Source organism: Bacillus sp. LK2 (assembly GCF_001043575.1).
GTDB classification, from domain to species: Bacteria; Bacillota; Bacilli; order Bacillales; family Bacillaceae_G; genus Bacillus_A; species Bacillus_A paramycoides.
Genome location: NZ_LDUK01000048.1, coordinates 57,672 through 114,326, shown reverse-complemented (window position 1 = coordinate 114,326; position 56,655 = coordinate 57,672). Strand labels below are relative to the sequence as shown.

Genomic DNA, 56,655 nt, shown 5'->3' with positions numbered 1-56,655 from the left:
TGAGAGTAGGACGTCGCCAAGCAAAAACCTAAGTCGATTCGACTTAGGTTTTTTTGTGTTTATTTTTATTTACCAAATGTTAAAATCCATAAGTTTAATAACGCTAAAGACGAAAAAAGAATGAAATAGAGGCTATTTAAAATAATGGCAATGATTTTTTGTACTCCCGGTTTTCCGAATGCTCCTAAAATAATGCCTAAGATAGGACACATTATTTCTATCACAAGTATATATTTAAAATAATGAGAGTAGAAAAAATGGGATGATATAAATAAGTATTCAATAATTACGGCAATTACTGCGATAGAGAAAAATAAATAGGATAATAGCATAGTCCTTTTTTTCACAGTTATCCCCCTTAGAAATTAAATTGCTACAATATAAGTTCTATTGATGTATAGAACACAAGAGTGTATATATTTTGATTTAAAGCATACTGAAGTATTATATAAACAATTATACGTAAAATAGATTTCTAGAAATATATATTCTAATTCCCTTTCCATCTTGCATATAGTTGCAATTCTTCTTTTGAATATAACTAAAACACGAACGTTAACGATAAGTAATAAAAAAACATTCGATTATTTATTGACATTGTTTATGAAATATTGTTAATATAGCCATAGAAACAATAATATATAAGACCTCATATAATCGCGGGGATATGGCCTGCAAGTCTCTACCTAACGACCGTTATTCGTTAGACTATGAGGGAAAGTCACTCGGTATTTTTCTATTCACAAGGGATACGTATGCCTGAGTAGAGCGCTTTCTCTCATAGTAAAAGAGAAACTGTTCTATTTCAGGCTTTTTTTATTTGAATCGGGGGGATTCTAATATGAAATCACTAGTTGGAGTCATAATGGGAAGCACGTCAGACTGGGAAACAATGAAATATGCTTGTGACATTTTAGATGAATTAAATATACCGTATGAGAAAAAAGTTGTATCCGCTCATCGGACTCCGGATTATATGTTTGAATATGCAGAAACAGCTCGTGAACGTGGATTAAAAGTTATTATTGCTGGAGCTGGTGGAGCAGCGCATTTACCAGGAATGGTTGCAGCGAAGACAAATCTTCCTGTAATCGGCGTGCCTGTTCAATCAAAAGCGTTAAACGGTCTAGATTCGTTATTATCCATCGTTCAAATGCCAGGAGGAGTTCCAGTTGCAACTGTTGCAATTGGTAAGGCTGGTTCAACAAATGCTGGATTACTTGCTGCACAAATACTTGGATTATTTCATGATGACATACATGATGCATTAGAACTGAGACGAGAAGCTATTGAGAAAACTGTGCGTGAAGGTAGTGAGCTAGTATGACGAGAATCATTTTACCTGGAAAAACAATCGGCATTATTGGAGGCGGCCAGCTTGGAAGAATGATGGCGCTGGCAGCTAAGGAGATGGGATATAAAATTGCTGTTTTAGATCCTACAAAACATTCACCATGTGCACAAGTTGCTGATGTCGAAGTTGTTGCACCGTATGACGATTTAAAAGCAATTCAGCATTTAGCAGAGATAAGCGACGTTGTCACATATGAATTTGAGAATATTGATTATAGATGTTTACAATGGCTTGAAAAACATGCTTACTTACCACAAGGTAGTCAGTTGTTAAATAAAACGCAAAATCGTTTTACAGAAAAGAATGCAATTGAGAAAGCTGGGTTACCAGTAGCAACGTATAGATTAGTTCAAAATCAAAATCAGCTTACTGAAGCGATTGCTGAGTTATCATTTCCTTCCGTCTTAAAAACGACGACAGGTGGATATGATGGGAAAGGGCAAGTTGTTTTAAGAAGTGCTGCTGATGTTGAGAAGGCACGAGAGCTTGCGAATGAAGCAGAGTGCATTCTAGAAAAATGGGTGCCTTTTGAAAAAGAAGTATCAGTTATTGTAATTCGTAGTGTAAGTGGTGAAACGAAAGTATTTCCGGTAGCGGAAAATATTCATGTGAATAACATCTTGCATGAATCTATCGTTCCAGCTCGCATTACAGAAGAACTTTCTCAAAAAGCAATTGCTTACGCAAAAGTGCTTGCGGATGAATTAGAACTTGTGGGAACACTTGCGGTAGAGATGTTTGCTACTGCTGACGGTGAGATTTATATTAATGAATTAGCACCAAGACCTCACAATTCAGGACATTATACACTTGATGCATGTGAAACGAGTCAATTTGGCCAACATATTCGAGCAATCTGTAATTTACCTCTTGGAGAAACAAATTTGTTAAAACCAGTTGTCATGGTGAACATTTTAGGCGAACATATAGAAGGGGTCCTAGGACAAGTGAATAGATTAACCGGGTGCTATTTACACTTGTATGGAAAAGAAGAAGCAAAAGCGCAGCGAAAAATGGGGCATGTTAATATTTTAAATGATAATATTGAAGTCGCCCTAGAAAAAGCGAAGAGTTTGCATATTTGGGACCATCAAGAACAACTGTTGGAGGGAAAAAGATGATTAGTCGTTATACACGCCCTGAAATGGGTGCGATTTGGACGGAAGAAAACAAATTTAAAGCGTGGTTAGAAGTTGAGATTTTAGCTTGTGAAGCATGGGCTGAGCTTGGCGATATTCCAAAAGAAGATGTTAAAAAAATTCGTGAGCATGCATCATTTGATATCGATCGTATTTATGAAATTGAAAAAGAGACACGTCATGACGTAGTTGCATTCACTCGTGCTGTATCAGAAACACCAGCATTAGGTGAGGAACGTAAATGGGTTCATTACGGTTTAACATCTACAGACGTAGTAGATACAGCGTTATCTTATATATTAAAACAAGCGAATGAAATCTTATTAAAAGACTTAGAAAACTTTGTTAGCATTTTAGCTAACAAAGCAAAAGAGCATAAATACACGATCATGATGGGAAGAACACATGGTGTTCATGCAGAACCAACAACATTTGGTTTAAAACTTGGTCTTTGGTATGAAGAAATGAAACGTAACGTAGAGCGTTTCAAACAAGCTGCTAATACAGTTCGCGTTGGTAAATTATCTGGTGCGGTTGGTACATTTGCAAATATCGATCCATTCGTAGAAAAGTATGTTTGTGAAAACTTAGGATTAGAAGCAGCACCTATTTCAACACAAACATTGCAACGTGATCGCCATGCTCATTACATGTCAACACTTGCACTAATCGCAACATCTATTGAAAAGATGGCAGTTGAGATTCGTGGTTTACAAAAGAGTGAAACACGTGAGGTTGAAGAGGCTTTCGCAAAAGGTCAAAAAGGTTCTTCTGCAATGCCGCATAAGCGTAATCCAATTGGATCTGAAAATATGACTGGTTTAGCTCGTGTTATCCGCGGTTATATGATGACAGCTTACGAGAATGTTCCATTATGGCATGAACGCGATATCTCTCACTCTTCTGCAGAACGCGTAATTTTACCAGATGCTACAATCGCGTTAAATTACATGTTAAATCGCTTTGGTAATATCGTTAAAAACTTAACTGTATACCCAGAGAATATGAAACGTAATATGACAAGAACATACGGCTTAATTTATTCTCAGCGCGTAATGCTTACACTAATCGACAAAGGTATGGTGCGTGAAGAAGCTTATGATATCGTACAGCCTAAAGCGATGGAAGCTTGGGAAACACAAGTACAATTTAAAGAACTTGTAGAAGCTGATGAGCGTATTACGAGCAAATTAACACAAGAAGAAATTAATGAATGCTTCAATTATGAGCATCATATGCAACACGTTGATACAATCTTTGAACGCCTTGGATTAAACGAAGCGTAAAATTTTATATGGCACAGAATAGAGTCATTCTGTGCCATTCTTTATAAAAATATTATTCACATTTTTCAAACTACAGGGGGCTTGCGAAATGCAAAAGCTAGAATTGCTGTATGAAGGTAAGGCAAAAAGAATTTATCGTACAGAATCAGCAGATATGGTTTGGGTAGAGTACAAAGATAGTGCGACTGCTTTCAATGGGGAGAAAAAAGAGACGATTACAGGAAAAGGTCGTTTGAACAATGAGATTACAACTTTATTGTTCAGAAAGTTACAAGAAGTGGGAATAAAAACACATTTTGTTGAGAAGTTATCTGAAACAGAGCAACTTGTAAAAAAAGTGAGTATTATTCCTTTAGAAGTTGTCACAAGAAATGTAATTGCAGGAAGTCTTTCAAAACGATTAGGAATGGAAGAGGGAACTGTACTTGCAGAACCAATCGTAGAATTTTACTTCAAAGATGATGATTTAGGAGATCCGCTTGTAACGGAAGATCATATTCGTGTATTAAACGTTGCATCGCCAGAGCAAGTAAGCGTATTACGAGATATGGCTCTACAAATCAATCAAGTATTGATTGAGCATTTCGCAAGCTGTCGTGTAAGATTAGTAGATTTCAAATTAGAGTTTGGCGTAACAGAAGAAGGGGAAATCATATTAGCGGATGAAATTTCACCAGATACTTGCCGTTTATGGGATGAAACGAGCAATGAAAAGTTTGATAAAGACGTATTCCGTCGCGATCTTGGAAATTTAACAGAAGCTTATGAAGAGATTTTAAAACGTTTAGGGGGAATTTCACATGTATAAAGTTAAGGTATATGTAACGTTAAGAGAAAGCGTATTAGATCCACAAGGAACGGCGGTAAAAGGGGCACTTCATAGTCTTGCATTTACAGAAGTACAAGATGTTCGAATCGGAAAGTACATGGAACTAACAATTGATAAATCTGTATCTGACCTTGACGCAAAGGTAAAGGAAATGTGTGAAAAACTATTAGCGAACGTTGTAATGGAAGACTTCCGTTATGAAGTTGAGGAGGTTGTCGCACAGTGAAATTTGCCGTAATAGTATTTCCGGGTTCGAACTGTGATGTCGATATGTTCCATGCAATTAAAGATGAGCTTGGCGAAGAAGTAGATTACGTTTGGCACGATACAGAGAATTTAGACGAATATGATGCAATTTTACTACCAGGTGGATTCTCTTACGGTGACTATTTACGTTGTGGTGCTATTTCTCGCTTTGCTAATGCAATGAAAGCAGTGCAAAAAGCTGCTGAGCAAGGAAAGCCAATTTTAGGTGTATGTAATGGATTCCAGATTCTTGTTGAATCAGGATTACTACCAGGAGCATTAATGAGAAACGAAAACTTAAAATTTATGTGCCGTACTGTTCAGTTACGCGTTGAAAATAACGAAACGATGTTTACATCACAATATGAAAAAGATGAAGTAATCAATATTCCAATCGCTCATGGTGAGGGGAATTACTATTGTGATGAAGAAACTCTTAAAAGATTAGAAGAGAACAATCAAATCGCATTCCGTTACGTAGAAAATCCGAACGGTAGCGTTTCAGATATTGCTGGTATTGTAAATGAAAAAGGAAATGTACTTGGTATGATGCCACACCCAGAGCGTGCTGTAGATGAATTACTTGGTGGTGCTGAAGGGTTAAAAGTCTTTCAATCTATTTTAAAACAGTGGAGGGAAACATATGTCGTTAATGCTTGAACCAAATCCAACACAAATTAAAGAAGAGCGTATATATGCGGAAATGGGGCTAACAGACGAAGAGTTTGCCATGGTTGAAAAGATTTTAGGCCGTTTGCCGAATTATACAGAAACAGGATTATTCTCTGTAATGTGGTCTGAACATTGTAGTTATAAAAATTCAAAACCAGTTCTTCGCAAATTCCCAACGACAGGTGAGCGTGTCCTACAAGGACCTGGAGAAGGTGCTGGAATTGTAGATATCGGTGATAATCAAGCGGTTGTATTTAAAATGGAAAGTCATAACCATCCTTCTGCTATTGAACCATATCAAGGAGCAGCAACAGGTGTCGGCGGTATTATTCGTGATGTATTCTCTATGGGAGCACGTCCGGTAGCTCTATTAAACTCACTTCGCTTCGGTGAATTACAATCACCACGTGTGAAATATTTATTCGAAGAAGTAGTAGCGGGAATCGCAGGATACGGTAACTGCATCGGTATTCCTACTGTTGGTGGGGAAGTACAGTTTGATCCATGTTATGAAGGAAATCCACTTGTAAATGCAATGTGCGTAGGCTTAATTAATCATGAAGATATTAAAAAAGGGCAAGCACACGGTGCTGGTAATACAGTAATGTACGTAGGAGCATCAACTGGTCGTGATGGTATTCACGGTGCAACATTCGCATCTGAAGAGCTATCTGAAAGCTCAGAAGCGAAACGTCCGGCGGTTCAAGTAGGGGATCCATTTATGGAGAAACTTCTTATTGAAGCTTGCTTAGAATTAATTCAATCGGATGCACTTGTTGGAATTCAAGATATGGGAGCTGCTGGTTTAACATCATCTTCTGCGGAAATGGCAAGTAAAGCAGGTATGGGTATTGAAATGTACTTAGATGATGTACCGCAGCGTGAAACAGGAATGACACCGTATGAAATGATGCTATCTGAATCACAAGAGCGTATGTTAATTGTTGTAAAAAAAGGTAGAGAGCAAGAAATAGTAGATTTATTCGAGAAGTACGGTCTTGCAGCAGTTACGATGGGGAAAGTAACTGAAGATAAAATGCTTCGCTTATTCCATAAAGGTGAAATGGTAGCTGAGGTTCCAGCAGATGCTTTAGCAGAAGAAGCGCCAATTTATCATAAACCATCAAAAGAAGCAGCATACTTTGCTGAGTTCCAGCAAATGAAAATGGAAACACCAAAAGTAGAAGATTATAAAGAAACGTTATTCGCTCTATTACAACAACCGACGATTGCAAGTAAAGAGTGGGTTTATGATCAATATGATTATCAAGTACGCACCAGCACAGTTGTTACACCAGGTTCAGATGCAGCGGTTGTACGTGTACGTGATACAGAAAAGGCTTTAGCAATGACGACGGATTGTAACTCTCGCTACATTTATTTAGATCCAGAAATGGGTGGGAAAATTGCCGTAGCAGAGGCAGCACGTAATATCGTATGTTCTGGTGGAGAGCCACTTGCAATTACAGATTGCTTAAACTTTGGTAATCCAGAAAAGCCAGAGATCTTCTGGCAAATTGAGAAATCAGTAGACGGTATGAGTGAAGCTTGTCGCACATTACAAACGCCAGTTATCGGCGGGAATGTATCAATGTATAACGAGCGTAGTGGTGAAGCTGTATATCCAACACCAACTGTTGGGATGGTTGGACTTGTACACGACTTAAAACACGTAACAACACAAGAATTTAAGCAAGCTGGCGACTTAGTTTATGTAATCGGAGAAACGAAAGCTGAGTTTGGTGGAAGTGAATTACAGAAAATGATTTACGGCAAAATTTTCGGTCAATCACCAAGCATTGATCTAGATGTAGAATTAAAACGCCAAAAACAAGTATTAAAAGCTATTCAAGCTGGCCTTGTTCAATCTGCACATGATGTTGCTGAAGGTGGTTTAGCAGTTGCGATTTCTGAAAGTGCAATTGGTGCTAACGGTTTAGGTGCTACTGTGAAATTAGATGGAGAAGCAACGGCGGCATTATTTGCGGAATCACAATCTCGCTTCGTTATAACTGTAAAACGTGAAAATAAAGAAGCGTTCGAGAAAGTGGTCGAAGCAATTCAAGTTGGAGAAGTGACAAATACAAATGAAGTAACAATTCATAATGAAGAAAATGAAGTATTACTTACAGCAAATGTAGATGAAATGAGAAAGGCTTGGAAAGGGGCAATCCCATGCTTGCTGAAATAAAGGGGTTAAATGAAGAATGTGGCGTTTTCGGAATTTGGGGGCATGAAAATGCAGCACAAGTTTCGTACTACGGATTGCACAGTTTGCAGCACCGTGGCCAAGAAGGCGCAGGCATTGTTGTAAATAATGGGGAAAAAATCATCGGTCACAAGGGGTTAGGTTTAATATCAGAAGTGTTTTCAAGAGGTGAGCTAGAAGGATTAAACGGAAAATCAGCAATTGGACACGTACGATATGCGACAGCAGGTGGAAGTGAAGTTGCTAACGTTCAACCATTATTATTCCGTTTTTCTGATCATAGTATGGCATTAGCTCATAACGGAAATTTAATTAATGCAAAGATGCTTCGCCGTGAATTAGAGGCAGAGGGAAGCATTTTTCAAACAAGTTCAGATACAGAAGTACTTTTACATCTAATTAAACGTAGTACAAAAGATTCTTTAATTGAAAGTGTAAAAGACGCTCTAAATAAAGTGAAAGGTGCGTTTGCATATCTTTTACTAACTGGAAATGAAATGATTGTTGCGCTAGATCCAAATGGATTCCGTCCCCTTTCAATTGGGAAAATGGGTGATGCTTACGTTGTAGCATCAGAAACATGCGCTTTCGATGTAGTAGGTGCAACATACATTCGTGATGTAGAACCTGGTGAATTACTTATCATTAATGATGAAGGAATTCACGTAGATCGTTTCACAAACGATGTAGAACATGCAATTTGTAGTATGGAATACATTTACTTTGCACGCCCAGATTCTAATATCGCTGGTATTAATGTCCACGCAGCACGTAAAAACATGGGGAAACGTTTAGCAGCAGAAGCTCCTATTGAAGCTGATGTTGTTACTGGTGTGCCAGACTCTAGTATTTCAGCAGCAATCGGTTATGCTGAGGCGACAGGTATTCCGTATGAGTTAGGGTTAATTAAAAATCGTTACGTTGGACGTACATTTATTCAACCTTCTCAAGAACTGCGTGAGCAAGGGGTAAAGATGAAGCTTTCCGCAGTAAGAGGTGTAGTTGAAGGGAAACGAGTTGTTATGATTGATGACTCTATTGTAAGAGGGACGACAAGTAAACGAATTGTTCGTATGCTTCGTGAGGCTGGAGCAACAGAAGTTCATGTAAGAATTGCTTCACCACCTCTGAAGTATCCATGCTTCTATGGCATTGATATTCAAACGAGAAAAGAATTAATTGCAGCAAATAATACAGTAGAAGAAATCCGTGAAATGATCGGTGCGGATTCACTAACATTTTTAAGTGAAGATGGATTAGTAGATGCAATTGGACGCCCATATGAAGGGAAATACGGTGGCTTATGTATGGCTTACTTCAATGGAGACTACCCAACAGCTCTTTATGATTATGAGCAAGAGCTTTTAGAAAGTATGAAATAAGAAAGTGAAAAAAGCTTCTACTTCTTTTGATGTAGAAGCTAGCTTCTTTCTTAAAACGGCCGCCCTGGATGGGGAGAAATTAAAAGACGAGGTGTAAAAAACGATGGCGAATGCATATAAGCAAGCAGGAGTAGATATTGAAGCTGGATATGAAGCGGTATCTCGCATGAAAAAACACGTACAAACAACAATGAGAAAAGAAGTACTAGGCGGTTTAGGCGGTTTTGGAGGTATGTTTGATCTATCAAAATTTGCATTAGAAGAACCTGTTTTAGTATCTGGAACAGATGGCGTGGGAACAAAATTGATGCTCGCTTTTATGGCAGATAAACATGACACAATTGGTATTGATGCAGTAGCAATGTGTGTAAATGATATTGTTGTCCAAGGAGCAGAGCCGCTTTTCTTCCTTGATTATATTGCTTGTGGTAAAGCTGAACCTAGTAAAATTGAAAACATCGTCAAAGGTATATCAGAGGGCTGTCGCCAAGCTGGTTGTGCATTAATTGGTGGGGAAACAGCTGAAATGCCAGGTATGTATTCTACAGAGGAATACGATTTAGCTGGTTTTACAGTTGGGATTGTTGATAAGAAGAAAATTGTAACAGGTGAAAAGATTGAAGCTGGTCATGTATTAATTGGCTTAGCATCTAGCGGTATCCATAGTAACGGTTATTCATTAGTACGAAAAGTGTTACTAGAAGATGGACAGTTATCTTTAGACCGTATTTATGGGCGTTTAGAACTACCTCTTGGTGAAGAATTATTAAAACCAACGAAAATTTATGTCAAACCTATTTTAGAACTATTGAAGAAACATGAAGTATACGGTATGGCGCATATTACAGGTGGCGGGTTCATTGAAAATATTCCACGTATGTTGCCAGAAGGAATCGGTGCGGAAATTGAACTAGGAGCTTGGGAAATTCAGCCGATCTTCAGTTTACTTCAAGAAGTTGGGAAACTAGAAGAGAAAGAAATGTTCAATATTTTTAACATGGGTATTGGTATGGTAGTAGCGGTGAAGGAAGAAGATGCAAAAGATGTTGTTCGTCTTCTTGAAGAGCAAGGAGAAATAGCTCGTATTATTGGACGTACTGTACAAGGGGCTGGCGTTACCTTCAATGGGGGCACAGCACTATGAGTAGATTAGCAGTTTTTGCTTCTGGAAGCGGATCTAACTTTCAATCTCTCGTTAATGCGGTAGAGGAAAAAAGATTGGATGCGGATATTAGTTTATTAGTATGTGATAAACCAGAGGCACACGTTGTTGGGCGGGCACATTATCATCATATTCCGTGTTTCGCCTTTTCAGCGAAAACATATGAGTCAAAAGAAGCATTTGAAAAAGAGATATTAAAGAAGCTAGAAGAGTATGAAATTGATTATGTTATTTTAGCTGGATATATGCGTTTAATTGGGCCGACTTTACTAGAAGCGTACGGCGGGAAGATTATTAATATTCATCCATCACTACTACCGAGTTTTCCGGGTAAAGATGCTGTCGGTCAAGCGTTAGAAGCAGGTGTGAAAGTAACTGGAGTAACAATTCATTATGTAGATGCAGGTATGGATACAGGTCCAATTATTGCGCAAGAAGCAGTAGTTGTTTCTGAAGGGGATACGAGAGAAAGCTTACAAAAGAAAATTCAACAAGTTGAACATAAATTATACGTAAATACAGTGAATCAAATTGTTCAGTCTGTGAAAGAACCAACTGTTAACTAACATACAACCAGGGGTGAAGGATAGATGAAAAAGCGTGCATTAGTAAGTGTTTCAGATAAAACAGGAGTAGTAGAATTTGTTAAAGGGTTACTAGAACAAGGGATTGAAGTTATTTCAACAGGTGGTACGAAAAAATTACTAGAAGAAAACGGCTTACAAGTAATTGGCATTTCTGAAGTAACTGGTTTCCCAGAAATTATGGATGGTCGTGTAAAAACATTACATCCAAATATTCATGGTGGTCTATTAGCAGTTCGTGATAATGAAACGCATGTAGCGCAAATGAATGAATTAGGTATTCAAGCAATTGATTTTGTTGTTGTTAACTTATACCCATTCAAAGAAACAATCGCTAAGCCTGATGTAACATTTGCTGATGCAATTGAAAATATTGATATCGGTGGCCCAACAATGATTCGTTCCGCAGCGAAAAATCATAAATTTGTATCGGTAATTGTAGATCCAGTAGATTACGATGTTGTATTAGCAGAACTGAAAGAGAACGGTGAAGTAACAGATGAAACGAAACGTAAATTAGCAGCGAAAGTATTCCGTCATACAGCAGCATATGATGCGTTAATTTCTAACTATTTAACAGAGCAAATGGGTGAAGAAAGCCCAGAAACATTAACTGTGACATTTGAGAAAAAACAAGATTTACGTTATGGCGAAAATCCACATCAAAAAGCAACATTCTATAAAGCACCATTCGCTGCGACTTCTTCTGTTGCATACGCAGAACAGTTGCACGGTAAAGAATTGTCTTATAACAATATCAACGATGCAGACGCAGCACTTAGCATTGTAAAAGAATTTACAGAACCAGCAGTAGTAGCGGTAAAACATATGAATCCATGTGGCGTTGGAGTGGGTGCTGATATTCATGAAGCATACACACGTGCTTATGAAGCGGATCCAGTATCAATCTTCGGAGGCATTATTGCAGCAAATCGTGAAATTGATAAAGCTACAGCTGAAAAGCTACATGAGATTTTCTTAGAAATTGTTATTGCACCTTCTTTCTCACAGGAAGCTTTAGAAGTGTTGCAAAGTAAGAAAAACTTACGCCTATTAACTGTAAATATTGAAAGGGCAACGACTGCAAGCAAAAAGCTAACTTCTGTACAAGGTGGTCTTCTTGTTCAAGAGGAAGATACGTTATCATTAGATGAAAGTACGATTTCGATTCCAACGAAACGTGAACCATCAGAGCAAGAATGGAAAGATTTAAAACTAGCTTGGAAAGTTGTAAAACATGTGAAATCAAATGCAATTGTTTTAGCCAAAGATGATATGACAATTGGTGTCGGTGCTGGACAAATGAACCGTGTAGGTTCTGCAAAAATTGCAATTACACAAGCTGGCGAAAAAGCACAAGGTAGCGCACTTGCATCTGATGCCTTCTTCCCAATGCCAGATACAGTAGAAGAAGCAGCAAAAGCAGGTATTACAGCAATTATCCAACCAGGTGGATCAATCCGTGATGAGGATTCTATTAAGATGGCAGATGAGTATGGGATTGCGATGGTGTTCACTGGCGTACGTCATTTCAAACATTAATAGCGGTTGTTTAAAAAGTCCGGTCAAGATAACTGTCGCATATCGTCGTTGCATCGCCAGTCCGGTACTCATGTAGGACAGCTACACTCCGTGTCCTCCTGGTGAATGCGCCTCGACCTACTCGGTTCTCTTGATCCTCCTTTTTAAACTTTTATTGATATGAAAACAAACTAGGAGCATAGCTTCTAGTTTGTACTTATTTAATTATTGGGGGATGAAATATGAATGTTTTAGTAATCGGCCGCGGTGGACGTGAGCATGCTTTAGCTTGGAAGTTTGCACAATCTGAAAAAGTAGAAAAAGTATATGTAGCACCAGGTAATGAAGGTATGCGCGATGTTGCAACACCAATTGATATTGATGAAAACGATTTTGATGCACTAGTCTTATTTGCAAAAGAAAACAATGTAGGCTTAACTTTCGTTGGACCAGAAATTCCACTTATGAACGGAATTGTTGATCGTTTTAAAGAAGAGGGACTTCGTGTATTTGGTCCTAATAAAGCGGCTGCTGTTATTGAAGGTAGTAAAGCTTTTACAAAAGAACTTATGAAAAAGTATGATATTCCAACTGCGGCATATGAAACTTTTACAGACTACGAAGAGGCAGTAAAGTACATTCAAAAAGTTGGTGCACCGATTGTAATTAAGGCGGATGGATTAGCTGCTGGTAAAGGTGTAACAGTAGCAATGACGCTTGAAGAGGCATTACAAGCTGTGAAAGAAATGCTACAAGATGTGAAATTCGGCGAAGCAAGCAAGAAGGTTGTTATTGAAGAGTTTTTAGATGGACAAGAATTTTCATTAATGGCATTTGTGAATGGAACAACTGTGCATCCAATGGTAATTGCTCAAGATCATAAACGAGCTTTTGATGGCGATAAAGGTCCTAATACAGGCGGAATGGGCGCATATTCTCCAGTACCACAAATTCCGGAATCAGCAGTTCAAGAGGCGATTAAAACAGTATTACATCCAACTGCTAAAGCGATGATCCAAGAAAATCGTTCATTTACAGGAATTTTATATGCGGGACTTATTTTAACGAATGATGGTCCAAAGGTAATTGAATTTAATGCACGCTTTGGTGATCCTGAAACAGAAGTTGTATTACCTCGCTTAGAAAACGATTTAGTTGATGTATGTAATGCTGTATTAGATGAAAGTGAATTAACATTAGAATGGTCAGAGGAAGCAGTAATCGGTGTCGTACTTGCTTCAAAAGGATATCCAGAAGCATATAAAAAAGGTGAGATTATTACAGGATTAGATGCATTGCAAGATGTAATTGTTTTCCATGCGGGTACGGTGATGAAACATGGGGATTTTGTAACAAACGGTGGTCGCGTATTGTTTGTTGCTTGCAAGGCAAAAAATTTACAAGAGGCGAAAGATAAAGTCTATAAAGAAATCGGTAAAATTGAGAGTGATGGTCTATTTTATCGAAGTGATATAGGATATCGTGCAATTGGACATGAGATGACGAGAAGCTAATGTATAAAAAATCCCGCTGATTTCTCAGCGGGATTTTTATGCATCTTTATCTTTTTTCAATTTTCCTTTTTGCTTTGCCATTTCTCGAAGTAAATACTCGATGTGTGCGTTGACGCTACGAAATTCATCATTCGCCCATTTTTCGATGACTGCGTGTAATTCAGGATCAATACGTAATGGAAAGCTTTTCTTTTTAGCCATAATTACTTACAACCTTTAATATAAGCTTCCTGTATTAATAACTGGCTGCGCACCTTTATCTGAAACGATGGCAACTAATAAGTTGTTCACCATATTTGCTTTACGCTCGTCATCTAAATCAAGTACGCCTTCTTCATCTAGCATGAGGATTGAATCTTTAGCCATTTTTACAGCGCCTTCAACAATCTCTTTTCGAGCAGCTAATACCGCTTTCGCTTGTTGACGTTGTAGCATTGCATGAGCAATTTCTGTTGCGTAAGCTAAATGCGTTAAACGAGTTTCTAACACTTCTACACCAGCAATTTCAAGACGTGCTTCTAATTCGCGTTTTAGCTCTTCTGAAATTTCCACAGTATTTCCGCGTAACGTGATGCAAGTTTCATCTTGGAAATTATCATAAGGATATTTAGTTGCAACGTGGCGGATTGCTGTTTCACTTTGAATTTCTACGAATCGATCGTAATGCTCAACACCGAAAATTGCTTTTGCAGAATCAACAACTTTGTATACAATAACAGCTGCAATTTCAATTGGATTTCCTTCAACATCGTTTACTTTTAATTTCTTACTGTTAAAGTTTTCAACACGTAAAGATACGGTTTGACGAAATGCGAATGGAATTGTTAAAAATAAACCATTTTGACGAATTGTCCCTAAATAATTACCGAAAAACGTAATTACTTTTGCTTGGTTCGGTTGAACGATGCCAATACCTGTCGCGAGAACCGCAGCTAAAATAATAGTTAATGCTGCTACTATAAAAATTTCTTGCACAAGGCAAAATACACCGATAGCGGCTAAAATCAAAATCCCAATAATACCGAGAAAACCATTTACATAAAAAACTTGTTTTTCTTTCATATGATCGCCTCCTGATATAAAAATGATATCACTTTTATATCATTACATGCAAGAGGTTTACACCTAATTTTCTGAATTTTATTGACTGATATCTTTTATGTACGTTTTAGGGATAAAACTCCGAAAAATAAGAATATACGTTCTGCTTTATGGTAAAATAAAGAAGACTTAGCCGCCCACTGCAGCAGCTAAGTCTCTTTGAGAGCATCTTGCATCGTGACAAATGATTCAAAGCGGTTTTGCCAGGATTAATTCTTCAATCGCTGACTCAATCTCTTTGTCAGAAGCATCATAACTTCCATTTGACTTTGGTTTGTCATGACTGGAAGCTTGATTAACTTCTTTTTTAGTATGTCCTTTTTCAGTAAAATTCATGCTAGGCATTTTAAATGCGCCCATATTCATATATTTCCCAAATTTACACACTTCAGCAATCGGGCAGAAACGAACAATTCCCTCTGCAATTTTCATTGCACCTATCCATAGCAAAACTTTAGACCAAGTGCAATGTGGTTTGCGTATGAGCTTGGCAGTACTACAACCAAGTAAAATGAATCCGAGTGTAATTCGAATTAGAGCACTAATTGTACCGATGTTTTGCTTCATTAGAAAAACACTCCTTTTAGCTTAACTTCGAAATAGAAAATACTATTTCATTTGTTAGTATTCCGTATAAGTTTTTTGATATGTAATCCAACATTTGACGTTGAAAAAGATGTTGGATTGGGCGTGTGTGTAGGTAGCTTTTTTTGTTATAATGAAAGAATGCATAAAAGGGAGATCGAAACTTGACTCTCCTTTTTGAACAGATGTAGTAGAGGAAGTTCAAAAATCCTGATAAAAATTAACTGCTCTTTTGAGTAGGAATATAGATATGATTAGAAAAAGGAAGGGTGTTTTCATGTACGATATTTCCAAATGGAAACATGTATTTAAGCTTGATCCAAATAAAGAGTTAAGCGATGAACATTTAGAAATGATTTGTGAATCAGGGACAGACGCGGTAATTGTCGGCGGAAGTGATGGAGTTACAATTGATAATGTATTACACATGCTAGTTAGCATTCGTAGATATGCAGTTCCTTGTGTGTTAGAGGTTTCTGATGTGGAAGCAATCACACCAGGTTTTGATTTTTATTACATCCCAAGTGTTTTAAATAGCCGAAAAGTAGAATGGGTAACGGGTGTTCATCATGAGGCATTGAAAGAATTTGGGGATATTATGGATTGGGACGAAATTTTCATGGAAGGGTATTGTGTTTTAAATCCCGAAGCGAAAGTAGCCCAACTTACAGATGCAAAATGTGATTTAACAGAAGATGATGTTATTGCATACGCGCGTTTAGCAGACAAGCTATTACGTTTACCGATATTCTATTTAGAATATAGCGGTACGTATGGAGATATTGAACTTGTTAAAAATGTAAAAGCAGAATTGAAACAAGCTAAGTTATATTATGGCGGTGGTATTTCTAATGCAGAACAAGCAAAAGAAATGGCACAGTATGCTGATACAGTAGTTGTTGGAAATGTTATTTATGATGATATAAAAGCTGCGTTAAAAACAGTGAAAGCAGTAAAAGGAGAGTAGGTGCAGGCATATATGAGTATGACAGATAGGTTATTAAATGGTTTAAACCCACAGCAACAGAAAGCAGTACAAACAACGAATGGACCACTACTATTAATGGCAGGCGCAGGTAGTGGTAAAACACGTGTGTTAACACATCGTATTGCGTATTTACTTGGTGAAAAAGGTGTGGCACCATGGAATGTATTAGCGATTACCTTTACAAATAAGGCTGCCCGTGAAATGCGCGAGCGTATTGATACACTTGTTGGACCAGAAGCAGAAGACATTTGGATTTCCACATTCCACTCAATGTGTGTGCGTATTTTGCGACGAGATATTGACCGCATTGGGATTAATCGTAACTTTACAATTTTAGATGCAGGTGATCAGCTAACTGTTGTGAAGAAAATTATGAAAGAGCGCAATATTGATCCGAAGAAGTTTGAGCCACGCTCTATATTAGCCGGTATTAGTAATGCGAAAAATGAACTGTTATCTGCAGATAAATATGCAAAAAAAATTACAATCGCTGATCCATATGAAAAATTAACGAGCGATGTATATACAGAATATCAAAAACGTCTTCTGAAAAATAACTCATTAGACTTTGATGATTTAATTATGACAACAATTCAGTTATTTGAGCGTGTTCCAGAAGTACTAGAGTTTTATCAGCGTAAGTTCCAATATATTCACGTTGATGAGTATCAAGATACGAACAAAGCGCAGTACCTTCTTGTTAAACATTTAGCAGCACGTTTTAAAAATTTATGCGTTGTAGGTGATTCTGACCAGTCTATTTACCGCTGGCGTGGTGCAGACATTTCTAACATTTTGTTATTCGAAAAAGACTATGAGAATGCGCAAGTTATCCTGTTAGAACAAAACTATCGTTCGTCACAAAATATTTTAAATGCAGCTAATGCTGTTATTGAAAAAAATTCAAACCGTAAACCGAAGAAATTATGGACAGACAATCAAGTTGGAAGCAAAATCTCGTATTATCGTGCTGCAACCGAAAAGGACGAAGCGTATTTTGTTGCGAAAAAAATTCGTGATGATATTCAAATGGGGAACCGAAAATATACTGATTTTGCGGTATTATATCGTACGAATGCACAGTCTCGTATGGTCGAGGAGATTTTCCTGAAATCTAATATCCCTTACAAAATTGTCGGCGGTACTAAGTTCTACGACCGTAAAGAGATTAAAGACATTTTGGCGTATTTGCGTCTAATTGGGAATCCAGATGATGAGATTAGTTTTGCACGTATTATTAACATGCCAAAGCGCGGGATTGGTGCTACTTCTATCGATAAAATTATTAATTATGGCGTACAAAATGGAATTTCATTAACTGCTGTATTCGATGAGATTGAGCATGTTGGAGTAAGTGCAAAAATAACAAAGGCAGTAAAAGAATTCGCAAGTTTATTACACAACTGGGTAAATATGCAAGAGTATTTATCTGTTACAGAATTAGTAGAAGAAGTTATTGAAAAAACAGGTTATCGCGATATGTTGAAAAATGAGCGTTCTTTAGAAGCAGAAGGCCGTTTAGAAAACTTAGACGAGTTTTTATCTGTTACGCAAACATTTGAATCTCAAAGCGAAGATAAGAGCCTTGTTGCATTCTTAACAGACTTAGCTCTTGTTGCAGATATTGATCGTGTAGATGAAGATCCAACTGCTGGTGAAGAAGTTATTTTAATGACGATGCACTCAGCGAAAGGATTAGAATTCCCAGTTGTCTTTATTGTTGGTTTAGAGGAAGGGATATTCCCACATACTCGTTCTCTTATGGAAGAAGATGAAATGCAAGAAGAACGTCGTCTTGCCTATGTAGGTATTACCCGTGCAGAAGAAGAGTTATACTTATCCAATGCTCAAATGCGTACTTTATTTGGTAGAATAAGTATGAATGCAGCATCTCGATTTATTACAGAAATTCCGACAGAGTTAGTGGAATCATTAAATGAAACAGCGCCGAAGCGTGAAACTTCGTTTGGTGCAAAAGGAAGAACGACAGGCGCAACGGCAAGTGCAACGACAACACGTTCTCGCTCAGCTTTCGTACGTCCGGCTGTTAAGACAACAGGTGGCGAGCAAATTGGTTGGGCAGTAGGTGACAAAGCTTCCCACCAGAAATGGGGAGTCGGTACAGTTGTAAGTGTAAAAGGTGAGGGAGATGCAAAAGAATTAGATATTGCGTTCCCAAGTCCAATTGGTATTAAACGTTTATTAGCGAAATTTGCACCTGTGACGAAACAATAGGAAAGGAATGAGGATATGTCAAAAGAGATAACAAAAAAGCGTATAGAAGAACTGCGTGATTTGTTAAATACATTTAACTATCAATATCACGTATTAGACAATCCTTCGGTTTCTGATGCGGAATATGACCGCAATATGCAGGAGCTTATAAAATTAGAAGCAGAGAACCCTGAATTTGTAACGGAAGACTCCCCCTCTATTCGAGTTGGGGGAGCTGTACTTGATATATTTGAAAAGGTAACGCATAAATCACCGATGTTAAGCTTAGGAAACGCGTTTAATGCAGGAGATTTGCGTGATTTTGACCGAAGAGTACGTCAAGGAATTGATGATGCGAATGTAAGATATATATGCGAATTAAAAATTGACGGACTTGCTGTTTCACTTCATTATGAAAAAGGACGCTTTATTCAAGGTGCAACACGCGGTGATGGTATAACTGGTGAAGATATTACCCAAAACTTAAAAACGATTAAAGCAATTCCACTTCGATTAAATGAAGAAGTAACGCTAGAAGCGCGAGGCGAGGCTTATATGCCGAAGCGTTCATTCGTTAAATTAAATGAAGAAAAAGAGCAAAATGGTGAAGATGTATTTGCAAATCCGCGTAATGCGGCAGCAGGATCGATACGTCAACTTGATCCGAAAATTGCAGCGAAGCGTAACTTATCTATGTTTGTATATGGTCTTGCTAATGTAGAAGAAAAAATAATTCCTTCTCATAGTGAATCACTTAATTTCTTAGGTGAGCTTGGGTTTAAGACGAATCCAAATCGTCGTACATGTGAAACAATTGAAGAAGTAATAGCCTATGTAGAAGAGTGGCAAGAAAAACGCCCGCATCTTGATTATGAGATTGACGGAATCGTTATAAAAGTAGACGATGTTGCTATTCAAGAAAGCTTAGGAACTACAGCAAAAAGTCCAAGATGGGCAATTGCTTATAAATTCCCAGCTGAAGAAGTTGTTACGAGATTAACAGGGATTGAATTAAGCGTTGGCCGCACAGGGGTTGTAACACCAACTGCAGAGTTAGAGCCAGTGCGAGTGGCTGGAACTATTGTCCGTCGTGCTTCTTTACATAACGAAGATTTAATTCGTGAAAAAGACATTCGAATTGGTGACTACGTTGTTGTGAAAAAGGCCGGAGATATTATTCCTGAAGTTGTGAACGTTATTTTTGATAAGCGTACTGGTGAGGAAGAAGAATACCGCATGCCAACGCATTGTCCAGCGTGTGAGAGTGAACTGGTCCGTTTAGAAGAAGAAGTAGCACTTCGTTGTATAAATCCGACTTGTCCAGCTCAAATTCGTGAAGGATTAATCCATTTCGTTTCAAGAAACGCAATGAACATTGACGGACTTGGAGAACGTGTAATTACACAACTCTTTGATGCAGATTATATTCGCACGTTTGCCGATTTATATTCATTGACGAAAGAGCAATTACTACAGTTGGAGCGTTTCGGTGAAAAGTCAGCAACAAATTTAGTACAAGCAATTGAGAATTCTAAGGGAAATTCATTAGAGCGATTATTATTTGGTCTTGGTATTCGCCACGTCGGAGCGAAAGCAGCACGCACATTTGCTGAACATTTCGAAACGATGGATGAGCTTGTGAAAGCAACAGAAGAAGAACTAAAAGCAATTAATGAGATTGGTGAAAAAATGGCTCAATCCGTAGTAACGTATTTCGATAATGAAGACGTATTAGAGCTATTACAACAATTTAAAGAGTATGGTGTGAACATGGCATACAAAGGTATAAAAAGTGCTGATTTACAAAATGTTGAGTCGTACTTCGCAGGAAAAACTGTCGTCTTAACAGGGAAACTAGAAGTTATGGGACGCAGTGAAGCGAAGAAGAAGATTGAGGCATTAGGTGGAAAAGTAACAGGAAGTGTTAGTAAAAGTACGGATTTAGTTGTTGCTGGTGAAGCTGCTGGCTCGAAATTAGCGCAAGCAGAGAAGCACAATGTTGAAGTTTGGAATGAAGAGAGGTTCTTACAAGAGCTGAATAAGTAAGAGGTGCAAACTTACGATGAAAAAAATAGCGTTAGTGATATTAAGTCTAGGCCTACTTGTAAGTGGGTGTAGCACGGGTGCCAACAAAGATGAAAAAGTAGTTGAGAAATCGGGGAAAGCGAAAGAGCAAGCGGTTATCCCGAAATACTCCATTTCGGATGAATATTATAAGACGACGGTTCCATTTGATCCAGGTAAGGCACGTGGTTTAGTTGTACAAGGTTTAAATAGTCGTCTAGATATAGATGAGTTTGAAACGGGGCTCATGCGTATTGCGAAAGAATCGTTTAGTACGAAAGATTATTTCTTTAAAGGCGGAAATGTTCTAGATGCTCAAACTATACAAATGCTTGTAAAAAGAAAGCGTACAGATGCTGAACAAAAAGATCTAGAGGACAAGTTAAAAAAAGATGCAGTTAAATTTCCGAATATCGGACTGAATCCAGCCTTAAGTGAAGGCCCAGAGTCACTAGAAGTGAAAAATAAAAAAAATCCAATATATATATCAAATATTTTAGAGCATGATTATTATGAACAAAAAGGTGAGAACGCTGCTGAACCTAGTGGCATTGTAGTTGGATTAGCGATGAATTCTGTCCAGTATTATAATGAAGAGCATGGTTATCCTCGTGAGGCTGAAATCTCAGATAAAAAAATGTTGGCTGAAGGGAAAAGAATGGCACAAGAGATACTGAAAGTAATGCAGCAAAAAGATCCTAAAGTAAAAAATATTCCGGTTACATTTGCAATTTACCGTCAAGGTCCAAAGTCTTCGCTTGTGCCGGGGAATTTTGTTTCTTATGCTAAGGTAGAAAAAGGTAGTGAAACGGTTGAGGATTGGAAACCAATCAATGAGAAATATTACTTGTTCCCGTCTGAACAAGCAAAAACAGATAATAAACGTGAAGACCTTGCAAGAGTAGCAAACTTTAAAGCGAAATTAAGCGAGTATTTCCAAGGTGATTATACAGCTGTTATCGGTACTGGGATGTATAAGGATGATGAATTAAAGGAAATGAAACTTGAAATTCCTATCCAATTTAATGGGAAAGCTGAAGTAATTGGTTTTACACAATATGTAGCAGGACTTGTTACGGAATACTTCCCGAATTATATGAAAGTACAAGTAACGATTAAATCTGTAGAACGCCCAGAAGCTATTATTATACGTGAAGCGAAGCAAGATGAACCGTTTGTGAAAATTTTAGATTAAAGATGGAGCTGTTCCTTTCTGGAACAGCTTTTTTTTTGGAGGAATTTTGTTATAATTTAAAATGTTATAAATAAAGGGGTAAGGGGCAAAGTCATGGAAGAACTAAGTTTTCAAGTCATTATTTTATTAATTGCATTCGGTTTTTTAGCGGCTTTCATTGATTCGGTTGTTGGAGGTGGAGGGTTAATTTCGCTTCCTGCACTTATGTTCGTTGGGTTACCACCAGCTTCGGCAATCGCAACGAATAAATTAGCTGCAACGATGGGGACGTTTACGAGTGCAGTTTATTTTATTCGATCAGGAAAGGTCGATTTTCGGATTGTAGGAAAGTTAATCCCGTTAACTATTATTGGAGCGGTCGCAGGTGCTTTAGTAGTAAAGTTTATTCCGCCTGATATTTTGCGTCCATTAGTGCTTGTAATGTTGGTTTTTATTGCTATTTATATTATTGCAAAAAAAGATTGGGGAAGTGTATCTACCTATAAAAAGATGACAAGAGGAAAAACATTAATGTTTTTCTTTGTGATTTTAATTATAGGATTCTATGATGGTTTTTTTGGTCCAGGAACAGGATCCTTTTTAATTTTTGCATTTTTATTAATTGGTTTGGATTTTATTCAAGCGGCAGCATCTGGAAAACTTTTGAACTTCGTTAGTAATATCGTATCTTTAATTACTTTTTTATTTTTAGATATAATTCATTTTGAATACGGTATAATTATGGGATTATCAATGATTTTAGGTGCTTATTTTGGATCGAAGTTTGCAGTTCGAAAAGGCGTTGGATATGTAAGGACTTTATTTTTATTAGTTACTATTTTATTAATTGGGAAAAATGTTTTGGAATATACTCATATTTTGTAGATTCATACGTATGTATGAATCTCTTTTTTTTATTATATTTTAAAAATTAATTAATTTTTAAAATATAAGTCTAGGAATATTTGAATAAATCTAAATTATCGTGTAGAATAATGTTGTAAAATGTAAACGTTTTTCTAAGGGGAGGCTAAAAAAATGGTAGTAGCATACAAACATGAGCCATTTACAGATTTTTCAGTAGAGGCTAACAAATTAGCGTTTGAAGAAGGTTTAAAGAAAGTAGAATCTTATCTTGGACAAGACTATCCATTAATTATCGGGGGAGAAAAAATCACTACAGAAGACAAAATTGTTTCTGTAAACCCTGCAAATAAAGAGGAACTTGTTGGTCGCGTTTCAAAAGCAAGCCGTGAATTAGCTGAAAAAGCAATGCAAGTAGCGGATGAAACATTCCAAACTTGGAGAAAGTCAAAACCAGAAATGCGTGCAGACATTTTATTCCGTGCTGCAGCAATTGTTCGTCGTAGAAAACATGAGTTCTCTGCTATTCTTGTAAAAGAAGCAGGTAAACCATGGAATGAGGCAGATGCTGATACAGCAGAAGCAATCGACTTTATGGAATATTATGGTCGTCAAATGTTAAAATTAAAAGACGGTATGCCAGTAGAAAGCCGTCCAATTGAATATAATCGTTTCTCTTACATTCCATTAGGAGTAGGTGTTATCATTTCTCCTTGGAATTTCCCATTCGCAATTATGGCAGGTATGACAACAGCTGCTTTAGTTTCTGGTAACACAGTATTACTAAAACCAGCTAGTACAACTCCTGTAGTAGCAGCGAAATTTATGGAAGTATTAGAAGAAGCTGGTTTACCAGCTGGCGTAGTAAACTTCGTTCCAGGTAATGGTTCTGAAGTTGGTGACTACTTAGTAGATCACCCTCGTACACGTTTCGTTAGCTTCACTGGATCTCGTGATGTAGGTATCCGTATTTATGAGCGTGCAGCGAAAGTAAACCCAGGACAAATTTGGTTAAAACGAGTTATCGCTGAAATGGGCGGTAAAGATACAATCGTTGTTGATAAAGAAGCAGATCTTGAATTAGCAGCTAAATCTATTGTTGCATCAGCATTCGGATTCTCAGGACAAAAATGTTCTGCATGTTCTCGTGCAGTAATCCATGAAGATGTATACGATCACGTATTAAATCGTGCTGTTGAATTAACAAAAGAATTAACAGTTGCTAACCCAGCTGTATTAGGTACAAACATGGGTCCTGTTAATGACCAAGCTGCATTCGATAAAGTAATGAGCTATGTTGCAATTGGTAAAGAAGAAGGTAGAATCCTAGCAGGTGGCGAAGGAGACGATTCTAAAGGCTGGTTCATCCAACCAACAATCGTTGCTGACGTTGCAGAAGATGCTCGCTTAATGAAAGAGGAAATCTTCGGACCAGTAGTAGCATTCTGTAAAGCAAAAGACTTTGATCATGCACTTGCAATTGCAAACAATACAGAATACGGTTTAACAGGAGCAGTTGTTTCTAACAACCGTGACCATATTGAAAAAGCACGTGAAGACTTCCACGTTGGTAACTTATACTTCAACCGTGGATGTACTGGTGCAATCGTAGGTTACCAACCATTCGGTGGCTTTAACATGTCTGGTACAGACTCTAAAGCTGGTGGCCCTGATTACTTAGCACTTCACATGCAAGCAAAAACTACTTCTGAAACTTTATAAGAAATAGTAAAAGAGATCTTCACATCCCGTGAAGATCTCTTTTTTGAGAAACTCTCTATAATAGAGGTAACTAGTTAATTTGAAGTAGGAAATAATTACTGCATATTACCATGTATTCTTTTGAACTAGCTAAACCCTATTAATAGCAGGATAAACATGTAAATAGAAACAAAACAAAGAGAAAAATTGACTTATTAGTCATATTTTTTAGTATTTATTTTTAGGATTTCCTGTATAATACAATTTGAAAGAAAATCTATGGTTAGACAAGAGAACACTCCTTTCGGTTTTGCTCACTGAAAGGGGTGTTTTTTATTTTTTAGCACATACACCTTGTAACAAATTATGGAAAATGTTAGTATTTTATTTGGAGTATTCAGAAAAATTAATTAGTACTGATTAATATACAGTACTAAATAATAATAGTTATATGGATAGTACTTGTAGAAATTCAATTTTTAACAACTGTAAGACGATATGAAAATGATAAAAGGGAAGTGTTATCGTATGAAGATGGTAATCTTAGTCGCATTATCATTGCTTGTTATTGGGGTAATTGGAGTTGGGGTGATGACTGTTTTTGGAGGAGGTTTTCATAAAGTTGAAATTCATAAAAAAGAAATGGTGGCCGGTGGGAAAATCGATGAAATTGAAGTGAAAACGTCTGCTGCTGATGTTGAAGTTGTGACAGTCGATTCAAAAGAAATTGAAGTGTTACTAGATGGGAATATGAGCAAAGGATTAGTAGATAAATATAAATTTATGGTAAAGGAAGAAAATAATCGTTTAAATGTAGAGTTTACTAAAGATGGGAATTCAGTTGGTTGGAACGTTGGCACTACTGCAGAGGTAAAATTACAAATTAAAGTGCCAAGTAAATTGTATGAAAATATGAAAATAAAAACGTCATCAGGGGACGTTCTAGCAAAGGATATGGAAATAAAGACAGCAGAAATAAAAACATCATCGGGAGATATATCGTTATTACAGTCTAAAATAAATGAGAAATTAACAGCTAAAACATCTAGTGGAGCAATTGAGACTAATAAAAGTGAAATTGTGGCAGCAAATTTAACTACGAGTAGCGGTGAAATTAAAGCAGATGGCCTACACTCTGATGAAGTGGCATTTACGACGTCATCAGGTAATATTGAATATAATGATAAAAGTTTGCAAGGTGAGATAGAATGTAACACCTCAAGTGGTGATGTTCATATGAAATTTGATACACTTCCTGAATCTTTGAAGATTAATTTTGAGGGAGGTTCTGGTAAACCTCATTTGAATGTACCTGGTCTATTGTATGAAGAGAAAACAAAGCATAAATTAATTGGAGTAAAAGGTTCAGGAGAACATAAAGTGCAAGTAAAAACAAGTTCGGGAGATTTTAAGTTACAATAGTTTGAGAATAAAAATAAAAATCATGTCTTTCTCTTTAATTGATGAGGAAGACATGATTTTTTGAATTTTAGTTAGCTAAAAACTCTTCTGTACTCATTACATTTGCATACACTCCATTTAAACTCGCCAAAATTGTATTGTGAATATAAACAGCCGGTATAGTAGCGTTCTTAAATGAAAGATCCTTTGTAGCGCAAGCATCATGTATAACGGTACAATGAAAGCCAAAATCAAAAGCAGCCCTTACTGTAGCATCAATACACATATGGGTCATCATTCCGCAAATTACGACATGTTCGATTTCTGAACGTTGTAATCGTTCTAGAAGATCAGTTTCTCGGAAGCTATTTGGATAATGTTTGAGTATAACGGTTTCTTCTCTAAGTGGACGGACATTTTCGTGAATTTGGACACCTTCTGTATTTGGCAGGAAAAAAGTAGCATGATCTTTTATAGCTACATGTTGTATATGAAAAATAGGTTCATTTCTTATTCTAAAATGTTGTAGTAGTTGAATAGCATATTCACTTGCTTCTACTGGATTACGTAATTCCATCTTTCCACTTGGAAAATAATCATTTTGAATATCGACGAGCAAAAGAGCTGTTTTCATATATTTATCTTCCTCCGATTTCATATTCAAATTATGTTATTCAATGAATAGAGAGGATTTCCCTTTCTAAAAGTATGAGTGATAAGAATTTTACATAACTATAAAAATCGTTATTGTATTATGATTTCTGATTCGAAAATTTAAATAGAGAAATAATTAATATTTTTCTAAAAAATGTATTGACTCTCATTATTCTGAGTTCTATAATGAGAATTAATTAAATGACAACTAAATCGATGCACTCTTATCCAGAGAGGTGGAGGGACTGGCCCTACGATACCTCAGCAACGGGTTTTTTTAATACCGTGCTAATTCCAGCAAGCCTAAAACAGGCTTGGAAGATGAGAAGATGTGAACGAGTACATATTATATTAGTGCTCTCCTTCTTATCTTTTATTACTGATAAGAAGGAGAGCACTTTTTATTTTACCTCGAAAGCTCTACTTCAAGTTTTTAAAGCATATAGGAGGGAAGAAAATGATTTCTTTTAACAATGTAAGTAAAGTATATGAATCAGGCGGACAATCAGTTCATGCCGTGGAGGATGTAACGTTGTCAGTTGAAAAGGGTGAAATTTTTGGCATTATCGGATTTAGTGGTGCTGGAAAGAGTACGTTATTACGTCTAGTAAATATGTTAGAAAGACCAACTGCAGGAACGATTTCAATAGATGATAAAGATATTACATCATTATCGACGAAAGAGTTACGGAAACTAAGACAAAGGATTGGAATGATTTTTCAAAGCTTTAATCTATTTAATTCAAGAACAGTATTTGGGAACATTGCTTATCCATTAAAGTTAGCAAAATTGCCAAAAAATGAGATAAAAGAAAGAGTGAATGAGCTACTAAAATTTGTTGGTTTAGAAGATAAAGCAAACTATTATCCAGAACAGCTATCAGGCGGCCAAAAGCAACGCGTTGGGATTGCAAGGGCGCTTGCCACATCACCGGATATTCTCATATGTGATGAGGCAACATCAGCTTTAGATCCGGAAACAACGACAGAAATTTTAAATTTATTAAAGAAAGTAAATCGAGAATACAATTTAACGATTCTACTTATTACACATGAAATGCACGTTGTGAAAGAAATTTGTCACCGCGTAGCCGTTATGGAAAAAGGAAAAGTAATTGAAGAAGGAAAACTGTTTGACGTTTTCACACAACCAAAAACAAAAACGACTCAAAATTTTGTACGCTCTGTTATTAATGATCACTTACCAGAAAGTGTTCTAGCGAAAATTCAAAATGGAGGTCAGATTTATCGCCTGACTTTTACTGGGGAAGAGACAGGGCAGCCTGTACTATCGTATATTGCGAAAAACTATAATGTCGATGTAAATGTTCTTTACGGAAATATTATTGAACTCCAAAATGTTTTATTTGGAAATCTTCTTGTAGAACTACAAGGTGAACAAAGAGAGATTCAAAAAGCATTACAACATCTGAGACTGCAAGTGCAGCTGAAGGAGGTAGAAGCTCATGCGAGTTGATTGGAGTATATTTTGGCCTCGCATTTTAGATGCGACGGGGGATACCCTCCTAATGGTAATTGTTACCCTTATATTTGCTACAATTCTAGGTATACCTCTAGGTTTACTATTATATGTGACACGGAAAGGGAATTTTTTAGAAAATAAGTGGGTCTTTTCTATTCTTAATATCATTATTAATACAATTCGTCCGATTCCGTTCATTATCTTTTTAGTAGCCTTAAGTCCAATAACAAGAAGTGTTATTGGAACTACAATCGGAACGGCAGCAGCAATCTTTCCAATGACGTTAGTTGCTTCAATTGGTATTGCTAGAATGGTTGAAACAAACCTTGTCTCTGTTCCGAAAGGAGTAATTGAGGCTGCGCAAGCAATGGGTGCTTCACCACTTAGAATTGTTTTTGAAATTCTCGTGCCAGAAGCGTTAGCGCCATTGATCTTGGGAGTTACGTTTATGACAGTTGGTTTAATTGAATTTTCTGCAGTCGCAGGACTTGTCGGTGGTGGAGGCCTTGGCGACTTAGCAATGACATATGGCTATCAACGCTTTGATACATCAGTTATGTTCGTAACGGTCGTTTTACTTATTATTCTTGTACAGTTAGCTCAAAATTTAGGAAACTACTTTGCGAAAGTCTTTTTACGCAGATCATAAAAGGAAGAGGGGAAAATAAAATGAAGAAAATTTTAGCATTTGCATTATCAGCAATCGTAGGAATTTCAGCATTAAGCGGCTGCTCAGGTGGAGACACAGGTGCAGGAGCGAAAGAGAAAGTAGTTCGCGTCGGTGTAACTGGAACAGATGGAGACGCTTGGGAAATCTTAAAGAAAAAAGCTGAAAAAGAAGGGATTAAAATTAAACTGGTTGAGTTCTCTGATTACACAACGCCAAATAAGGCGTTAGCTGATGGGGATATTGAACTAAACTCATTTCAGCATATTGCTTTCTTAGAACAATTTAAAAAGGAGCATAAGTTAGACATTACAGCTGTTGGTACAACACAAATTGCACCGATGGGTTTATACTCTGAGAAATATAAGAAAGTAAATGAAATCCCAGATGGTTCAGAAATTGCTATTCCAAATGATCCAACGAACCAAGCACGCGCATTAAAACTTCTTGATGCAGCTGGATTATTAAAGCTTAAGAAAGATTTCGGTCTATTTGGAGATCCAAGTGGTATCGCTGAAAATCCGAAGAAGTTAAAAATTACACCGGTTATCGCACAGCAAACACCTCGTGTATTAAAAGACGTAGCAGCTTCAGTTATTAATAACGGTGTTGCTGGTCAAGCTGGATTAGATCCAGCGAAGGATCCTATTTTCCTAGAAGATCCAAAGAATGAAAATGCGAAACCATATATTAATATTTTCGCAGCTCGTACGAAAGACAAAGATGATCCAACACTGAAAAAAGTAATCGAATTGTACCATTCAAAAGAAGTAACAGATGCAATTAAGAAAGAAACAAATGATGGTTCAATTTCAGTAGATCTTTCACTTGATGAGCTTGCAAAAATCGTAAAATAATTATTGAGTTTAACGGGCTAACAGAAGGAACCCCTCCGCTGTTAGTTCGCTTAACATATAATCTACTTAACAAACAAAACCCTAATTCTGTACCTTCCAATTTTGTATAACGTAGAATCCAATGTTCGTTAAGTAGAGTGATAGACCAGGAATTTTCTTGGTCTTTTTTTATTGTTGAAAGCAGCTAGCGAATAGTAAGGTAATCCAAATTATAATTGGGTAAGAAAGTAAACTGAAAATGAGTGTAATTGCTAAATTCCTTTTATGGATTAATAGTTTCTTTGATGAAAATAAGAAAAGAGAAAATAGGATAATGATGGATGCTGATATTACTCCTGGGTTATAAGAACGATAAATAACAAATAAAATAACATGTTGAACGGCGTTAAAGAAGATACAGCCCTGTATAAAAATAATCCAGTACATAGAAGATATGATGCCTAATTGATATAGAATGACTATGAGTAAGACCAATGTTGTTAATATGGAAATTGCAATGAAAAATTGTTTGTTAGTTATAAAGTGGATCGAAAATTGATTAGCAAGGTATTGTGGCATTTGAAAAGCCTCTTCAAGGTTATGAATGAAAAATAAAAAGGGGATTAGCCAGATTGTATTAGTGGCGAAATATCTTGTTGAAGATGTTTTTATCAACTTACATCAGCTCCAATAAAGGTATAGAAAGCCTATAAAAAGCAGGCCTTCTATACGGATAGGGTTATTCAATGATGATACTTTTTAAATTACCTTCAGGATGTGGTTGTTCTTCCGTATAAGAAGAGAGCTCCTCCTGTAAAATGTTTAGTGCTTGCTTAGCTGATTGCTGAATCGGATTTGGTAGCTCTTCTAATATACGCATACCAACTTTTAGTTTTGTACGAATTATTCTCCGTAAAAGTTCATCATGCATGTACTACACCTCCAAACCGAATGTTTAGTACATCATCTTCAAACTTAGCTCCTTGAATAGAAAGGTGCGTTAATGTTTTTGGTAATGTGATATTTCGCTTCACAGAACCGGCTCGAATAATAAGTTCATCACCTTTTTGATTTAATGAAAGTTCACTTTTGTTTGAGAAGGGAATGGACAGAACGAAAATATATTCATCACCATCTTTTTTTACATATTGCGTGCGACCGTTGAATTTCACTTCAGTAGGACAAGGATCAGTTTTAAATAAAGCATCTCCGACACGTTCTAACATAGACAGCCCAACAACTTCTTGCTCAAACATCGGAGCTTCATAAATAGGAAGTGGTTGAAAGCTATTTTGAATTAATGTTTTATATTTCTTTTGTGTATCTTTCCATGCCTGAAAATAAGGATCGGTGACAGTGTTGGGGATGACGCGGTTAATCATAATGGCATCTACGTTATAATCGTATAAATTTAAATACGTAAAACTGCGCTGAGCTTCTTTAATAACCATTTTTTCAGGATTTACAACAACGCGAATACTTGTTACTTCTCGGTTTGATAAAATATCTCTCATTTCTCCAAGTTGTTCAAGCGTATTCGTTAATTCGTCCATAATATCATCTGTTGGGAGAGGGACGCCAAGGAGTGGTTGTGCTACAGGACGAACAACTTTTAAAACCTTTCTTTTAATAGGAAATAGTTTTTCCATCCACCAGCCGAGCATATCTGGAAAACTAAGCATTGCTAAAGTTTCTCCTGTTGGTGCGCAATCAATAATGATGACGTCATATGTGTTTTGTTTATAGTAATCGAGTACTCGAAGTAAGCTAATTAAATCTTCCATACCAGGAAACATTGTTAATTCTTCTGTTGTAATATCGTCAGCTGCTTTGGAAGTGAAGAGTAGTGTAATGTATTTCTGTAATTTGCCCCAACCTCTTTCCATTTCATAAATAGTATTAATTTCTTGTGCCCATAAATTTTCTCGAATTTCTAATGGTTCAGAAGATAGTTTTATACCAAGTGAATCTCCTAAACTATGAGCAGGATCTGTGCTCATTACTAATGTTCTTAACCCTTTTTTTGCACTTTGAAGTGCTGTTGCTGCTGAAATGCTAGTTTTTCCTACGCCGCCTTTACCTGTATACAAAATAATTCTCATCATTATATCCCCTTTGTTTCGAATGTCGAATATTACGAGTTTCGAAGTAAATGATTGAATAAAAACCCGGCTAGGGTTTTATTCAATCGGAATGTTTTTCATTTTAGGTGTAGAAACTTTTTCTTCTGTTTTTTGCTGTGACGTAGCAATGTGATTCATGATCTTTTGGAATATTTGTAGTAAGAATGCTTTTTCTTCTTCTGACAATGCTTCTGTCACTAGGCTAAAGTAATGGGCGGCATTTTGTTTTACTTCTTGAACGAGCATTATGCCGTTTTCTGTTAAACGAATTAATACAATGCGTCGATCCTTTTCATCTCGATAACGTTCAATATATCCCTTTTTTACAAGGCGATTTACGACGCCTGTCGTTGTACTCATAGGTATATCAAGAAGATCAGCAATTTTTGTCATTGTAATATCTGCATTTCGCTCCATCCAAAGTAAACAAAACACTTCTGTCTTAGAAAGCGTTAGATCAAGGGTTACCCATTCTTCAGGATAGAAAAGTTTCTTGGCGTTATCTAGCAGTAAGTCTAAAAAATGTTCATATTGCAACAATTATTTCCACTCCCGTATATTTCGAGATTCGTAATATTTGTTTTTATATTATGTTGATTTGAAATAAATGTCAATCATTTTGATTGTTTTTTCATTCTAGTCAGAAAATATTCTTCAAAATAGAGATTTTTTGTAATAGATTAATAAATAGAAAAAGATAATTTACATAAAAATCCATAATGATAAATATATTTATCTATAATGGGTGTACAGCTAACGAGGGGGAGAACGATGAGGAGAAGAAATACGCAAGCGTTCACGTTTTTAGCATGGACTTCATTTGTTTGCGCGCTTTCTGGAATGTTAATAGGTATATATACATTAGATGAAACGCTTAGTGTAAAAGGGTACTATTTACTTGGGACATTATTTTTAACGATGTCTTGTTTTGTATTGCAAAAAACAATTCGTGATAATGAAGAGGATAATGAAAGATTTCCCAAAAATAAACCGTTAGATAAAGAGTAAATTGTAAAGAAAGGCATTTGCCTTTCTTTTTTTGTGTAAAAATGCTGTAAGTGCCATGTGTTGACTTGCTTGAAGTACTGAAAATTTGGTATCATCAATAGTATTGTAGATTGAACGATATATTATGGAGGTGGCCTAGCCGTGTCAAGAATTTCCGTTGAGAATGTAAAGCACGTAGCACATTTAGCACGTCTTGCAATTACTGATCAAGAAGCAGAAAAATTTCAAAAACAACTAGATGCAATTGTTACATTTGCAGAACAGTTAAATGAATTAGATACAACAGATGTAAAACCAACAACTCATGTATTAACAATGAAAAATGTTATGCGTGAAGATGTGCCAGAAAAAGGTTTACCAGTAGAAGAAGTATTAAAAAATGCACCGGATCACAAAGATAATCAAATCCGTGTTCCAGCAGTATTAGAATAGAGGAGGGGAATTTCGATGTCATTATTTGATCATTCTGTATCAGAGTTACATAAGAAGTTAAACAACAAAGAAATTTCCGTTACGGATTTAGTAGAAGAATCTTACAAACGTATTGCGGATGTTGAAGATAACGTAAAAGCTTTTCTTACATTAGATGAAGAAAATGCACGTGCGAAAGCGAAAGAATTAGATGCAAAGATTGGCGCTGAAGATAATGGTTTACTATTCGGTATGCCTATCGGTGTAAAGGATAACATTGTAACTAACGGACTTCGTACAACTTGTGCGAGTAAAATATTAGCAAACTTCGATCCAATTTATGATGCGACAGTTGTGCAAAAGTTAAAAACTGCTGACACAATTACAATCGGTAAATTAAATATGGACGAGTTCGCAATGGGTTCTTCAAATGAAAACTCAGGTTTCTATGCTACAAAAAACCCATGGAACTTAGACTATGTTCCGGGCGGATCTAGTGGTGGTTCTGCAGCGGCAGTAGCGGCAGGAGAAGTATTATTCTCTCTAGGTTCTGATACGGGTGGTTCTATCCGTCAGCCAGCTGCATATTGCGGCGTTGTAGGTTTAAAACCAACTTACGGACGCGTATCTCGTTACGGATTAGTAGCATTCGCATCTTCACTTGACCAAATCGGACCGATTACACGTACAGTAGAAGACAATGCATACTTATTACAAGCTATTTCAGGTATTGACCGCATGGATGCAACTTCTGCAAATGTTGAAGTTGGAAACTACTTAGCTGGTTTAACAGGCGACGTTAAAGGCTTACGCATTGCTGTACCTAAAGAATACTTAGGCGAAGGTGTTGGCGAAGAAGCTCGTGAGTCAGTACTAGCTGCTTTAAAAGTATTAGAAGGTATGGGCGCAACTTGGGAAGAAGTATCTCTTCCACACTCTAAATACGCTCTAGCAACATATTACTTATTATCTTCTTCTGAAGCATCTGCTAACCTTTCACGCTTCGATGGCGTACGTTACGGTGTTCGTTCTGATAATGTAAGTAATTTATTAGATCTTTACAAAAACACGCGTAGCGAAGGTTTCGGTGATGAAGTAAAACGTCGTATTATGCTTGGTACATTTGCTCTTAGCTCTGGTTACTATGATGCATATTACAAAAAAGCACAACAAGTACGTACATTAATTAAAAACGACTTTGAAAATGTATTTGCTAACTACGATGTTATTATTGGACCAACAACGCCAACTCCAGCATTTAAAGTGGGCGAAAAAGTGGACGATCCAATGACAATGTATGCAAATGACATTTTAACAATCCCAGTAAACTTAGCGGGTGTTCCAGCGATTTCTGTTCCATGTGGATTCGGTGCTAACAACATGCCACTTGGTCTACAAATCATTGGTAAACACTTCGATGAAGCGACAATTTACCGCGTTGCACATGCGTTTGAGCAAGCAACAGACTATCATACAAAAAAAGCAAGTCTGTAAGGAGGCGAGCATAGATGAATTTAGAAACAATTATTGGTTTAGAGGTTCACGTTGAGTTAAAAACAAATTCGAAAATTTTCTCTGCGAGTCCAACAGAATTCGGAGCGGAGCCAAATACACAAACAAGTGTAATTGACTTAGGATACCCAGGGGTACTTCCTACTTTAAATAAAGAAGCAGTTAACTTTGCAATGAAAGCTGCAATGGCATTAAACTGTGAAATCGCAACGGAAACGAAGTTCGACCGTAAAAACTATTTCTACCCAGATAATCCGAAAGCGTACCAAATCTCTCAATTTGATAAGCCAATTGGAGAAAATGGTTGGATTGAAATCGAAGTAGACGGTAAAAAGAAACGTATCGGTATTACACGTCTTCATTTAGAAGAAGATGCTGGTAAATCAACGCATACAAGTGAAGGTTCATTAGTAGACTACAACCGTCAAGGTATGCCTTTAATCGAGATCGTATCAGAGCCAGATATGCGTACTCCAGAAGAAGCATACGCATACTTAGAGAAGTTAAAATCAATCATTCAATATACAGGTGTATCTGATTGTAAGATGGAAGAAGGTTCTCTTCGTTGTGATGCGAATATTTCACTTCGTCCAGTTGGACAAGAGAAGTTCGGTACAAAAGCAGAACTGAAAAACTTAAACTCTTTCACTTACGTGCAAAAAGGTCTTGAGCATGAGCAAGTGCGCCAAGAAAAAGAATTATTATCTGGTGGTATCATCCAACAAGAAACACGTCGTTATGATGAAGCAACGAAGAAAACAATCTTAATGCGTGTGAAAGAAGGATCTGACGATTACCGTTACTTCCCAGAGCCAGACTTAGTTGAACTTTACATCGACGATGAGTGGAAAGAAGAAGTTCGTGCTTCTATTCCAGAACTTCCAGATGCACGTAAAGCTCGCTATGTTGCAGAACTTGGCTTACCAGCTTATGATGCACACGTATTAACGTTAACGAAAGAGATGTCTGATTTCTTTGAAGCAACAGTTGCAGACGGTGCTGATGCAAAATTAACATCAAACTGGCTAATGGGTGAAGTGCTTGCATACTTAAACAAACAACAAAAAGAATTAAAAGACGTTGCATTAACGCCTGCTGGTTTATCTAAAATGGTTCAATTAATTGAAAAAGGTACAATTTCTTCTAAAATCGCGAAGAAAGTATTTAATGAATTAATTGAAAAAGGTGGAGACCCAGAAGAAATCGTTAAAGCAAAAGGTCTTGTTCAAATTTCTGACGAAGGAACACTTCGTAAGGTTGTAACAGAAATTCTTGATAATAATGAGCAATCTATCGAAGACTTTAAAAACGGTAAAGACCGTGCAATTGGCTTCTTAGTTGGTCAAATTATGAAAGCTACAAAAGGACAAGCAAATCCACCGCTTGTTAACAAAATCTTACTTGAAGAAATTAATAAGCGCTAAAATAGTATAGATGCTTAAAGATTAAACAGAAAAAAACACCCGTATTTGGGTGTTTTTTCTGAGTTAATCAAACGTTTGTTTAAATGGGAAAAAATAATTTAAATAAACGTTTGATTAACTGTCAAAAGTGAAAAAATGTTTGTATAGCAACTATGGTATGATAGTTGCAAAAAGGTGGGAATAATGATAAATCTAGACATAGAGAGTTTTTTCATCTCATGAAATAATAGATAATTATTATTCGTTATATGTAAATTGATGTGAGAGAGTGGATAGACATAAATTTTTTGGTCAAATAAAGCAAAACCATCATGAGTGAATAGTTACTTTTGATGGGCTACACGAATCGGGTTCTTACTGCCTGTTTGAGCGGGATAAAAGAAGGATAGGAAGATGAGAGGAGGTAGGCATAGGGATACTGAATAAGGGTTCGGTGTATTCTTTTTTTTATGAATAAGGAATTTCCTGTGCTAATAAATGATGAAGCGAGCAAGAATTATTTATAATCCTACTTCTGGACGTGAGCTATTTAAGAAGAGCTTACCGGAAGTATTACAAAAATTAGAACAAGCTGGATATGAAGCATCTTGTCATGCGACAACTGGTCCTGGAGACGCAACTGTGGCGGCGAGGCAAGCTGCGGATCGTAAGTTTGATGTTGTCATTGCGGCCGGTGGTGATGGTACGTTAAATGAAGTAGTAAATGGTTTAGTAGGACATGAGCATCGTCCGAAGTTTGGAATTATTCCAGTTGGGACGACAAATGACTTCGCACGTGCAATCGGTGTGCCGCGTGCTATTGAAGAGGCGGCGGATATTATTTGTGAAGGGAAAACAGTTCCTTTAGATCTTGGTAGAGCAAATGATACATATTTCATTAATATTGCTGGTGGCGGCCGTATTACAGAATTAACATATGAAGTACCAAGCAAGCTAAAGACAGTATTAGGTCAACTTGCTTATTATTTAAAAGGAATCGAAATGTTACCATCATTACATCCAACATATGTTGAAATCGAGTATGATGGGAAGTTACTACAAGAAGAAATTACGATGTTTTTAATTACAAATACTCGTTCAGTTGGTGGATTCGAAAAAGTAGCACCATATGCATCTATTAATGATGGATTATTTGATTTATTAGTGCTGAAAAAAGGTTCTATCGCTGATTTAATTAAAGCAGCAACACAAGCACAACGCGGTGAACATATTAATAATCCGAAAGTGTTATATACACAAGCGAACCGAATTAAAGTCCATTCACCTGATAAATTAATGATTAACTTAGATGGTGAATATGGCGGAGACGCACCGATGGAATTTGAAAATATGTATCATTGTCTTGAATTATTCGTTCCAGAACATCAAGAGGATGCCCTGTAAAGGCATCCTTTTTCATTTTTATCCCGCTATTTGCGAGCTAATAGTGGGGGGGATAAAACTCCCGCCGATTAAAGTTTCACCTTATACAGATGAATTGTAAATTGGAAGTTAGTTTGATTTTTATGGTATTTTTACAATTCATTTATTTTATATCCATACTTTATTGATACACTGGAGGAGAGAAGAAACGAGAGGTAGGGTGCTATGGAGAAGGTAAAAGCAATACTATTTGATAAAGATGGGACATTAATGGATTTTCATTCGATTTGGATAAAGGTAGCTGAAGAGCTTGTTTCTGAATGTATAAATGTATATCAATTACCAGAATCAATGCAACCAATTTTATTAAAAGAGATTGGTGTAGAGGGAGCATTTGTTAACCCACGTAGTGCGCTTGCTGCTGGAACGAGTCTTGATGTGGCAAAGGGGCTTTGTAAGTATATTGCATCATCTAAAGAAGAAGAGATGCATCAATGGGTAAGTGAAAAATTGTTTGCTCTTATGTACGAGCATCGTTCACATATGAGAATGACGGCAGATTTACCGAAAGTTTTACAAGCGTTAAGGGATAGAGGATTTATTCTAGGTGTTGTTACCGCTGATGATTTCGCACCGACAGAATTATTCTTAAAGCAGTATCAATTGGAAGCTTTTTTTGATTGTGTTATAGCTTCAGATACGTTTCCAGCACAGAAGCCAGATAAAAGAATTATAGAATCGTTTTGCGAGAGGTTTAATTTAGAAACATGTGAAGTAGCGGTCGTTGGGGATACGCCGACGGATCTATATTTAGCGAAAAATGGTGGCGATTGCTACGCAATTGGAGTACTATCTGGTACGGGTGATCGTCAAACGTTAGAACCACTTGCAGATTTAATATTACAATCTGTTGAGGATTTAATTTCTCATTCAGGTGAGTTTATTTGGGAACAAGGAAAGTCTAACGTATAAAAAAATAAGTCTATAAAGACTCTTACCGAGTCTTTATAGACTTATTTTTTATGCAAAGATATTAAGAGAATGGGATGAACACTAGATAGGGTGAGTTGGCACACATCTTGCAATAAAAAGAGAAAACATTGTATAGAAAAGGATGGGGTACGCAATGAACACAAAAAAATTTGCTAAAGTGAATGAACAAATTCCAGGGCCGAAAGCAGCATCTTTATTAGAACGCCGCCAAAATATAGTGCCAAAAGGGGTAAGTAATGGAATTCCAACATTTGTACAGTCTGCAAATGGCGCACTTGTAACAGATGTGGATGGAAATCAGTTCATTGATTTCGCGGGAGCAATTGGGACAATTAATGTAGGGCATTGTCATCCTGCTGTTAAAGAAGCGCTTCATAAACAAGTAGATCAATATATTCACACTGGTTTCAATGTAATGATGTATGAGCCGTATATTGAATTGGCGGAGAAGCTTGCAGCATTAGCACCAGGGAGCTTTGATAAACAAGTATTGTTTTTAAACAGTGGTGCCGAAGCGGTCGAAAATGCGGTAAAAATCGCTCGTAAATATACGAAACGACCTGGTATTATCGCATTTTCTAAAGGGTTTCACGGCCGTACATTAATGACAATGACGATGACAAGTAAAGTAAAACCATATAAATTTGGATTTGGCCCATTTGCTCCAGAAGTATATAAAGCGCCATTCCCATATGAATACCGCCGTCCAGAAGGATTAACAGAAGAGCAGTATGATGATTTTATCATTGAAGAGTTTAAGAATTTCTTTATATCAGAAGTAGCACCAGAATCAATCGCAGCTGTCGTAATGGAGCCAGTTCAAGGAGAAGGTGGATTTATCGTTCCAAGTAAGAAGTTTGTTCAAGAAGTTCGCCGCATTTGTTCAGAACACGGCATCTTATTTGTAGCGGATGAAATTCAAACTGGTTTTAGTCGTACAGGAAAATATTTTGCCATTGATCATTATGATGTCGTTCCAGATTTAATTACGGTATCTAAATCATTAGGCGCCGGCGTACCAATTAGTGGTGTAATTGGGTGTAAAGAAATTATGAATGAGTCTGCGCCGGGAGAATTAGGAGGAACATACGCTGGAAGTCCATTAGGTTGCGCCGCGGCGTTAGCTGTTCTTGATGTAATAGAAAAGGAAAAATTAAATGATAGAGCTCTAGAACTTGGAAAAGTAGTAATGAATCGATTTGAAGAGATGAAAAATAAATATAATTGCATCGGTAATGTACGAGGTTTAGGAGCGATGTGTGCATTTGAACTTGTTCAAGATCGAAAGACGAAGGCACCAGATAAAGCATTGACGTCTAATTTATGTGCAGAAGCAAATAAACGCGGGCTTCTTCTGTTATCAGCAGGAACATATGGAAATGTTATCCGTGTGTTAATGCCACTAGTGATTACAGATGAGCAACTTGAGGAAGGTTTAACAATAATTGAAGAATCATTGCAAGCTTGTTATGAGCAAGCAAATATCGCTCGTGTTTAAAGAATAGAGATAACTTAAAAAAGGGTATACAGTTTTTCTTTTTAGGCAGAAGGGGGCGTCTGACCATGTATAGAATCAGTCAGCTCCTTTTCTGCCCCATACCAAGCTAAAACAAAGTGAAGGTATGGTTGCAATCGTATTCTGTATTTTTCAAGGCAGCGAATTATGTGCTGAAAAATATAAATAGATTTGTATAAATAACAAATTGAAAACATTCTAGCTTACTCTATATAAAATGCAGAAAATTCACTTTATAATAAAGGTAGTAAAGTGAATCGATGGATATGAGGTAGGGAGTGGCTAGGATGGTTGCAGAAAAGGAACGAGTGTTGATGGATTTACAAGATGTATTTGAATATGCATTTGACGAAATTTTTGTTACGGATGACAAGGGAATCGTTGTACGCGTAAATAGCATGTGTGAAAGACATTACCAGCTCTCTGCTAAGGAATTAGTAGGAAAGCATGTACAAGAACTACAAAAAGAAGGGATTTTTTATCCATCTGCAACGTTAGAAGTAATTGAAAAGAAACGGCCTGTAGAACTCGTTCAAACAACGAAATCAGGAGAATATTTACATGTTCGTACAAGGCCAGTATTTGATGAACAAGGTAATTTAAGACGAGTTATTAGTTATTCCCGAGATCTTACTGAACTCTACCAATTACGTAAGAAGGTAGAGGAAATGGATAATCAGTTAAAGACATATAAAAAAGAATTAAGAGAAACGTATGAACATGAAGGGCTTATTTTTAAAAGTATCGCTATGCAAAAAATAGTCGAAACAATCAAAAAAGTTTCTGTGGTAGATAGTACGGTTCTCGTACTAGGTGAGACTGGAGTAGGGAAAAGCCGGTTAGTACGCCATTTGCATGAGGTGAGTCACCGGAAAAATGAAAGCTTTTATGAAATTAATTGTGCGGCATTGCCGACGAATTTAATTGAATCTGAGCTTTTTGGATATTCGGGTGGATCTTTTACAGGTGCAAATCGTGAAGGGAAAAAGGGGCTTTTAGAATCGGCACATAAAGGAACTCTTTTCTTAGATGAAATTGGTGAAATGCCGCTTGAAATTCAGTCAAAACTTCTACAAGTATTACAGGAGAAAACATTTCGGCCGGTAGGAGGAAGAGATTTAAAAAAAGTAGATGTTCGTATAGTCGCGGCCACGAATAGGGACTTAAGCGAAATGGTAAAGGAGGGGACATTTAGGAAGGACTTGTATTACCGCCTAAATGTAATACCAATTTCAATTCCTCCACTTCGTGAGCGGACAGAAGATATATTGCCGCTAGTCTATCATTATTTACATCATTTTAATAAAAAGTACGGACGTGACGTGAAGCTAGCTCCTAGTACGTTACAAATGTTTGTCGGATATCCATGGGAAGGAAACAATAGGGAAATAGAGAATGTAATTGAAAGAATTGTTATCACTGCAGATGATTTTGTAACGGTAGAAGATTTGCCACTATCTATGCAAGAGGCGACAGTTGAACAATCTGGGCAAAGTCTTTATAGAATGCTGGAAGAGGTAGAGAGAAATATTATTCTTAAAGCGTATAAAACGTATGGATCAAGTTATAAAGTGGCTGAGTTTTTGCAAATAAGTCAATCTGCTGCTACTAGGAAGATTAAGAAGTTCATAGAGGAGGAAGAAAACATTGGATAAAAAAGCGACGTTCGTAAACTTAGATAAAAAGGCGATGTATATAAATGGCGAGTGGATTACGTTACAAGAACAAATTGAAATTAACAATCCAGCAACACAAGAAGTATTTGCAACTGTACCTAGAGGCGGAGTAACAGAGGCAAAGCAAGCAGTTGACGCTGCACAGGAAGCCTTTAAATCATGGTCAAAATTAACAGCAGCAGATCGTGCTGCAAAGTTAAAAAAGTGGTTTACACTTATTGATGAAAATAAAGAAGAGATTGCAGCGATTATGACGAGAGAACAAGGGAAACCATTTGCGGAAGCACTTGGTGAAGTGAATTATGCAAATAGTTTTGTTGAGTGGTATGCAGAAGAAGGAAAGAGAATATACGGTGAAATGATTCCAGCTTCTCATCCGGATAAACGCATTCTAGTAATGAAACAACCAGTTGGAGTAATGGCGGCTATTACACCGTGGAACTTCCCAGCTGCTATGATCACGAGAAAGGTAGCTCCAGCGCTTGCAGCGGGCTGTACAGCGGTTGTGAAACCAGCGAGTCAAACACCATTAACTGCATTGAAGTTAGCTGAATTAGCACATGAAGCAGAAATTCCAAAAGGTGTAATAAATATTGTAACAGGTAGTGCAAAAGCAATTGCAGATACGTGGATGGAAGATGATCGCGTTCGAAAAGTTTCCTTTACAGGATCAACTGAAATTGGGAAAGAATTAATGGCTAGTGCTGCGCAAACAATGAAAAAGGTTTCGCTTGAGTTAGGTGGTCACGCGCCGTTTATTGTTATGAATGATGCTGATTTAGATAAGGCTGTAGAAGCGGTAATTGGTTCGAAATTCCGTAACGCAGGACAGACGTGTATATGTACGAACCGAGTATTTGTCCAAGAAGGAGTGTACGAAGAATTTGCAGGAAAGTTCCAAAAAGCTGTAGGTCAGCTTAAAGTTGGAGACGGATTCGGCGAAGGAACAACTGTAGGACCACTTATTGATGCAAATGCAATTTCAAAAGTGCAAGAACATATTGAAGATGCAATTCAAAAAGGTGGCGAAGTTTTATATGGTGGCCACAAAATTACAGAATTAGATGGATATTTCATTCAACCAACTGTAATTGGATTGGCGAATGATACAATGCTTTGCATGAATGAAGAAACATTCGGACCAGTTGCACCGGTTGCGAAATTTAAAACAGTTGAAGAAGTAATCGAGCGAGCGAATAATACACCATACGGTTTAGCTGCGTATATTTTCACAAAAGACATTAGCCAAGCATTCCAAATTAGCGAGGCGTTAGAGTATGGTATTATCGGTTTAAATGATGGCCTTCCATCAGTTGCACAAGCGCCATTTGGTGGCTTTAAAGAAAGTGGTATCGGCCGTGAAGGAGGCCATTTCGGTATCGAAGAATATTTAGAAATTAAATATATTTCATTAGGACTATAAGTAGTATACTAGAATCTCGATAAGGTAACAGAGAAGGAGATTCTAGTATGGTATATTGGCTATTATTACTTGTAACAATTATTTTTGAAGTAGCTGGAACAATTGCGATGAAATTATCGAACGGCTTAACAAAGCTCGTTCCAAGTGTACTTATTTTCGTATTCTATGGTATTTGTTTCAGCGTGTTTGCCATCGTTGTTAAAAAGATTCATTTAAGCATTGCTTATGCAATTTGGTCTGGTGTAGGAACGCTCCTTATTACAATTATTAGTGTGTACTTCTTTAAAGAGCATATTAGCTTATTCCAAGCGTTTTGTATTCTCTTTATTGTTTTAGGAGTAATTGGACTTAAAGTGTCATCGGCATCATGAAAGGCTATCTTTTGTAAAAGATGGCCTTTTTCTTTTGTTTAATATTTTATATGACAAAATATGACAAGGGGAAGCCGAGGGTTTTGTTATGATACATATGAAATGTTGTCTTATGTGGAGGAAAGAGTATGTTAAAAAAGGTGAGTCAAATTGTTTTAATTTGTGGTATAGCTTTTAGTTTAAGTGCTTGTGCGGACACTAAAAATAGTAATGAAAGTAAACAAGAGAACGTTCAAGAAAAAATTTATAAAATAGGTGAGACAGTAGATGTAGATGGTTTGCAAGTAACTCTCGATTCAGTTCAATTAGGATATCCAGATTACACTATAGATAAAAAGAAAGATGATATTTTAGGGATTGTTTTCACAGTGAAAAATAATAGTAAAAAGGAAATACCTTTTGCATTTTACGAATTTGAGCTTACAGATAAGAAAGGTACAAAATTTAAAGAATATAAATATGATAGTTTCACTAGTAAAAAGATAGCACCGGATGAAAAAATTCAAGATGTGATGCTATTTGATGTAGCGAAAGAAAATACATATATCGCTACGTATAGGCCTGAGTTTACGCATGAGAATAGAACGATAAAATTTGAATTGAAGCCGAACAAATAAAAAACACATTGGGTAATCCAATGTGTTTTTTATAATGGTCAACTTAAAACGCCCAGTTACCTTTACGGAAGATTGGCTCATGTCTTCCATCAGCTGTAATACCGTCGATATCAAGCTCAGCTGAGCCAATCATGAAGTCTTCGTGTGTAATACTAGCATTTGCACCATTTTCAGCAAGTTCCTCTTTAGACATTGTTTTCCCGCCTACTAAGTTAAATGCATAAGCATTTCCGATTGCAAGGTGGCAAGATGCATTTTCGTCAAATAGCGTATTGTAGAATAAAATATTTGTGTTTGAAATTGGTGAATCATGAGGTACTAAAGCTACTTCTCCTAAGAAGTGAGAACCTTCATCTGTTTCTACTAAATGTTTTAAAGCTTCCTCGCCAGCTTCAGCTTTATAGTCTACGATACGTCCATTTTCAAATGTTAACGTAAAGTTATCGATAATGTTACCTGCAAACGCTAACGGTTTTGTGCTAGACACTTGACCGTTTACACCTGTTTTAAGTGGCATTGTAAATACCTCTTCAGTTGGAATGTTAGCCATAAATGGTACGTTCTTTTCATTTAAGCTACCAGCACCAGCCCATACATGTTTCTCTGGAAGTTCGATCGTTAAATCTGTTCCAGGACCTGTATAGTGAAGAGCTTTATAATGTTTTTCGTTTAAGTAATCTACTTTTGTATGTAGCGTTTCGTCATGCTCTTTCCATGCTTCCACAGGATTCTCTAAATCAGCACGAGTAGCTTTAAAGATAGCATCCCATAGTTTTGCCTCTTGTTCTTCTGATGCTACATCAGGGAATACTTTCGCAGCCCATTCTTTCGTAGGAACAGAAATTACACACCAGCTTACTTTATCTGCTTGTACGTAATCACGATATACTTTCATTGCTTCACCAGCTACTTTATGAGCTGTTGCAATGCGCGTTGGTTCTACGCCTTTTAATAAATCAGGGTTTTCTGCATAAATAGACATAAATGCAGCACCTTCTTTTGCTAATTCTTCACGAGCATGTGCTTTCCAAGAAGGGAATTCAGAGAAAGCTTCTTCAGGAGCTAGATCGAACTTTAAGCGTGTTAACGTCTCATCATTCCAATCAACATATACGTGTTTTGCACCAGATTTATATGCTTTTTCTGTAACGAGGCGTACAAATTGTACAGCTTCTAAAGGTGCACTAATTGATAAAGTTTGTCCTGGCTGAATATTAACACCAACATTAACTGCAAGGGCAGCATATTTCTCTAACGTTTGTTCAAATGACATATGTATAATCTCCTTTAGTTTGAAAGATTTCTTACTATATATAATACAAGAAAATTCAAAAAATATATATAAATATAACGTAAAAAGAGAGCTCAAAATGTATTGAGCTCTCACGTTTACTTAATTGAAGAAGCGAATTGTTCAACTGTAGTTGTATGGTGTATACGAACGCGCTTCATTTTTAACAACTCATCAGGCTCACCTTTTGTAATGAATTGTCCAGGCTTCGTTGTCGTTGCAAATTGATAGTATTTTTTTGTTTCCGCGACAACTTTATCGTCTACATGACCGAATGGATAAGCAATTGCGATAACAGGCTTACCTGTTATTTTCTCTAGCTTTTCTTTTGATCCTTTTAACTCTTCTTCATAGTTTGTAATTTTCGGCAAGTCTGCGTGTGTTGCTGTGTGAGATTGTACAGAGAAAATGCCGGAATCAACCATTTCTTTTATTTCAGATGTAGAAAGAGCGCCTTCTACATCAACGTTATCAACAATCATATATTCTGTTGCCGCTGGTTTAAATGTATCGTCTTTTAGCTTTTGTAAAATGCGAAATGCATTCATATTATTTTTCATACCGTCATCAAATGTAACGAAAATCGGCTTGTTTACTTTATTTATATCGCCCCAGCGTTCAAATGTTAATAATGTATAACCGTTTTCTTTTAAATACTTCATTTGTGCTTCAAAGTTAGCTGGAGATACGAATAAGTCTTTAATGCCTTGCCCGTGGTAATCATCAATTGCATGATACATAAGAACAGGAACCTTTTGCTCGAAAGTTATAGTAGATTTTGTAAGTGGAATAGTTTTCCCATCTTCTTTTATCCCTATTGCTTCAATTTGATATTCACCGCGTTTTCCTTCGAATTCTTTTATATCAAAGGGAAGTGTAAATTGCTGATCCTTTTCTTTAGAAGAAAAAGATTTAGTATTTTCTTTTCCATCAGCAGTACGCCAAATTTTATATTGTACTTCGGTTAAAGCATCTTTTATATCTGTAATATGAATATTTGTGTTTGTAGATTCGTGCGTAATTGGATTATAAGAAATTTTACCTTGTGTTTGTACAGTCTCTTCTTGTTTTTTTACTTCTTGTACTTTTTTCTCTTTTGTAGGTTCTTGGCTAGCATTATTCGTGTTACAGCCCGTTAGAATGGCAGATGTACATAAAGCAATTGCTGCGTATTTTCTCATAAAATCACCTTCTATTGTGTAGTATGTTGCATGCTTACATTAAAATCCCCACCGCTATAAGAGTGGTGGGGATATACCCTTGTTCATCATATCATTTGAAGAAAATGAGGGGAATATGATTTTTAGGAGGAGCTATTAGAGCGATAGATTAGTGACTTTGAATAGATGTATTCTTTCGCTTCTTATTAGAATTGATAATAATATAACCGACTACAAAAATAAGAGGAATAATGAAGACATAGATAGGCATTCCCCATACATAATAACTTTTCATGCTCAAGACTAGTAAATGTAAAAAATCGAAAAGGGCGTGAATTTTCATAAAGTCCTCCAATATGTTTTTACAAATTATAACATTTGATATTTGTAATTTGTATATTTTGGTAAATGTTTTAAGCTAATTTTAAAGTAAGAGAAAGGTTTATTAATATGCAATTTTGCATATAGTGGTAGTTTTTATTAAAATATCTGGATTTTAGACTATAATAAAAGCCACTATAAATTTAAGTAAGAATGATGCACGGAGTGGGGAACAGAAATGAAGTATAGAAAATTAGTATATATTCTTTTCATAATGCTATTCATAGTAGGGTGCCAAAGTGAAGTGAGTAAAGCGAATAGTATGGAGGAGTATATTCCGTCGCATCTTATGAACGCGGAAGTAACGGCGGATATTATGACATTAGAGTTGCCTCATGAGGTAAAAGAAAAATTAGAGAGGATTACTAATAAAACACGTAATAGTCTTGCGAATAATTTAGATTGGTATTTTAAATATGTAGAAGAAATGATGCCAAACGGAAATTTACCTTATCATGAAAACTTTGGGATTACAAAAGAAGAATATGATTTTATGATAGATGAGATGAATAAGGCGAAGTATGTAAACACAAGTGATGGGAAGAGCTTTTTTAAGAAAAAAGGTCATGAAATTCAGATTCGTTCTGATGAAAAATTGAAATTAGTTAAAGACATAAGTATTGATACGGAGAAGAATGTAATTAAGACGGCTTTTGGGGAATGTGAATATGACGGTGAGATACAGGCATCAGATGGACAAAAGTTAATTAACCCTTGGAATGGAAAGCAATGGGTCTTAAAAAAGGATGGTCTAATTTATCGATTTTCATTGGGTAAATTAGTTAATACGAATAAATCTATTATATACATAACGATAAAAGGTATATATAAAGAGAAAATTATAAACACAGAAGAAGTAGTAGAATTCCACTCAGTTTCTTAAAGAAATTGAAAAAATCACCTTGCTGTTTAAGCGAAGGTGATTTTTTATTAAATAAACAATCCAGCGATTGTCGCAGATAAAATAGAAGCAAGTGTTGATGCAAATAGCATTTTCCAACCAAACTGAGATACGACGCTTCCTTGCTTTTCAGAAAGGGCACGGATTGTACCAACGATTGCACCAATTTGGCTAATACTTGCGAAGCTAATTAAGAATACGGTAACGATTCCAACTGTACGTGGAGATAATGTTGCAGCAGCACCTTTTAAATCAAGGATTGCTACGAATTCATTTAAGACAATCTTCGTACCCATAATACCACCAGCTGGGATAATATCGTGAGTTGGGATACCCATTAAGAATGCGAATGGAGCAAGTATATAACCGAAGATTTGTTGTAACGTAACAGCATGTCCCATTGCACCTGAAGCTGCGCTGATTACGTAGTTTACAACTTCCATAACACCGATAAAGGCGATCATTAATGCGGCAACGATACCAGCTACTTTTAAACCGTCGAGCGCACCGTTAATCATTGCACCGATAAAGCTGTCTCCGAATAGAGTTCTATCAAATTTTTGAATTACTTCATCTTCTTTTTTCGTATCAACTGGTGTTAATAACGAACAAACGATTAAGCTTGAGAACAAGTTTAGCGGAAGAGCTGCTAGTACATATTTCGCATCTAACATCATTACGTATGATGCTGTAACAGAAGCAGAAACCGAGCTCATCGCAGAACAACAAATGATAAACATACGGTTTTTATTAAAATGCTGTAAATCGTTTTTAATAACGATTAACGCTTCACTTGAACCGAAGAATACAGAGTTTACTGCGTGGAATGATTCAACGCGTGGTAAACCAGTAATTTTTGAAATTGCACCGCCGACAATGCGAACGATGAATGGTAAAACACCTAAATAACTAAAGATAGAAAGTAGTGCTGAGAAAAATACGATAATTAATAATACGTTTAAGAAAAAGACAAAATCTCTTTGAATTCCATTAAAGAGAAAATCGACACCTGTCGTACCAAGTTTAATTAGTTTGTTGAAAACTTTACCAATGAAAATAATGATTTGTTGACCAATCTTTGTGCCAAACATAAACCAACCGATTAAAATTTGAAAACCAATCATAATAGCAATTGCACGGAAGTTGATTTTACTTTTGTTGTTTGACAAAGCAAAACATAAACCTAAAACGACAAGAATGCCGATAATGCTCATTACATATTGCATGTAGTTGCCCCTTTCAGAAGTTCGTATAAAGTTTGTACATAAAACGCTCGTTATATTACTAAAAATAAAATGAAGAGGTTTTATGTCATACGTAAGATGTCTGACCTTTTTGAAAAATAAAAATAAAAAAAGACCCATATGGATTCACTTTCATCTATGAGAGAAAGCTAATCAATATGAGTCTTTTTATACATAGGCTAATATTTATTAGTTTTCCCCATAGTCCAGCAATTTAAGGTTGCCGGGTAGAAACTCTCGATCCATATTATCAAGTATATATGAGGTAACATCGTCCGTATTAAATTAGTAGTAGCGTAACATTACTAGAGAACTATCGTCAATAGCTTTTTTTCTTCCAATAGAAATAGACCATATAAGTATGATAAAATGTAACGCAGTGTTATGAAAAAGAGAGGTCGGAAAATGAGTACAAAAATGACGCCACCAGTTGAAAAAAACGAGTTTATAGATGTAGTGTTTGAAGATTTAACACATGATGGTGCCGGTGTTGCGAAAGTGAAAGGATATCCTATTTTCGTTAAAAACGGATTACCAGGTGAAGAGGCACAAATTAAAATTATTAAAGTGAAGAAAAACTTTGCATTCGGTCGTTTAATGAAGCTTCATACGGAGAGCCCATATCGTAAAGATGCAGAATGCCCAGTATACAACCAGTGCGGCGGTTGTCAGCTTCAGCACTTAACATATGAAGGACAGTTAAAAGCGAAAGAAAAACAAGTACGTGACGTTATGCAGCGCATCGGTGGATTAAGCGATGTTCCTGTTCATCCTGTACTTGGCATGAAGAACCCATGGGTATATCGTAATAAAGCACAAGTACCGATTGGAGAACGTGAAGGTGGACTTGTAGCTGGTTTCTATCGTCAAGGAACGCATGACATCATTAATATGGAATCATGCTTAATTCAGGCAGAAGAAAACGATACACTTATTCAAGAAGTAAAACGTATTTGTGAAAAGCACGGTATCTCGGCGTACAACGAAGAGCGTAACAAAGGAACGCTTCGCCACGTAATGGCTCGTTACGGACAAGTAACAGGGGAAATTATGCTTGTCTTCATTACACGTACAGCGGAATTACCAAATAAAAAAGCAATCATTGAAGAAATTGCAGCGAAATTCCCAGAAGTAAAATCAATCGTTCAAAACGTAAATACGAAACGTACAAACGTTATCTTCGGAGATACAACAACAGTATTGTATGGATCAGAATATATTTATGACTTTATCGGTGACATTAAATTTGCGATTTCAGCACGTTCATTCTATCAAGTAAACCCAGAACAAACGAAAGTGCTATACGATAAAACGTTAGAATACGCAAAATTAGATGGTAACGAAACAGTAATCGACGCATATTGCGGAATCGGATCAATCTCCTTATTCCTAGCGCAAAAAGCGAAAAAAGTATACGGTGTTGAAATTGTTCCAGAAGCAATTGAAGATGCAAACAGAAACGCAGCACTAAACAACATGACAAACGCTGAATTCGGTGTAGGAGAAGCAGAAGTAGTCATTCCAAAATGGTACAAAGAAGGCGTAATTGCCGACACAATGGTCGTTGACCCACCGCGTAAAGGCTGTGACGAAGCATTACTAAACACAATCATCGACATGAAGCCAAAACGCGTCGTATACGTATCATGTAACCCAGCAACATTAGCACGTGACTTAAAAGTACTAGAAGAAGGCGGATATAAAACGCAGGAAGTACAACCTGTTGATATGTTCCCGCATACTACTCATGTGGAGTGTGTGGCTTGGCTTAAGTTGGTATAATAGAAAAGCAGTTGATATAGAAAAAATCTATACCATCTGCTTTTTGGTTTATCCCGCTATTTGCGGGCAGTAAGACCCCTACCTCAAAATTCAGCGAAAGCAAAGAAGTTAGGTGGGGGATCAACTGCCCGTAAAAGCCCGATTGGTTCAACTAATAATCAGTGGGGGATGAAGAAACCCCCCACTGATTAAAGTTTCACTTTATAAAAATACCATTCAGCAACGATTTTAGTTAAAATAAATATTGCTGATTTTCACAAATGATAAATGCCCAAATGTACCGGTGTTATTTGGATTTATATTTTTAAATTGAGAGTTTGAAGTTGTATTCATAGTGAGAGGATTTGAATTTGAAATGATAGATAATTTTTGGCGTGATTTACCACGACCATTTTTTGTACTTGCACCAATGGAAGATGTGACAGATGTTGTTTTTCGTCATGTAGTAAGTGAAGCCGGTCGACCGGATGTATTTTTCACAGAGTTTACAAACTCGGATAGCTATTGTCATCCAGAGGGTATGAAAAGTGTGCGTGGCCGTTTAATTTTTACAGAAGATGAACAGCCAATGGTGGCACATATTTGGGGGGATAATCCTGAATATTTCCGTAAAATGAGTATTGGCATGGCAGAGCTAGGGTTTAAAGGTATCGATATTAATATGGGATGCCCTGTACCGAATGTAGCATCAAGAGGAAAAGGTAGTGGCCTTATTCTACGTCCAGACGTTGCGGCAGAACTTATTCAAGCAGCAAAAGCAGGCGGACTACCTGTCAGCGTAAAAACACGACTTGGCTTTAAAGAGTTAAGCGAGTGGGAAGATTGGTTAACACATATTTTCAAACAAGATATTGCAAACCTTTCTATCCACTTACGTACAAGAGAAGAAATGAGCCAAGTAGATGCGCACTGGGAACTAATTCCGGAAATTAAAAAATTACGTGACCGCATCGCACCAAATACGCTACTAACAATCAATGGAGACATTCCTGACCGTCAAACTGGAATGGAACTTGCTGAAAAATACGGGATTGATGGCGTGATGATCGGGCGAGGTATCTTTAAAAATCCGTTTGCTTTTGAAAAAGAGCCGAGAGAGCATAGCAGCAAAGAACACCTTGATCTTTTAAGACTGCAGCTTGATCTTCAAGATCAATATGCAGAAGTACTACCACGCTCAATCACAGGGCTTCATCGCTTTTTCAAAATTTATGTTAAAGGATTCCCTGGAGCTGCTGAATTAAGAAATCAATTGATGAGCACGAAATCAACGGATGAAGTGCGTGCATTGCTTGATAAGTTTGAAGAGAGTGTTGATGGGGTAGAGGGTAGTGAAACGGTGTAATTCTCTAAAGTTAGAGGGGAATGAGTTACGTCAATTTATGGGTATTTGTTTTATTTAGTTGCTGGTTCCTTTGCAAACGGCAACTGAAAGAAAAAGGCTTTAAGAATGTAATAAACCAGCCGGCACCCTTGTGTTGCCATGTACGCTCTGCATATGTGGAGTGTGTGGCTTGGTTGAGTTTAAAATAAGTATAGAGCTGGAAAAGAACAGTGTATTTGAGAAATCAAAGCACTGTTTTTTCTTGTTAGTTAATGTTATGAGTGAAATCTTTTTATAAGCATACAACAAAATAGATACAATGATGGAGAAAAGTTCGGGTAAGACTATAAAACCTATCTTTAAAATGTTAAAGTATTAATTTAGCGGACATTAACTAAAAGGTTATATTAAACATGATAATTTAAAGCATGTTAAAGGATAAACTTTAACAGCTGTATAAATAATTAACATTTCAGGAGGAAGAACAATGGCAATGAGCAACAACGATATATTAAAAAGAGTAAGATATGCTATGGATATAAAAGATATAGATATGGTGGAAATCTTTAAACTTGGTGGCATGGAAGTAACGAAAGAAGAAGTAGTTGATATGCTTACAAAAATAAAGAAAAGTCCTCAACATGAAGCTGAAAATGCTGATGTAATCGAAGATGAGTACGTATTAACATGCGATATGATGATGTTAGAGGCATTTTTAAATGGATTTATTACTTTAAAAAGAGGGAAGCAAGATCCGAAACCAGGGCAACCGGCACCTGTACAGAGCAATGAGAGCGCCAATAATCTTCTTTTAAAGAAAATGAAAATAGCACTATCTTTAACGAGTGAGGATGTGCTTGATATATTAGACAGTGTAGGAGTTAAGGTGACAAAAGGAGAGTTAGGCGCCTTATTAAGAAAGAAAGGCCATAAGAATTACAAAGAGTGCGGCGATAGATACGCAAGGAATTTCATTAAGGGATTAGCTGTAAAGTATAGAGGATAAGCTTTGTAACATTTAGGGTAAAGCAGTAAATGATATAATAGATAGAGTAGGACGTTTGTAGCCTACTCTTTTTTATTTGTAAAAATAATTATGAACGAATACGTTAGGTGATGAAATGGTACATACATATTTAGGTGAGACAATTAATTTTCATATAAATTATAAAAAGAAAAAATCAGTACGTCTTTATGTAGATTCTTACGGGAATGTTGAAGTGCAAGCTCCGAAAGGGACGCCTGTTGAATATATAATCCAGTTGTTAGAAGAAAAATGGGATTGGATTCAAAAAACACGTAAGGAAATGCAGGAGAGAATGCGTGGGCCACAGGAAAAGGCTTATGATCAAGGAGAGGGTTTTCTGTATTTAGGAAACACGTATCCGATACAGATTTCTCAAGATATGAGCATTGAGCAAGATAACGCAGTTTTTGAAGGTGATAAGCTACATATTTATGTGAAAGAGCTTAAGGATGAGAAAGTCCAGCAAGCTTTAAAGCGATTTTACTATAAGCAGTGCAAGGCGTTAGTGGAGAAAAGTATTAAAGCGCATCAAAGTAACTTTAAAATAAAACCGCGCTCCATTCGTATTACAGATAGTAGCCGTACGTGGGGAACTTGTGATTCAAATCTACAGTTAACATTCAATTGGAAGCTAGCAATGGCACCACAGCGGGTAATTGATTATGTAGTTGTTCATGAAATGTGTCATATGGTTCATTTAAACCATGATCGATCTTTTTGGCGCCTTGTCGGGAAGATAATGCCTGATTATAAGGAAATGGAAAACTGGTTAGCGTTATCGAGTTGGAAGATGACGGTTTAGTAGTACATATTATTGCTTAAAGAAGAAGCTGTCTGAAAAGACCTTTTGGAACAGCTTCCTCTTCTTTTTGCATATAAATTAACGCCCAAACTTCACAACAAAATCTTCGTCTATTTTCTCCATTGCGTATCCACGATAATCTTTTGAAATTAACGTCTGCTGTTCACTAGCGTCACTCATCGGAACACTCTTAACATCCGTCCAATCGCTTTCTTTATCTATACGCAACGTCTTCACAAAAACATACCGCATACTACCGCCATATTTCTCCTTCAGCGCAGCAATTTCCATACCTTGCGCAAACTTATCCTTTAAACTAGGAATGTTAAAAGGTGCAACGGTGCAGCAAACGTAATCGTATTTGCTATCTTCTTTTTGTAATTCGTCCATGATGACTGTCGCTAATATTTTTTGCATGCCATTTCCGCGACAGTTCGGGTGAACGTTTGAGATTTCTTGATAGATAACGCGGTGTAGTTCGCTTTCTGATAGGCCGATATCAAGTCCTAAATGTTCATCGTCAATAGGAGGGACGAGTAGGGCACGAAATGCGATGAGCTCGTTTTCTATAAAGGCTCCGATCATCATGCCGTTTCCTTCTAGAATGTATTGAAACTCTTCTAGCGAGAGTGGTTGTAAACGACCTTTATCTTCTAATGCTTCAATTACAACGTTTTGTAGTGATAAGATTTGTTCGATATGTTCTAGAGCTAATAATGTAACGTGAAATGGCTCGCTGTTTTGTTTTAATGTTCCTTCGTATAGAACCGTCATGCGTTAGCCCTCCTTTAGCGTACAACGTCTTGAAAGACGGTTAGTTCTTGTAATGTAGTTTCGTTTATTTCAATGCCTAATCCTGGTTTTTCGTTTAAGCGAATAAATGGTACGTCGTAATGTAAGTCCCCAATGTCTTTCGTAAATTTTAATGGTCCTGTTAGTTCGACGCTAGTAATGATTTTTTTTGAGAAAGCGACATGGAATCCTGCGGAAGAGGCAACGGATGATTCGACCATAGATCCAACTTGGCATTCAATGCCTGCCATTTCCGCTTGATGAGCAAGTTTTACAGCTGGGTATATGCCGCCGCATTTCATTAGTTTTATATTCACTTTATCAGCAGCTTCTAATTTAATAATTTGGCGCATTTCACGAGAGCTTTTTAATCCTTCATCAATCATAAGTGGAAGGTCTGTTTTAGAACGAATATGAGCCATTGCGTCAATATCATCCGCTATAACAGGTTGTTCAATCCAGTCGATGTTTAAATGTCCTAATGAACGAAGTGCTGTTAATGTGTTCGCGCTATTTTTCCATCCTTGGTTTACATCAACGCGAATAGCGATATCATTTCCTACACGTTCACGGACAGCCTCAATTCTTTTTACATCTTCTTGTACATTTGTACCGACTTTCATTTTGAAAGATTGGTAACCTTTCTTAATCATGGAAGCAGCTTCTTCGGCCATATCTTCAGGATCGGCGATACTTAAGACGTGAGTGACAGGAAATTCTTCATGGTATCGTCCGCCAATTAATTGATATACAGGTTGGTTTAATTTTTTGCCCATTACATCAAAACAAGTGATATCAATTGCAGCTTTCGCAGTAGGAACACCGTAAATCGTATTGTTCATAATATCATGTGTTTTTTCGATATTCATTGGATTTTGCCCGATAAGAGCAGGAGCTAGTGTATGTTTTAAAACATGAAAAGTGCTTTCCCATGATTCACCTGTAACGTGATCATCGGCAACACCTTCACCGTAACCGACAATCCCTTCATTTGTTTCTATTTTGACGATAATAGAAGGCATATCAGGGTAAGAGCCATAACTAATAATAAATGGATTGCGAAGCGGTAAACGAATTGCGTAAATATGAATAGCTGTAATTTTCATTGTATAGTTCCCGTCCTTTTTATTATCCGTAGATTTGAAGTTACATATATTAATAAGAGGCTGAAGCTAATGATGAATAATCCATAAAAAGAATTTTCTGAATTACAATCTTAATTACCTTATTATATTTCAAAAGAAATGTAGGGACAATCTCTTGACATTTGAGTGAATGTTCAATATATTCTTCAAAATGGGATTTTTTATGAATGATTAAACTGCTTCGAATTTAGGAAGGAGAATGGAAGTTGAAAACATTAGAACTACAAGAGCGTTTAACGGAAATTTTTCAGCATTTACATGAAAACCCTGAAGTGAGCTGGAAGGAATATGAAACGACAGCTTATATTACTAACTTTTTAAAAGAAGAAGGAATTTCATATAAAACATTTGACGATTGTCCAGGCATAATCGCTGAAATCGGAGGCGGTCATCCAATTATCGCGGTTCGTGCTGATATGGATGCACTCTGGCAAGAGGTGGACGGAGAGTTCAAAGCGAACCATTCGTGTGGTCACGATGCTCATATGACGATTGTGATGGGTCTTATTTTACAATTGAAAAATATGAGAAGGGATAGTGGTACGGTTAGATTTATTTTTCAGCCGGCTGAAGAAAAAGGAAATGGTGCTTTAAAGATGGTAGAGAAAGGTGCTGTGGATGATGCTGATTTCCTATTTGGTGTTCATTTACGACCGATTGAGGAATTGCCTTTGAAACAAGCGGCACCATCTATTCGTCACGGAGCAGCTGGGTTTTTAGAAGGTACGATTCATGGAGAG

The 56,655-nt window shown here is 36.7% G+C and carries 53 protein-coding genes and 3 riboswitches (1 of these 56 cut by a window edge); of the genes, 39 read left to right on the top strand and 14 right to left on the bottom strand.

Translation table 11 applies throughout. The annotated features are described in order from the left end of the window. Nucleotides 1-65 precede the first annotated feature (65 nt). Nucleotides 66-347, bottom strand: a complete 282-nt coding sequence (locus VK90_RS23465; RefSeq protein ID WP_048375614.1) for a hypothetical protein — start codon at nt 345-347, stop codon at nt 66-68. A 282-nt stretch (nt 348-629) separates the two neighbouring features. Continuing rightward, nucleotides 630-731: riboswitch (purine riboswitch) on the top strand. Between the two features lie 110 nt (nt 732-841). On the opposite strand from VK90_RS23465, the gene purE reads away from it, so the two are divergent. From purE to purD, 12 genes are all read left to right on the top strand, one after another. After that, complete coding sequence (gene purE, locus VK90_RS23460; RefSeq protein ID WP_048375611.1) at nt 842-1,327, top strand: 5-(carboxyamino)imidazole ribonucleotide mutase; 486 nt, start codon at nt 842-844, stop codon at nt 1,325-1,327. Next, entirely contained in the window at nt 1,324-2,475 is a 1,152-nt protein-coding gene (gene purK, locus VK90_RS23455; RefSeq protein WP_048375609.1) for a 5-(carboxyamino)imidazole ribonucleotide synthase, read from the top strand. Before purE ends, purK begins: the two co-directional genes overlap by 4 nt. Continuing rightward, entirely contained in the window at nt 2,472-3,779 is a 1,308-nt protein-coding gene (purB, locus tag VK90_RS23450) for an adenylosuccinate lyase (RefSeq protein WP_025150164.1), read from the top strand. The genes purK and purB overlap by 4 nt, the downstream gene beginning before the upstream one ends. Before the next feature lie 88 nt (nt 3,780-3,867). Then, on the top strand, nt 3,868-4,587 hold the full coding sequence (gene purC / locus VK90_RS23445; protein ID WP_001170546.1) for a phosphoribosylaminoimidazolesuccinocarboxamide synthase: 720 nt from the start codon (nt 3,868-3,870) through the stop codon (nt 4,585-4,587). Continuing rightward, complete coding sequence (purS, locus tag VK90_RS23440; protein ID WP_048375607.1) at nt 4,580-4,834, top strand: phosphoribosylformylglycinamidine synthase subunit PurS; 255 nt, start codon at nt 4,580-4,582, stop codon at nt 4,832-4,834. The genes purC and purS overlap by 8 nt, the downstream gene beginning before the upstream one ends. After that, nucleotides 4,831-5,514 (top strand): phosphoribosylformylglycinamidine synthase subunit PurQ, encoded by a 684-nt coding sequence (gene purQ / locus VK90_RS23435; RefSeq protein ID WP_048375606.1) that lies wholly within the window; start codon nt 4,831-4,833, stop codon nt 5,512-5,514. The genes purS and purQ overlap by 4 nt, the downstream gene beginning before the upstream one ends. Continuing rightward, the gene (gene purL / locus VK90_RS23430; protein WP_048375604.1) at nt 5,498-7,717 is read left to right on the top strand and encodes a phosphoribosylformylglycinamidine synthase II; all 2,220 of its coding nucleotides are present in this window, start codon (nt 5,498-5,500) and stop codon (nt 7,715-7,717) included. The genes purQ and purL overlap by 17 nt, the downstream gene beginning before the upstream one ends. Then, a complete protein-coding gene (gene purF / locus VK90_RS23425) occupies nt 7,702-9,117 on the top strand; it encodes an amidophosphoribosyltransferase (RefSeq protein WP_002174606.1) in 1,416 nt (471 codons plus the stop codon). Before purL ends, purF begins: the two co-directional genes overlap by 16 nt. A gap of 103 nt (nt 9,118-9,220) precedes the next feature. Further along, on the top strand, nt 9,221-10,261 hold the full coding sequence (gene purM, locus VK90_RS23420; RefSeq protein ID WP_048375602.1) for a phosphoribosylformylglycinamidine cyclo-ligase: 1,041 nt from the start codon (nt 9,221-9,223) through the stop codon (nt 10,259-10,261). Beyond that, the gene (gene purN, locus VK90_RS23415; protein ID WP_048375600.1) at nt 10,258-10,845 is read left to right on the top strand and encodes a phosphoribosylglycinamide formyltransferase; all 588 of its coding nucleotides are present in this window, start codon (nt 10,258-10,260) and stop codon (nt 10,843-10,845) included. Before purM ends, purN begins: the two co-directional genes overlap by 4 nt. Before the next feature lie 24 nt (nt 10,846-10,869). Then, nucleotides 10,870-12,405: a bifunctional phosphoribosylaminoimidazolecarboxamide formyltransferase/IMP cyclohydrolase gene (gene purH / locus VK90_RS23410; protein WP_048375597.1), complete on the top strand. Its 1,536-nt coding sequence runs from the start codon at nt 10,870-10,872 to the stop codon at nt 12,403-12,405. Nucleotides 12,406-12,626: 221 nt separating this feature from the next. Next, on the top strand, nt 12,627-13,898 hold the full coding sequence (purD, locus tag VK90_RS23405; RefSeq protein ID WP_048375595.1) for a phosphoribosylamine--glycine ligase: 1,272 nt from the start codon (nt 12,627-12,629) through the stop codon (nt 13,896-13,898). A 36-nt stretch (nt 13,899-13,934) separates the two neighbouring features. On the opposite strand, the gene VK90_RS23400 is transcribed toward purD, so the two are convergent. From VK90_RS23400 to VK90_RS23390, 3 genes are all read right to left on the bottom strand, one after another. Further along, nucleotides 13,935-14,099: a toxin-antitoxin system HicB family antitoxin gene (locus tag VK90_RS23400; RefSeq protein WP_001085171.1), complete on the bottom strand. Its 165-nt coding sequence runs from the start codon at nt 14,097-14,099 to the stop codon at nt 13,935-13,937. A 15-nt stretch (nt 14,100-14,114) separates the two neighbouring features. Next, the gene (locus VK90_RS23395) at nt 14,115-14,960 is read right to left on the bottom strand and encodes an SPFH domain-containing protein (RefSeq protein ID WP_048375592.1); all 846 of its coding nucleotides are present in this window, start codon (nt 14,958-14,960) and stop codon (nt 14,115-14,117) included. Between the two features lie 228 nt (nt 14,961-15,188). After that, entirely contained in the window at nt 15,189-15,566 is a 378-nt protein-coding gene (locus tag VK90_RS23390) for a YgaP family membrane protein (RefSeq protein WP_048375589.1), read from the bottom strand. A gap of 295 nt (nt 15,567-15,861) precedes the next feature. Between VK90_RS23390 and VK90_RS23385 the strand changes: the two genes are divergently transcribed. From VK90_RS23385 to VK90_RS23355, 7 genes are all read left to right on the top strand, one after another. Further along, the gene (locus VK90_RS23385) at nt 15,862-16,551 is read left to right on the top strand and encodes a heptaprenylglyceryl phosphate synthase (RefSeq protein WP_002174612.1); all 690 of its coding nucleotides are present in this window, start codon (nt 15,862-15,864) and stop codon (nt 16,549-16,551) included. A 12-nt stretch (nt 16,552-16,563) separates the two neighbouring features. After that, a complete protein-coding gene (gene pcrA / locus VK90_RS23380) occupies nt 16,564-18,807 on the top strand; it encodes a DNA helicase PcrA (protein ID WP_053081458.1) in 2,244 nt (747 codons plus the stop codon). A gap of 15 nt (nt 18,808-18,822) precedes the next feature. Then, nucleotides 18,823-20,832: an NAD-dependent DNA ligase LigA gene (gene ligA / locus VK90_RS23375; RefSeq protein WP_048375586.1), complete on the top strand. Its 2,010-nt coding sequence runs from the start codon at nt 18,823-18,825 to the stop codon at nt 20,830-20,832. A gap of 16 nt (nt 20,833-20,848) precedes the next feature. Continuing rightward, entirely contained in the window at nt 20,849-22,045 is a 1,197-nt protein-coding gene (locus VK90_RS23370) for a CamS family sex pheromone protein (RefSeq protein WP_048375583.1), read from the top strand. A gap of 93 nt (nt 22,046-22,138) precedes the next feature. Continuing rightward, entirely contained in the window at nt 22,139-22,909 is a 771-nt protein-coding gene (locus tag VK90_RS23365) for a TSUP family transporter (RefSeq protein ID WP_002174616.1), read from the top strand. 153 nt (nt 22,910-23,062) lie between these two features. Then, the gene (gene pruA, locus VK90_RS23360) at nt 23,063-24,610 is read left to right on the top strand and encodes an L-glutamate gamma-semialdehyde dehydrogenase (RefSeq protein WP_002174617.1); all 1,548 of its coding nucleotides are present in this window, start codon (nt 23,063-23,065) and stop codon (nt 24,608-24,610) included. 507 nt (nt 24,611-25,117) lie between these two features. Beyond that, nucleotides 25,118-26,011, top strand: a complete 894-nt coding sequence (locus VK90_RS23355; RefSeq protein WP_048375580.1) for a DUF4097 family beta strand repeat-containing protein — start codon at nt 25,118-25,120, stop codon at nt 26,009-26,011. A 67-nt stretch (nt 26,012-26,078) separates the two neighbouring features. Here the strand turns inward: VK90_RS23355 and VK90_RS23350 are convergent, their stop codons facing one another. Further along, nucleotides 26,079-26,624, bottom strand: coding sequence for a cysteine hydrolase family protein (locus tag VK90_RS23350; protein WP_048375578.1), 546 nt, complete (start codon nt 26,622-26,624; stop codon nt 26,079-26,081). A 241-nt stretch (nt 26,625-26,865) separates the two neighbouring features. Further along, nucleotides 26,866-26,972: riboswitch (SAM riboswitch) on the top strand. Between the two features lie 129 nt (nt 26,973-27,101). On the opposite strand from VK90_RS23350, the gene VK90_RS23340 reads away from it, so the two are divergent. The 3 genes from VK90_RS23340 to VK90_RS23330 are packed head-to-tail and all read left to right on the top strand — an operon-like array spanning nt 27,102 to nt 29,651. Next, nucleotides 27,102-28,121 (top strand): methionine ABC transporter ATP-binding protein, encoded by a 1,020-nt coding sequence (locus VK90_RS23340; RefSeq protein WP_048375576.1) that lies wholly within the window; start codon nt 27,102-27,104, stop codon nt 28,119-28,121. Beyond that, nucleotides 28,111-28,776: a methionine ABC transporter permease gene (locus VK90_RS23335; protein WP_002174622.1), complete on the top strand. Its 666-nt coding sequence runs from the start codon at nt 28,111-28,113 to the stop codon at nt 28,774-28,776. The genes VK90_RS23340 and VK90_RS23335 overlap by 11 nt, the downstream gene beginning before the upstream one ends. A 20-nt stretch (nt 28,777-28,796) precedes the next feature. Beyond that, nucleotides 28,797-29,651, top strand: coding sequence for a MetQ/NlpA family ABC transporter substrate-binding protein (locus VK90_RS23330; protein ID WP_048375573.1), 855 nt, complete (start codon nt 28,797-28,799; stop codon nt 29,649-29,651). A 168-nt stretch (nt 29,652-29,819) separates the two neighbouring features. Here VK90_RS23330 and VK90_RS29260 read toward each other — a convergent pair whose 3' ends face one another. From VK90_RS29260 to VK90_RS23315, 4 genes are all read right to left on the bottom strand, one after another. Next, nucleotides 29,820-30,305 carry an HXXEE domain-containing protein gene (locus tag VK90_RS29260; protein WP_082148037.1) on the bottom strand — a complete coding sequence of 162 codons (486 nt, stop codon included), beginning with the start codon at nt 30,303-30,305 and terminating at the stop codon, nt 29,820-29,822. Between the two features lie 64 nt (nt 30,306-30,369). Continuing rightward, on the bottom strand, nt 30,370-30,561 hold the full coding sequence (locus tag VK90_RS23325) for a DUF3926 domain-containing protein (protein WP_048375572.1): 192 nt from the start codon (nt 30,559-30,561) through the stop codon (nt 30,370-30,372). Continuing rightward, nucleotides 30,554-31,735 (bottom strand): ArsA family ATPase, encoded by a 1,182-nt coding sequence (locus VK90_RS23320; protein ID WP_082148036.1) that lies wholly within the window; start codon nt 31,733-31,735, stop codon nt 30,554-30,556. The genes VK90_RS23325 and VK90_RS23320 overlap by 8 nt, the downstream gene beginning before the upstream one ends. Before the next feature lie 75 nt (nt 31,736-31,810). Beyond that, nucleotides 31,811-32,293: a MarR family winged helix-turn-helix transcriptional regulator gene (locus tag VK90_RS23315; RefSeq protein ID WP_002174627.1), complete on the bottom strand. Its 483-nt coding sequence runs from the start codon at nt 32,291-32,293 to the stop codon at nt 31,811-31,813. A 231-nt stretch (nt 32,294-32,524) separates the two neighbouring features. On the opposite strand from VK90_RS23315, the gene VK90_RS23310 reads away from it, so the two are divergent. The 11 genes from VK90_RS23310 to VK90_RS23260 all read left to right on the top strand — a co-directional run bounded on the left by VK90_RS23310 (nt 32,525) and on the right by VK90_RS23260 (nt 44,066). Further along, complete coding sequence (locus VK90_RS23310; RefSeq protein ID WP_001254396.1) at nt 32,525-32,761, top strand: YiaA/YiaB family inner membrane protein; 237 nt, start codon at nt 32,525-32,527, stop codon at nt 32,759-32,761. A 141-nt stretch (nt 32,762-32,902) separates the two neighbouring features. Further along, nucleotides 32,903-33,193 carry an Asp-tRNA(Asn)/Glu-tRNA(Gln) amidotransferase subunit GatC gene (gene gatC, locus VK90_RS23305; RefSeq protein ID WP_000086999.1) on the top strand — a complete coding sequence of 97 codons (291 nt, stop codon included), beginning with the start codon at nt 32,903-32,905 and terminating at the stop codon, nt 33,191-33,193. Between the two features lie 15 nt (nt 33,194-33,208). Beyond that, the gene (gene gatA / locus VK90_RS23300; RefSeq protein ID WP_048375567.1) at nt 33,209-34,666 is read left to right on the top strand and encodes an Asp-tRNA(Asn)/Glu-tRNA(Gln) amidotransferase subunit GatA; all 1,458 of its coding nucleotides are present in this window, start codon (nt 33,209-33,211) and stop codon (nt 34,664-34,666) included. Nucleotides 34,667-34,680: 14 nt separating this feature from the next. Beyond that, entirely contained in the window at nt 34,681-36,108 is a 1,428-nt protein-coding gene (gene gatB / locus VK90_RS23295) for an Asp-tRNA(Asn)/Glu-tRNA(Gln) amidotransferase subunit GatB (RefSeq protein ID WP_025150187.1), read from the top strand. Between the two features lie 477 nt (nt 36,109-36,585). Then, nucleotides 36,586-37,491: a diacylglycerol kinase gene (locus VK90_RS23290; RefSeq protein WP_002174630.1), complete on the top strand. Its 906-nt coding sequence runs from the start codon at nt 36,586-36,588 to the stop codon at nt 37,489-37,491. Between the two features lie 204 nt (nt 37,492-37,695). Next, nucleotides 37,696-38,442: an HAD family hydrolase gene (locus VK90_RS23285; RefSeq protein ID WP_048375565.1), complete on the top strand. Its 747-nt coding sequence runs from the start codon at nt 37,696-37,698 to the stop codon at nt 38,440-38,442. Nucleotides 38,443-38,596: 154 nt separating this feature from the next. Further along, on the top strand, nt 38,597-39,961 hold the full coding sequence (gabT, locus tag VK90_RS23280) for a 4-aminobutyrate--2-oxoglutarate transaminase (protein WP_048375563.1): 1,365 nt from the start codon (nt 38,597-38,599) through the stop codon (nt 39,959-39,961). A gap of 305 nt (nt 39,962-40,266) precedes the next feature. After that, the gene (locus tag VK90_RS23275) at nt 40,267-41,634 is read left to right on the top strand and encodes a sigma-54 interaction domain-containing protein (protein WP_025151286.1); all 1,368 of its coding nucleotides are present in this window, start codon (nt 40,267-40,269) and stop codon (nt 41,632-41,634) included. Further along, complete coding sequence (gabD, locus tag VK90_RS23270; protein ID WP_048375561.1) at nt 41,627-43,078, top strand: NADP-dependent succinate-semialdehyde dehydrogenase; 1,452 nt, start codon at nt 41,627-41,629, stop codon at nt 43,076-43,078. The genes VK90_RS23275 and gabD overlap by 8 nt, the downstream gene beginning before the upstream one ends. Before the next feature lie 47 nt (nt 43,079-43,125). Then, nucleotides 43,126-43,449: a DMT family transporter gene (locus VK90_RS23265; RefSeq protein ID WP_000263262.1), complete on the top strand. Its 324-nt coding sequence runs from the start codon at nt 43,126-43,128 to the stop codon at nt 43,447-43,449. Nucleotides 43,450-43,577: 128 nt separating this feature from the next. Then, nucleotides 43,578-44,066, top strand: coding sequence for a DUF4352 domain-containing protein (locus VK90_RS23260; RefSeq protein ID WP_048375560.1), 489 nt, complete (start codon nt 43,578-43,580; stop codon nt 44,064-44,066). 43 nt (nt 44,067-44,109) lie between these two features. On the opposite strand, the gene VK90_RS23255 is transcribed toward VK90_RS23260, so the two are convergent. Together VK90_RS23255 and VK90_RS23250 are read right to left on the bottom strand one after the other, a co-directional pair. Continuing rightward, nucleotides 44,110-45,339: an aminopeptidase gene (locus VK90_RS23255; protein WP_048375558.1), complete on the bottom strand. Its 1,230-nt coding sequence runs from the start codon at nt 45,337-45,339 to the stop codon at nt 44,110-44,112. 116 nt (nt 45,340-45,455) lie between these two features. Then, nucleotides 45,456-46,538, bottom strand: a complete 1,083-nt coding sequence (locus tag VK90_RS23250) for a polysaccharide deacetylase family protein (RefSeq protein WP_048375556.1) — start codon at nt 46,536-46,538, stop codon at nt 45,456-45,458. A gap of 538 nt (nt 46,539-47,076) precedes the next feature. Between VK90_RS23250 and VK90_RS23245 the strand changes: the two genes are divergently transcribed. Beyond that, nucleotides 47,077-47,781: a hypothetical protein gene (locus VK90_RS23245; protein ID WP_048375554.1), complete on the top strand. Its 705-nt coding sequence runs from the start codon at nt 47,077-47,079 to the stop codon at nt 47,779-47,781. A gap of 47 nt (nt 47,782-47,828) precedes the next feature. Here the strand turns inward: VK90_RS23245 and VK90_RS23240 are convergent, their stop codons facing one another. After that, complete coding sequence (locus VK90_RS23240) at nt 47,829-49,025, bottom strand: NupC/NupG family nucleoside CNT transporter (protein WP_048375552.1); 1,197 nt, start codon at nt 49,023-49,025, stop codon at nt 47,829-47,831. Between the two features lie 200 nt (nt 49,026-49,225). Then, nucleotides 49,226-49,327: riboswitch (purine riboswitch) on the bottom strand. A gap of 121 nt (nt 49,328-49,448) precedes the next feature. Between VK90_RS23240 and rlmD the strand changes: the two genes are divergently transcribed. From rlmD to VK90_RS23220, 4 genes are all read left to right on the top strand, one after another. Further along, the gene (gene rlmD / locus VK90_RS23235; protein ID WP_048375551.1) at nt 49,449-50,825 is read left to right on the top strand and encodes a 23S rRNA (uracil(1939)-C(5))-methyltransferase RlmD; all 1,377 of its coding nucleotides are present in this window, start codon (nt 49,449-49,451) and stop codon (nt 50,823-50,825) included. Between the two features lie 355 nt (nt 50,826-51,180). Continuing rightward, nucleotides 51,181-52,170 (top strand): tRNA dihydrouridine synthase, encoded by a 990-nt coding sequence (locus VK90_RS23230; protein ID WP_048375549.1) that lies wholly within the window; start codon nt 51,181-51,183, stop codon nt 52,168-52,170. Between the two features lie 466 nt (nt 52,171-52,636). Next, nucleotides 52,637-53,155 carry a DUF1456 family protein gene (locus tag VK90_RS23225; protein ID WP_048375546.1) on the top strand — a complete coding sequence of 173 codons (519 nt, stop codon included), beginning with the start codon at nt 52,637-52,639 and terminating at the stop codon, nt 53,153-53,155. A 115-nt stretch (nt 53,156-53,270) separates the two neighbouring features. Next, nucleotides 53,271-53,978 carry a M48 family metallopeptidase gene (locus VK90_RS23220; protein WP_048375544.1) on the top strand — a complete coding sequence of 236 codons (708 nt, stop codon included), beginning with the start codon at nt 53,271-53,273 and terminating at the stop codon, nt 53,976-53,978. A 78-nt stretch (nt 53,979-54,056) separates the two neighbouring features. Here VK90_RS23220 and VK90_RS23215 read toward each other — a convergent pair whose 3' ends face one another. Together VK90_RS23215 and VK90_RS23210 are read right to left on the bottom strand one after the other, a co-directional pair. Further along, entirely contained in the window at nt 54,057-54,752 is a 696-nt protein-coding gene (locus VK90_RS23215; protein WP_048375542.1) for a hypothetical protein, read from the bottom strand. Between the two features lie 14 nt (nt 54,753-54,766). After that, nucleotides 54,767-55,876 (bottom strand): mandelate racemase/muconate lactonizing enzyme family protein, encoded by a 1,110-nt coding sequence (locus VK90_RS23210; RefSeq protein WP_048375540.1) that lies wholly within the window; start codon nt 55,874-55,876, stop codon nt 54,767-54,769. A gap of 245 nt (nt 55,877-56,121) precedes the next feature. Between VK90_RS23210 and VK90_RS23205 the strand changes: the two genes are divergently transcribed. Beyond that, on the top strand, nt 56,122-56,655 hold the beginning of the coding sequence (locus tag VK90_RS23205; protein ID WP_048375539.1) for a M20 peptidase aminoacylase family protein. 582 nt of this gene lie beyond the right edge of the window; 534 of the gene's 1,116 nt are visible here — the first part of the coding sequence; it begins with the start codon at nt 56,122-56,124; its stop codon lies off the right edge, out of view.

What these genes read in the sequence shown, in the direction of transcription:
- VK90_RS23395 (WP_048375592.1), bottom strand. Translation starts at nt 14,960, where the DNA reads ATGAAAGAAAAACAAGTTTTTTATGTAAATGGTTTTCTCGGTATTATT.
- VK90_RS23245 (WP_048375554.1), top strand. Translation starts at nt 47,077, where the DNA reads ATGAAGTATAGAAAATTAGTATATATTCTTTTCATAATGCTATTCATA.
- purE (WP_048375611.1), top strand. Translation starts at nt 842, where the DNA reads ATGAAATCACTAGTTGGAGTCATAATGGGAAGCACGTCAGACTGGGAA.
- purC (WP_001170546.1), top strand. Translation starts at nt 3,868, where the DNA reads ATGCAAAAGCTAGAATTGCTGTATGAAGGTAAGGCAAAAAGAATTTAT.
- VK90_RS23225 (WP_048375546.1), top strand. Translation starts at nt 52,637, where the DNA reads ATGGCAATGAGCAACAACGATATATTAAAAAGAGTAAGATATGCTATG.
- VK90_RS23365 (WP_002174616.1), top strand. Translation starts at nt 22,139, where the DNA reads ATGGAAGAACTAAGTTTTCAAGTCATTATTTTATTAATTGCATTCGGT.
- VK90_RS23355 (WP_048375580.1), top strand. Translation starts at nt 25,118, where the DNA reads ATGAAGATGGTAATCTTAGTCGCATTATCATTGCTTGTTATTGGGGTA.
- purL (WP_048375604.1), top strand. Translation starts at nt 5,498, where the DNA reads ATGTCGTTAATGCTTGAACCAAATCCAACACAAATTAAAGAAGAGCGT.
- VK90_RS23330 (WP_048375573.1), top strand. Translation starts at nt 28,797, where the DNA reads ATGAAGAAAATTTTAGCATTTGCATTATCAGCAATCGTAGGAATTTCA.
- gatA (WP_048375567.1), top strand. Translation starts at nt 33,209, where the DNA reads ATGTCATTATTTGATCATTCTGTATCAGAGTTACATAAGAAGTTAAAC.
- gatB (WP_025150187.1), top strand. Translation starts at nt 34,681, where the DNA reads ATGAATTTAGAAACAATTATTGGTTTAGAGGTTCACGTTGAGTTAAAA.
- VK90_RS23230 (WP_048375549.1), top strand. Translation starts at nt 51,181, where the DNA reads ATGATAGATAATTTTTGGCGTGATTTACCACGACCATTTTTTGTACTT.
- VK90_RS23220 (WP_048375544.1), top strand. Translation starts at nt 53,271, where the DNA reads ATGGTACATACATATTTAGGTGAGACAATTAATTTTCATATAAATTAT.
- VK90_RS23320 (WP_082148036.1), bottom strand. Translation starts at nt 31,735, where the DNA reads ATGATGAGAATTATTTTGTATACAGGTAAAGGCGGCGTAGGAAAAACT.
- purN (WP_048375600.1), top strand. Translation starts at nt 10,258, where the DNA reads ATGAGTAGATTAGCAGTTTTTGCTTCTGGAAGCGGATCTAACTTTCAA.
- VK90_RS23240 (WP_048375552.1), bottom strand. Translation starts at nt 49,025, where the DNA reads ATGCAATATGTAATGAGCATTATCGGCATTCTTGTCGTTTTAGGTTTA.
- VK90_RS23390 (WP_048375589.1), bottom strand. Translation starts at nt 15,566, where the DNA reads ATGAAGCAAAACATCGGTACAATTAGTGCTCTAATTCGAATTACACTC.
- VK90_RS23285 (WP_048375565.1), top strand. Translation starts at nt 37,696, where the DNA reads ATGGAGAAGGTAAAAGCAATACTATTTGATAAAGATGGGACATTAATG.
- VK90_RS23385 (WP_002174612.1), top strand. Translation starts at nt 15,862, where the DNA reads ATGTACGATATTTCCAAATGGAAACATGTATTTAAGCTTGATCCAAAT.
- ligA (WP_048375586.1), top strand. Translation starts at nt 18,823, where the DNA reads ATGTCAAAAGAGATAACAAAAAAGCGTATAGAAGAACTGCGTGATTTG.
- VK90_RS23340 (WP_048375576.1), top strand. Translation starts at nt 27,102, where the DNA reads ATGATTTCTTTTAACAATGTAAGTAAAGTATATGAATCAGGCGGACAA.
- VK90_RS23265 (WP_000263262.1), top strand. Translation starts at nt 43,126, where the DNA reads ATGGTATATTGGCTATTATTACTTGTAACAATTATTTTTGAAGTAGCT.
- VK90_RS23350 (WP_048375578.1), bottom strand. Translation starts at nt 26,624, where the DNA reads ATGAAAACAGCTCTTTTGCTCGTCGATATTCAAAATGATTATTTTCCA.
- VK90_RS23310 (WP_001254396.1), top strand. Translation starts at nt 32,525, where the DNA reads ATGAGGAGAAGAAATACGCAAGCGTTCACGTTTTTAGCATGGACTTCA.
- purK (WP_048375609.1), top strand. Translation starts at nt 1,324, where the DNA reads ATGACGAGAATCATTTTACCTGGAAAAACAATCGGCATTATTGGAGGC.
- VK90_RS23325 (WP_048375572.1), bottom strand. Translation starts at nt 30,561, where the DNA reads ATGCATGATGAACTTTTACGGAGAATAATTCGTACAAAACTAAAAGTT.
- purM (WP_048375602.1), top strand. Translation starts at nt 9,221, where the DNA reads ATGGCGAATGCATATAAGCAAGCAGGAGTAGATATTGAAGCTGGATAT.
- VK90_RS23290 (WP_002174630.1), top strand. Translation starts at nt 36,586, where the DNA reads ATGATGAAGCGAGCAAGAATTATTTATAATCCTACTTCTGGACGTGAG.
- VK90_RS23335 (WP_002174622.1), top strand. Translation starts at nt 28,111, where the DNA reads ATGCGAGTTGATTGGAGTATATTTTGGCCTCGCATTTTAGATGCGACG.
- purS (WP_048375607.1), top strand. Translation starts at nt 4,580, where the DNA reads ATGTATAAAGTTAAGGTATATGTAACGTTAAGAGAAAGCGTATTAGAT.
- pcrA (WP_053081458.1), top strand. Translation starts at nt 16,564, where the DNA reads ATGAGTATGACAGATAGGTTATTAAATGGTTTAAACCCACAGCAACAG.
- purD (WP_048375595.1), top strand. Translation starts at nt 12,627, where the DNA reads ATGAATGTTTTAGTAATCGGCCGCGGTGGACGTGAGCATGCTTTAGCT.
- VK90_RS23255 (WP_048375558.1), bottom strand. Translation starts at nt 45,339, where the DNA reads ATGTCATTTGAACAAACGTTAGAGAAATATGCTGCCCTTGCAGTTAAT.
- VK90_RS23275 (WP_025151286.1), top strand. Translation starts at nt 40,267, where the DNA reads ATGGTTGCAGAAAAGGAACGAGTGTTGATGGATTTACAAGATGTATTT.
- rlmD (WP_048375551.1), top strand. Translation starts at nt 49,449, where the DNA reads ATGAGTACAAAAATGACGCCACCAGTTGAAAAAAACGAGTTTATAGAT.
- pruA (WP_002174617.1), top strand. Translation starts at nt 23,063, where the DNA reads ATGGTAGTAGCATACAAACATGAGCCATTTACAGATTTTTCAGTAGAG.
- VK90_RS23250 (WP_048375556.1), bottom strand. Translation starts at nt 46,538, where the DNA reads ATGAGAAAATACGCAGCAATTGCTTTATGTACATCTGCCATTCTAACG.
- gabT (WP_048375563.1), top strand. Translation starts at nt 38,597, where the DNA reads ATGAACACAAAAAAATTTGCTAAAGTGAATGAACAAATTCCAGGGCCG.
- purB (WP_025150164.1), top strand. Translation starts at nt 2,472, where the DNA reads ATGATTAGTCGTTATACACGCCCTGAAATGGGTGCGATTTGGACGGAA.
- VK90_RS23210 (WP_048375540.1), bottom strand. Translation starts at nt 55,876, where the DNA reads ATGAAAATTACAGCTATTCATATTTACGCAATTCGTTTACCGCTTCGC.
- VK90_RS23260 (WP_048375560.1), top strand. Translation starts at nt 43,578, where the DNA reads ATGTTAAAAAAGGTGAGTCAAATTGTTTTAATTTGTGGTATAGCTTTT.
- purH (WP_048375597.1), top strand. Translation starts at nt 10,870, where the DNA reads ATGAAAAAGCGTGCATTAGTAAGTGTTTCAGATAAAACAGGAGTAGTA.
- VK90_RS23215 (WP_048375542.1), bottom strand. Translation starts at nt 54,752, where the DNA reads ATGACGGTTCTATACGAAGGAACATTAAAACAAAACAGCGAGCCATTT.
- purF (WP_002174606.1), top strand. Translation starts at nt 7,702, where the DNA reads ATGCTTGCTGAAATAAAGGGGTTAAATGAAGAATGTGGCGTTTTCGGA.
- VK90_RS23370 (WP_048375583.1), top strand. Translation starts at nt 20,849, where the DNA reads ATGAAAAAAATAGCGTTAGTGATATTAAGTCTAGGCCTACTTGTAAGT.
- VK90_RS23400 (WP_001085171.1), bottom strand. Translation starts at nt 14,099, where the DNA reads ATGGCTAAAAAGAAAAGCTTTCCATTACGTATTGATCCTGAATTACAC.